Source organism: Desulfovibrio sp. (assembly GCF_009712225.1).
GTDB lineage: Bacteria > Desulfobacterota > Desulfovibrionia > Desulfovibrionales > Desulfovibrionaceae > Desulfovibrio.
Genome location: NZ_WASP01000020.1, coordinates 1 through 40,714 on the forward strand (window position 1 = coordinate 1; position 40,714 = coordinate 40,714).

The window sequence follows — 40,714 nt, forward strand, 5'->3', positions numbered from 1 at the left end:
TCAAGACGATGAAATACTGCCCGACCTTCCCGAAAAGGTTCGGCTCGATCCAGGAGGGCGTCAAAGGAAATGCCGGTGATCAAAGGTTCGACACCGATACTGTCGTGACGCTGGCCCGGCAGAAGAATGAAGCGGGCGAGATTGCCGAGAGCATCGACCAAAGCCACGATCTTGGTGGTCAGGCCGCCCCGCGATCGGCCTATGGCCTGATTTTGAGTCCCCCTTTTGCACCGGTTCCATGCTGGTGGACCCGGACGATGGTGCCGTCGATGAGGGCATATTCGAAGTCCGGGTCTCCGGACAAGGTCTCGAAAATCCGTTCGAAGACGCCTTTCAGGGCCCATCGGCGAAAGCGGACGAAGATGGAATTCCAATTTCCCAACGTCTCCGGAAGATCGCGCCACGGCGATCCGGTGCGGGCAATCCAGAGAATGGCTTCAAGAAATGAGCGGTTGTCACGGCCTGTTCTGCCGGGGTCAGTCGCTTTGCCCGGAAGAAGGTCTTTGATCCGTTCCCACTGTTCATCAGTCAATCGGTACCGCGGCATTCAAGGCTCCACACAAGATGAATCCTTGAATCAGAAACCGAGTCTGGGAGCAACTAATTTTGCGAAAGGCACAAAAATGCCTGATCTTCTGAAGACCCCGTTCTATTACTTCGTCATGGCCGGGCTCGACCCGGCCATCCACGGACCGCGGGGCCGCAAGACGTGGATACCCGGCTCAAGGCCGGGTATGACGACTTATTGAATGTCAACAGGCCTTAGGCAGTTACCGGCCCCAAGGCCCCCAATCTCAGTTGGATTGGTTGCCGCCCTAGGAAGCCCTCAAGGCCAGCCGACGGCGCGCTGGTGCGGCGCTGCGGACGTGGTGTCGTTGTCGGCTTCGCTTTCCGGAATGAAGGCGGCCGGATGGATGAGCATCGGTTTATCGGCCGTGCCGGAATCGACGCTTTCCACCTCAAGCAATCCTTCGTTCGGCGCTTCCGTACAGACCTTGAGTATCCTGATCCGAATGCTGCCACGCCGACGGAAGAATCCCTCGGCACCAGGCGCGCGAACGCCGTCGTGAGCAACAGGTTGCACACCTGCGATGCTGGTAAGGTTAGGTTGGAGCTGCATCATCCCCTCCAAGAACTCTCTCTTGGCAGCTTACCTGGAGCAGGTCGAGCCACAAATTCATGACCGACTTCCGCGGTCCCAAACCGCCTGCCGATCGCGCCGGCCTCGCCCGAGTCGACCTCCGCGCCGTTGTGGCATCCGCAATGTCATATCGCGGGCATCCGCTCCCAACACAAGAGCATCTGCCCCCGGCTGATCAAAAGCTAAACCAGCGTATCAGCAGCCATCCGAAATGTCCTGCCGGCTGATGAAAGTTCTCGTCCACAGAGCGTAACGCTTGGAAAAGCAGCGTTTCAAAGAACCGCAGATCATAGCCGAACAACCAACATAAAGCGAAAAACCCGGCGTAACAGGCTGCAGACGGCCCGCCCATGCGCCAGTCCTGCCGTGATGGCCAGCAGCTGTGCCAGCAACTGACGATAACCCAGGTTGCGAATATCGCCGGCAGCCAGGAATGGGTGAGGCATAGCGGCTTGGCCCAGCCGTCGAGTAGTTTGGTGCCGATAGGAAGCAGCAACAGGGGGGCAAGCGCCGTCGGCGCGCCGTTCCAGAGGTTGACCCGCTCGAACTCCACTGAGCCGAGGAACCAACCGTTTTCGGTCTTATGCGGGATGATCGAAAATCTCTCCGGTCGCGCCAGAGTGACAAAACCAACCATCAGATGGCACAGCTCATGCGCGGCAGTCCCTGGCAGCCTGACGACGGTGGGGCGCCAGAAAGCGTAACGCAGGAACCAGAAGACGCTGTACCAGGCCGCCAGCAGGACAAACAGGCTCGCCGGCCGGGGAATGAGCACCCAGCGGAGCAAGGGGGCAAGAATCATTCCCCGCCACCACCGGCAACGAGATAGGGGCGAAAGGTGCGTGTCGTCTGAGGGGGCAAGACTTCCTCGATCTGGCCCACGGTCAAAGGACGGCTGTAGTGATAACCTTGGACTATGTCGCAGCCTTCAGTCCTCAGAAACTGGGCCTGCTGCAGGGTCTCGACGCCCTCCGCGACGACTTTGAGATTCAAGCTCTTCGCCATGGTGATGATCGTTTTGATCAAGACGCAGGAACTGTCTTTTCCTGGCAGATCGCGAACAAAGGACCGATCGATTTTCAGGGTGTGGAAGGGATAGCGGCGCAAATATGTCAGCGACGAGTAGCCGGTCCCAAAGTCGTCGAGCGACAATCGAACACCCAACTCGACTAATTTCTCCAGCGCCGCAGCGACATCGGGAGAATCGTCCATCACCGAACTCTCGGTGATTTCGATTTCCAAGCGCTGGGCCGGCAACCCGCTCTCGCGGAGCGCGTATTTGACATCATCGACGATATTGCCCTGTTGGAAGTGCAGGGGAGATGCATTCACGGCGATACGGCCGATCTGACGGCCTTCGTTGAGCCAAGCCATTGCTTGGCGGCACGCTGTGCGCAGCGCCCACGCTTCGATTGGGACGATCAGCGAATTTTCCTCGGCCAAGCGAATGAAGCGGTCGGGAGGAACCTGGCCGAGTGCTTCATTGTGCCAGCGCAGCAGAGCCTCACAGCCAACCATCTCTCCAGTCGAGGTGCTGATGAGCGGCTGGTATTGCAAAGAGAATTCATTGCGCGACAAGGCCGTCCGCAATTGGGTGAAGAGTTCCCATCGAACGGCCGTCCGGCGTTGCATTTCGGGCGTGAAAAAGGTAATCGCGCTTTTGCTCTTCCGACCGTACGACATGGCGATGCTGCAATTCTGAAAGAGTTGGTCGCTAGTCGTACCATCCATCGGCGCCGAGGTGACGCTGAGGCGAACCGAGATCGACATATCCCTGTCTTGCACCTCGAATGGTGCGCTCATGACCTTCAGGATTTGCTCGGCCGCGGCGGTGGTAGCGCTTTCCAGGTTGTCGCGGGCGATTACAAGCAGAAAATCTTGATTGCTGATCCGAGAAATTGCAGCGGGAGCACATTCGGCTGCGTAGAGACGACGGGCGGCTTCGATCAGGATCGAATCGGCCGCGATGTGCCCGAGAGAGTCGCTGATCTCCTGCAGTCCTTCCAAGCGAACCTGGATAAGCGACACAACCTTGTTGACGCCATCGCACAAAAGTTCCTTTTCCAGCAAATCGTTGGCAGGCCCCCAGTTTGGAAGATGGGTGAGATAATCGAACAGTAGATGGGTCGAGCCATGACCGGAAACAGAATTGACGAGTAGCAGATAATGGGTCGGCATCTGGGCGTTTTCTATTGGCCAGATCGTCACAGTCAACCAGTAGGGCGCACCATCCCGGCGGCGATTGTAGATGGCGCCACGCCACATCTCTTCGCGGCGGAGGGTGTCGACAATATTGGCAATTGCAGCCTTCGAGCGATAGCTGGGATGCCAAAGGCGAACAGCCGATACTCCGGGTGGCTGCGGCAAGGGATCGGTGATGACCGCGAACGCCTCGCTGAAATGTGTGATGCGGCCGGCATCATCGACAATCAGGATCGGTTCCTTGCAATCCTCGACGGCTCGACCCCAGTCATCGGCCTGCTCGATGCGTTGCTTAAGTAAAGGAAGCGTTAGCGAACGCTCGGATTTATCGACTCGCATTGGCGGCCACTCGTTGAAATGACTTGCTGGGAAAGGGGGGAACAGCATCGACCTGATTGGGATCAACATTCCATTCCCAATAGTTCTCGGCGCCATAGGTGCGCAGATAAAGGGCACGCTTCAGGTCGCGGTGCTTTCGGTATTCGTCATCGCTGTTCCGCCCATAGACTTCCATCGGCAGGTAGCGCGTATTGGTGTCGAGCAAGACAAAGTCCGGCAAGACGGCGTCTTCAGCCGCGTCATAGCGCAAGGGCTTTTCGAACCAACGGTTTTGGTCGATCAGCTTGCGGGTGACGATTTTCTCGTAGGAACTCGCAAACGGGATGAATTCCGCAGTGGTAAAAAGAAAACCAGCTGCGCTGACATCGCCGATCATCGAGCCGTCATGACGCTTACGGACCTCAGCAGCGATAATCGCGATGGTGCGGTCGGCTTCACCGGCGATTTTTCGATGCAAGCCAAGGGCTGGGAAACGTTCGATGCAGCGTCCCCAGAATTGCGTTGTGCTGTAAAAAGTCAGTTTGTGCTGATCGGCGCGGGAGAGAGTGATGCGCGTCGATTTGCCGCCGACCGACGTGTTCACTAATTCGCCGATGAAAAGGAGGATTTCCGCCCGCTTGTCGCCGGACGTCGCCCAATGAACCTTTTCCTGCAATTCAGTGCCGACTCTCTGGTGCAGGTTCGGGCCAGACATTGCCGGCAGGACGATCAAGCGCTGAGACATCCTCACGCTACGCTGAACAATGTCCACGGCGGCTTCGTCGAGCCGGTGCTTGGCCACGGCCCAATTTCGCTTTCCAACCATTCTCGGGTGCCAACGCTGCAGATCCGCAGCCGACCATAGGTAATGGAGCAGGCCCAGGATGCTCATCTGAGTGCGCCTGGTCGACGATGGACCGCGAGGTGCAGGCGTGACCGGCGCCGGTTCGCGCTGGCCAAGTTCTCGACCCAGTGCAAAATCAAAGCGGATCCGCTTGGTGCCGTCTGAGGCTTCGGTGATCACATCGTCGGCATAGGCGACCTGGCCGGTGGTCTCGATCGCCGGCGCATAGAAATGGCAATCCGTGCTGTGGACATGCCCGGAGTTCGGGTACCGCGCCAGATAGAAGACGCCAGCCCGCTGGAAAATATAAAGCGGAGCTTCCTGTTCGACGCATTTGCAAAAGCAGGCGATCTTGAAGCCCTTGGCCTTCTGAAGAGCTTCCTGCCAGGCGGCCGGTTGTTCTGCTCGGCGCTCGGGCGACCATCCGGTGCCGTCGGGCAACGTAACCCAATATTCGCGCCTGGACTCCCTCTCGCTCATCGCCGCTCTCCCCGGAAATAGGTTTCGCGCTGGCCGCGGATAGCGGTCAGATCAATACGGAGGGGGCGAGGGCGCACGAACGGTTGCGTCATCCGCCATCACCATGGAGTTCGGCCCTGACGCGGTTCGCCAGCCGATCCGGCAAACGAGCCCAATCAAGGATGTCTTCGAGCAAGTCACGCAGGCGCTGGACCATCTCGTCGAGGTGAGGGTCTGCTTTTACGGTGACCGGAAGAGAAGGAATATCGGCTGGAGCGGGCGCTTGCTTGCCGGCGGCGGCGGCGAGAGCGGCAGACAACCGATTAACAGCCTCGCCAGCTGTCGGTGTGCCAACTTGCGCCAAGACGCCTTGCGCAAAGAGCGCCGCTGCCTGAAGGTCGTGAGCCGCCGCCATAACGTTCGCGATGGCCATGAGATCGGCGTCGCTCACCAGGGTCTCGGTGACCTGCAAGATCGCCAATATCTCGTGGTTCCGAAAGATATAGGCCAAGCCGCGCCCTATCTGGGCGGCCTCAAATTGCGGTGGCTCAGAGCTGCTCACTCGAAATCCCCAATGTAGGCGCATTGGGACATTTGACCGCGTTGTCAACAACGAAAACAGGGCCAATTACTTACAAAACCGGGTATGAATTGGCCGTATTAAGGAGAGGAGGGGGGTCGATATGATGCCGTTGTCCTTGATTTAATCGAGCGGCAGGCATGAGCAAAGAACCCGTTTACATCCCTCGGCACATTGATGCGCCGTTCCAATTTCTTTTCTGGCAGTTCGATGAAATTCTGCCGGTGATCGTCGCCGCGATGTTCGGTGTTCTGCTGCACCAGCAACTTATTTGCTTCGCGATCGGCCTGGTCATCATGAACCGCTGGACGAAGTATCGGGACAATCATCCGGACGGCTACGCGCTGCACGCGCTTTACTGGACCGGGATCGTTCCACTGAGCCTGGTCGGGAAAAAGTCGCACCTGATCCCGGAAGCGCTGGACCGGGAGTTCCTTCCATGAATTTGTTTGGGTTCAAGAAGACGCTGAACAACGCGGTCTCCAGCGACAGGCGCAAAACGTTTCTCCTCGCTGCGATGGTCGCCTCAAACCTGATGCTCGTGCTCTACACGATTTTCAAGAGTGAGATCGTCATCCTCCAACCGCCGGAATTGTTTGAGACGGCGAAGATCACGAAGAAGAACGCGACCCAAAACTATTACACCACCTGGGCACTGGCGATCGCCGAACTGGTCGGCAATGCATCACCAAGCAACATTGAGTTCGTCAAGGACCAGATCCAGATGCTCGCAACCTCGGATCTGTATGCCTCGATCTCGGCCGGCATCGACAAAGAAGTTCAGAAAATTAAGGACGACCAGGTTGCCCAGCGGTTTGAAGCCCGCGGCGTGTCCTTTGAGCCGGAAACCGACAAGCTGTTCGTTTACGGTAAGCTCATCGGCATCGGCATCATGGGCAACGAAGCCAGCCACGAGTTCACCTATGAAATAAGGCTCGCGATCAATTTCTATCGCGTGAAGCTGATCGCGATGCGCGGTTACAGCGGCCGTCCGATGACGCTGGACCGTATGCAGGAAAAAGAAGCGACAGAAGAGCGGCTCAAGAAGAACCAGAAGCCGGAAGACAAGGGAAATCAGAAATGACGTGGCGCATTAGAGTCCTCAGCGCAAGCCTGGCGCTTTCGGTTCTTCCATTTATCGCGTCGGCCCAATCGGTCCCGCAGCTGCAGCAGCAGGTGGGCGGTATGCCCGTCGTGCCGACGAGCATGCCGGTGGTGCCTGCGACGACCGTGCCCGGCGCTGTCGTGCAAAACCCGTCGGACCAGATCACTCAGGAGATGCTCCAACCGATCCGGCTAGTGATGAGGCCCGGCGTCGTGCAGATCGTGCCGGTGGCGGTCAGCCACCTCAACCGATTGGTGACCCCGTTCGTCAAACCGAAGCTGCATACCACGGCTGATTTGACTTTGGATGTGAAGGGATCGGTGATTTACGTCTCTTCGAGCACCCAGAGCACGGCATCAGTTTACATCACCGAAGGCGACAACGAGGAACTAGCGCTCGAATTGACTTTGGTCTTCCGTCAGATCCCGCCGAAAGAAGTCACCCTGGCGCTGCCGGAAGACGTGACTGCGCCGGTTCCCAGCAAAATGTCGTCGGTCGGATCGGGTGCTACTGACGGACGTGACGGCGATCCGAATGGTCAAATGCCGTATGTCGCCGACATCCGCCAGGCGATGCGCCTCGCGGCTCTTGGCAAAGTGCCGGATGGATATACTCTTCGAAAACTCAACCGGTTCGATGTGATGCCATACTGCTCGTTGCCGCCCGGCCTGAATGTCGAATGGCAGCACGCCCAAGTCTTGGACGGTGGCGAAACACAGATCCTCGTCGGCGTGCTGAGGAACGGCACCGAAGGTCCGATGGAACCTGCGGAATATTGGTGCGGCACCGCCGAAGTGATGGCCGTCGCGTTCTGGCCCCGCAATTACCTCGAAGCCGGACAGGAAACCGAACTGATGATCATGCGTCATCGGATTCGTCCGGAGATGAACGGCACCGTTCGTCCTTCTCTGATCAGGAACTAAGGCCATGCAGTTTCCGAAATCGTTCAAAGACTTGTCGACCAATGCCAAGTTGGGCCTTTTCGTCGCGGCGGTGGTCGTTCTCGGCGGCACTTATCAGTATCTCGGTCTGAACAATCAGGCGCCGCTGGATCAGCCGGCAAAGCAAACGTCCGGATCGCGTGTCGCTGCTCCGGACCGAAAGGATGGAGCGCAAAACGGCTCGGTCATGGCCGCACTTGCTCGCCTTGACGAAACGACGCGGCGGATCGCGGAAAACCAAGAGAAACTCATGGCCGCCAGCGGGATCGCGGCCGTCGAAATCCCACAACGCAATGCGAAACAGCGTGTCTCCCGCGATACGGTTCCCAACGGAACCATCGAAACCGTGGATCCGCCACCGCGTAACGGGACGATCGACCGTTCGCTTTCCGATTCGGACGACGATCCGGAAAGAGCAGCGAAGATCGCCGACCTTGAAGGTCGTCTTAAGGATGCTCAACAGGCGATGAAGTCGATGACGGATGCTCTCAAAGAGCTGAAGGCGAAACCATGAAGCTGCCCAAGTTTTATACCGACCTTCCGCCAAGAACCCGGAAATTCATCCTTATTGGCGTCTCGGTCGCCGCCCTGTTCGGGACAAACCAGTTGCTGCAGCAAGCGGCGCCGACAGCTCGGCAGAAGAAGAACACGGTCGACACGGTCTTCACCGACAACGACACCCGCGCGTTGTCGCTGGGCGCCATGATGGCCGAAATCAAGAAGCTCCAGGCATCGGTGAAGGACCTCAACACCGCCAATGACAAGATGCGCGGTGAGTTGAAGGAGCAAGGCTTTCAAAGCCAGGTCGAGCGCGACAAGCGTATCAATGAACTGGGAGGGCGCATCGACAGTCTGGAAAACGGCATCAAGAACTTTGACCATAAAACCGTCCAGACCGTTGCCGGCGCCTCGGGTACAGCACCAGCAGGTGCGACACCACCGCAAGCGACGAAGGCGGGCCTCGGTTCCTCGGAAGAGCCTCATCCCAAGGCGTCCAGCTTCGAGGTGTCCCCGGATGAAGCCTTCCTCGGAGTGGCAACGCCGGGAAAGCCGGCAGCCGCCACGGGGATAGCCGACATGCGGACCAATCCGGTCAGCCCGGGCGAAGTCCAGGTCGCGACTATCAAGACTGTGGCAGAGAATAAGAGTGCCACCAGTGCGGTAAAATCGACCAAAGCCCTGGTAAAGCGACCGATCTCGATGGGCATCTCCTCGGCAACATTGGTCACCGGCATGGCCGTGCCGACCGGTCAAGGCGGCCGGCAAGATCCGTTCCCAGCTTTGCTGCGCATCAAAAAAGAAACTTTGCTGCCGAACATGTACCGCGCAGATCTGCGCGAATGTTTCGCTTTGATGTCCGCCTATGGAGATCTAAGCAGTGAGCGCGCGATCCTGCGTGGCGAGAAAATCAGCTGCATCGACAAGCAGGGGCGGATGCTCGAGGGGCGCTTGCAGGGGTATGCCACCGGCGAGGATGGTCAGGTCGGTGTCGCGGGCCATCTCGTCTCGAAGCAGGGGCAGTTGATCGGCAAAGCAATCTTGGCGGGCGTCGCCCAGGGCATAGGCGGCGCCTTCAACTTCCAACAAACGCCGACATTAGCGCTGAGTACCGGTGGTTCGACCACCAATCCCGCGTACACTCGGGCATTTTCCGCCGAGTCCCTGCAAGCAGGTGCAGCCGGCGGTGTCGGCAATGCCATGCAGATGCTGGCTCAATGGTATATCGCCCAGGCGAACGCGATTTTCCCGGTCATTGAGATATCGCCTGGGCGTTCCATCGACATCATCATGACCAGTCCGACAGTGTTGACCGAGGTCGACGGCAGCAAAGCCAGCGGCCCAACTCTCTCGGGTTCCGAGAATGGCTTTTTCAACGGCGGTACTGGCATCAGCACCCGACAAAATGCCAACATGGGCATGAATAATATGTTGGGTATGAACCGCGGGATGATCGGCGCGAACAATAACCAGATGATGGGGTACCAGTACAATGGTCAATAAAATCTCTATCGGTATTTTTGCCGTTTTACTGGCTGCGTCGGTCTCTGGCTGCTCCTCGCTGGTCCCCGGTGATGATGACTTCAGTTGTCCAGGCGGCGCCAATATCATCCGCTGCAAATCTGCCAGGCAGATCTATGACATGACAACTGGTCGAGATGATCTCTCGGCATTGGATGGCACAACAGAACGTCCTGACGGCGACCCGGACAAGGGCATCGTCATGATGCCGATGAATGCCGAGCCACGACCGGTCGTTCCGACGCCCGTTACAGCGGACTATGGGCGAGTGCCGGTTCGCACACCAGCCAAGATTATGCGCATCTGGGTTGGTCCTTGGGAAACCGAGGACGGCGACCTTGCGGTGGGTGGTCTTCTCTATGTCGAGATCGAGCCGAAGCGCTGGCAGATCGGCCAGGCGGCTGGGGAAGGAAATACCAAGAGCTTCACGCCATTGTCCGGAAACTCGTTCAATACCAAACCTGATGCAACACCGAGTGCCGATGGACCGGGCACGACGCCTGCGCCCAGGCCAGGCACATTGAACGCGAAACCCCCGGTCAATTCGGGCGGAACGAAACCGGTTCTCGCCGCGCCTATGGTGCAGGCTGTCACGTCACCTTCGCTCACCGCCACCCAGCAATAAGAGGCAGTGTTTTAGGCTGCGCGCTCCTCCCCCGCGACTGCCATTTGAGGCCGACCCTGGTGCAAATGCCAGTGTCGGCCTTTTTGTTTGCGCCGAGCTAACGACCGGTTTTCAAGCACGGATTTCAGCGAACAAGGGGGAAATAACTATAACGAAACGTGAGAAATGCGACCTGCCGGTCGGATACCGAAGCTGCTAAAAAAATCCCAAAGAGTTGTACTGCGGGCGATGGCGCTTGCCTGAAGCGAAGGTGGAGGGGTTTTAATGAAAATGAGCCGGCTCAAGAATATTGCGGCCCTCATTGCGTGCGGAGTGGTCGGGCTCGCTTCATCTTTGCCATCGCTGGCACAGACGCAAGTAGGATTAAGCCAATCCGGCACAGTTAGTATCCCCGCCATCACGACGTCTCTGCGCGCATCGGACGGCAGTTTGCCGGTGACATCTGCAGCGCTTCCGTCAAGTATTCAGTCTGCCGGTCCGCTTCCTTGGTTCGCCAGTTCCAGCACCACTTCCACCACCACAGTGCTGGTCAACGGCGTTGCAGTCGCTCCTGGTGCCTCGTATGTGCCGATCGGCACGATAAGCCTGACGAATGGCGCCTTGGCCGTTCCCGTTTCGGCTGCGACAGCGGGGCAAGGGGGCAAGGTCACCCTTTCGTTCACCACCCCAAATCTGGCCATTGCGTCAGCCTCCGGGGCTGCGACGTCGATGAACGTCACCGGTCCCGGGGCGCCGGCCGTCGGCAGCGCGGTGACCTTCACGGTAAGCAATACGACTGGCGGCACCTCTCAGCCTGTCAACTTCTCGCTCTCCAATACGACCAACTTCCAGATCTCCGGTGGCACTTGCGTCAATAACACCACGACGCTGTCCGCCAACAAGAGCTGCACGATCCTCGTCCAGCCGCTGGCCAGCGTGCCAGGCTCCTATAGCGGCACTCTGAATGTCGTTGCGAACAATAATCCCTCGGTCGCGCTTTCCGGTACCGGCAGCAATTTTGCTCCGAATCTTGTGATCGCCGCGACCTCTGGGTCTGCCACAGCGATGAATGTCGTGGGTTCGTCCCCAGGCGGCACGCTGACTTCCGGCTCGGACACCACCTTCACGGTGACCAATACCGGTGGCTCGACATCGGCCGTATTGAATTTTGCTCTCAGCAATATTCAGAACTTCGCCTATGACGGTGGCACCTGCGCAAATGGGTCGACTACCCTGGCAATGGGTGCGAGCTGCACGATTCTGGTCAAGCCCAGTGCCAGTGTTGACGGGAACTATTCCGGCAAGCTGACGGTCACGGCGAACAACAATCCGAGCATTTCTTTGGTTGGCACAGCATCGATGTTGGCGCCGGTGCAGTTGTCGGTCACAGCTTCCTTGGGGTCATCGACCGCGATGAACGTGACCGGACCTGGTTCTCCGGCGAGCGGAAGCGATGTGACCTTCACCATCACCAACTCGCCGCTGTCGGATTACAGCTCGGCGCCGCTGGTGCTGTCCGTGTCGAATCCGACGAATTTTGCAATTGACGCGGGAGGCACGTGCGCCAGCGGCACAACCAGTCTTGCGCCTGGTGGAAGCTGCACCGTTTTGGTGAAGCCACAGGCCAGCACCAACGGCAGCTATTCTGGAAATCTGGTTGTCACCGCGAACAACAATCCGACAGCGGCAATGGCAGGAACGGGCAGTGGCTTCGCGCCTAATCTCGTTTTGGCCGTTACCTCGGGTTCGGCGAGCGCAATGAATGTCGTTGGCCCTGGATCGCCAGCCAGCGGGACCGATATCACCGTGACCGTGACCAACAGCGGCGGAACCACGTCCGCGGCTCTGGCTTATGCGTTGTCGAACACCACGAATTTCTCTCTCGATACCGGTGGGACCTGCGTGAATGGCAATACGACGCTAGCGATCAACGCAAGCTGCACCATTCGCATTAAGCCTTTGGCTACGGCGGACGGCCCGATTTCCGGCAATCTGAACGTCACGGTGAACAACACTCCGACCCTGGCTTTGTCAGGCACGGCGTCCATGTTCAATCCGGCAGCCCTGACACTGGCTGCGACGTCGGGCAGCCCGACGGCGATGAATGTCGTTGGTACGAGCCCAAGTGTCTCGACAACCGGCTCGCCCGTCACCTTCACGCTGACGAATACCGGTGATCAGACCTCGGCCGCGCTCGCGATGGCAATGGCCAACGGAACGAACTTCACGATCACTGGCGGCACCTGCGCGGCGGGCCAAACAGTGGCCGGGGGGGCGAACTGCACCATCATCGTGGCTCCGAAGGCGTCGGCTGACGGATCCATCAGCGACACCTTGAAGGTCACCGCAAACAACAATCCGACCGCGGCGGTGTCGGGTACCGCCAGCATGTTGAATCCCGCGACGCTCACCATCGCTGCAACCAATGGTAATCCATCAGCGATGAACGTGACTGGTCCCGGAAACCCGGCTTACGGCAGCGACGTGACCTTCACGATCACAAACACCGGGGATTACACATCCGCGGCGATTGGGCTCACTCTGTCGAACATGACAAACTTCGCATTTAACAGCGGTGGGACGTGCGTTTCCGGCTCGTCTTCGCTGTCTAAAGCGGCTTCCTGCACGACCATCGTGACTCCGAAGGCGTCACGTGGTGGATCTTACTCAGCCGTCTTGGCAGCTGTCGCCACCAACACGGCTTCACTCACACTCTCCGGGTCGGCCAGCGCATTTTGTACGGCGTCCGCAAGTACAACCACAGGAGCATGTTCGGCGACCTGTGGCGGTGGCACTCAAACTGTCAGCGTATTTGATAGTTGTGGCAATATTCAGTCGCAGTCCGTGCAGTCGTGCAATACGCAAGGTTGTTATACATGGAAAGATCAAGGCTCCGGAACGACATTTACAAGTGACGTTACATACAATACACCCGGAGCGGCATGCACAACGCATAATCAGGTCTCTTGGTCCTGCAATTATGTATCGCCTAGCAACTATTACTGTGAACTGTACAAATGCGAATAGAATTTTTCTAAGGTTAGAACCTGCCTCGTTCCCTTTCCTTGATTACCAGATTCTGGAAGGTGCTTGATCTAGCAGCTGCAAGGCATGAGGGGCATCCAGAACGATTTGCCACTCGATAGGCGACAGTGCCCAATGGTGACGGCGACGCTGAACACTGGGCACTATCTCGGGCGTCTGACCTACTCTACAGGACCGAGGATGCTACCGTAGGCCAGCCAAGAAATATTTTTGTTTCCTATCACAGCAATACCTGCTTCGCCGCCCCCATTCATACCGCGCTCCCCGGCTTGCCCGAGGTTACCTCCTGCCCCACCCATTGAGTCGTCGTATGGATTTTGCGCGCTCGAGCCACCCGCGGTTAACGTCCCTACGTTACCGGCCACATTTGGCACCTGTTGCCATGGAGACGCGATTCCGGCCGCGCCAGGAACAAATCCCGCGCCGCCCGATCCTGCCACCCACGACGCTCCACCGCTGTTGTCACCGCCACCGCCACCGCCACCGGCGATTACTCCGGCATTCGACACGTACACAGGGATTTGTACGTACAATGCATTCCCACCTTTTTCACCTGACCCGCTGCTAGCCAAACTGGTACTGGAACCGGCGCCTCCGGCCCCAACGATATAGCCGTTGTTGACCAGGGCCAGAGACGATCCTGGTGGGAAGGCGCCCTGGACGGTCAGAGCGTAGGCCGAAGTGGAGGTGGAGCCGACGACTACGCCACCATTGACCGTCACCGTGCCAACAACCGGCGTGCTGCCGTTCCAGCCGGCATTGAGCAGCAGGGTGCGGAAGTCAAGATTGTAGCTGTTCGACGCCACCAGCGCGTTGATCGTGACCGTCCAGCCCACCGCGGTGCCGGCCAGGGAGATCAACGGGGCATTGTTGGCCACAACATTCAATGTGCCGCTGTAGCTGGTATTGGCTGATGCCTCCGGACGCACAACCGCGGTACAGCTAGCTCCAGGAGCCAACGTGGTCGATGTCGTACAGGTACCGCCGTTGAACTGGAAGTTTGTAGTGTTGGACAGCGCGATACCGAGCGCCGCCGAGGTGTAGTCGGCTGCCGCAGCATTAGTGATGGTGAAGGTAACGTTCGAGCCGTAGGCCGGGCTGCCCGGACCAGTCACATTCATCGCCGACGGCGTGCCGGCGGTAGCCGCGATCGACAGGCTGACCGGGTTGAGCTTGGTCGCCGTGCCGGACAAGGCGGCCGACAGGCTGTTGTTGCTCGTGACGGTGAGATTGCCGGAATAGGTGGCATCGGCCGAGGCCAGCGGGCGGACCTTGATAGTGCAACTGGCGCCGGCGGCAAGCGATGTCGAGCCAGAGACGCAGGTACCACCGCTGTCGAAGTCAAAGTTGCTTGCGTTCGACAGGGCGAAGGTCATCGCCGCCGCAGTCGCGCCGCCTGTGTTGGTCACCGTGAAGACGACGTCCGCCCCATAGGTCAGGCTGTGGCCCGGTGCGCTTCCGATGACGTTCATCGCCGACGGCGTGCCGCTGGTGGCTACCAACGTAAGGTTCGGCGTAAAGCCGCTAGCGGTGCCTGAAAGTGAGATCGTCGGGTTGTTGTACGCGGCCGCGGTCAGCGTCCCTGACAGCGCGCCGTTGGTCGACGCCTGCGGCTTGACTTGTACCGTGCAACTCGCCCCGCTAGGCAACGCCGTTGCCCCCGAAACGCAGGTGCCTCCTGCATCTGCGATGAAATTTGTTGGGTTTGAAAGAATAAGGCCAACCGCAGAAGATGTGTAAGCCGGCGCGACTCACGGATGGCGCGCGCAACGAACCTGTATCGCATTGGCATAGCTACCGTATGTTTGTTCCCCGTCGCTGAACCGTTCCAGCCATGCGTTGCCGTTGGTGCCACGGGCCGTCGACGACCAGTACCAACCCGCCGGATAGGATCCGCTCTGATTAAACGTCGATTTCAAGTTGCTGCTGGCTGCGGTTCCCATCTGGGTTGCCTGCCAAACGGTATTCAACTCGTTCAGCGCTGGCAGATACCAGTCGGCGTGTCCATTGCTTGTGAGCGCGGCGCACGTTTGTGCCGCCTCATAGGGCGCACCGGCATCCGAGGCCGCGGCAAGCAGGCTCGTATTGGTTTTACCATCAGTCGTACTGCTCGGATTGGTGCTTGTTGCAGGATTTGCAACACCGGAGTCGTACGGAATATTGGCCCCAGCGTCGGAAGGGGCGACACACAGATTTGCGCCATTGACAGTGGTGCCTACGTAAATCGTACCGTCCGACAGGATAGTCGGGATCGCCGTGCCAGAAGCCACGGCCGCACAGGGATCAAAACCTGACGCCGTACCGGTCAATGTGATGGAAGCGGTGTTGTTCGCGACGGCCGACAGCGTGCCAGCCAGGCTGCCGGCCGCGTTCGCATCAGACTTCACAAGAACGGTGCACGTCGCGCCTTTTGCGAGCGTTGTCGATCCGCTGCTGCAGGTCCCGCCGCTGTCGAACGCGAAGTTCGTCGTGTTCGTCAGCGACAGGCTCAACACAGAAGATGTGTAAGCCGGGGGACTCCCCCACAATCCGGTGGTCCCCGCCCTTTCAAGCGCCCGGAAAGCATTACTTGTCAGGCGCCCGGCGACCGGGCTTTAAGGCGGCGCCTAAGCCGGTAGGTTGGTCCCGTCAGCCTTTGGGCAAGCGACCTAAAAAGCCCCGTAGCCAGCTACCGACCGTGTTGGTCTCTTCGGCGACAGGAGGTGGATGCTGCAGCCGAAGTGAAGAGCATCAGCCGACCCCGACTCCAACCGTTATCTTCGGGCGCAGCGGACAGACAGATAGTTGTTTTCGCTGAAAAAAGCGTTGTCACCAATGGTAAATCGTTGGCTCATCGCAAGATCCTGACCACTGTACTCCGTTGATGACCAGTAGTTGCCAGCTGGCCAGGTCCCACTTTGATTAAATGTCGCCCTCAGTGCATTACTTGACGTCGTGCCGAGCTGCGTCGCTTGCCAGATCGTATTGAGTTCATTCTGGGCGGGTAGATACCAATCTGCATGGCCACTGCTGTTCAGGTTCTTGCACAGCAATGCAGCTTGGAAGGACCCGGAGGTGCCATTAGCCACAATGAGCAAATTCGTGTTTGACCGACCGTCCGTAGTGCTATTCGCGCCAGTATTACTCCAGGTACCACCATTCCAACTCACGCCGCCGCTGTTATCGTTGGCGGGGATATAGAGATTCGTGCCGTTGCTCTGGCCGACATAGATCGTACCGTCGGTGCAGGTCGTCGGAATTGTCGGGCTACCCGAGCACGGATCGAAACCTGTCGCCGTGCCTGCCAGGTTGATCGAGGCCGATTTGTTGGCCGTCGTGGTCAGGGTGCTGGTGATGGAACCGGAGGCCGACGCCGAAGCTTTCACCAGTGTCGTGCAGCTCCCGTCCTTGGCCAGGGTTGTGGTGCCGGAAACGCACGTTCCGCCGCTGTCGAGCACGAAGTTCGCGGTGTTCGACAGCGACAGCGCAATCGCAGAAGATGTGTAAACCGCGGCGAAGATTCGGGGGCATGCTCAGGTAAACAAAGCAACTACTCTGACGAGTGGTTTGGGCACAAAAATCGCGGCGGCGGCCGAAAATATCCCCGGGTTGTCCCCACAAGTGCCGTTATGGATGACCGCTTAAGCCCGCTTTCTCGAGCGACTAACGTCTTTCTTTTGGCCGCGGATATGGAAGGCGGTATCAAGGGTTTCAGCCGCAAGCTTTCGGTCGGCGTCGCTCGTATGGCTGTATCGCAGCGCCATAGTAGCAGCTTCCCAGCCGAGGATATCCATTAAGCCGCGCAGGGGCAGCGTTTTGGCTAAGCGCGTGGCGGCCATGTGGCGCAGGCTGTGAAATGAAAAGCGATCAAGCGGCTCCCGGCCATCGTTCAAATTCATCTCGTTTATCAAGCAGCGGAATGCCGCCGGTGCGGTGGTGTATTGGACGCTGCGTCGGTTGACGAAGACGAAATCCTGGGGGCGGCCGACCGGCAGGGCTGCCAACATCGTGATCGCCTGGTTCCCCAGAGGGACGGTACGGCTTCTGCCGTTTTTGGTTTTCGGAAAAGTGGCTTTGGCATTGGCAAGGTCGAGATGCGCCCAGGTGAGATTGAAGGCTTCTCCGGCACGACAGCCAGTGCTGGCGGCAAACAGCGTCACGCGCCAGGCTCGAATATCGCGGGCCTTCAGTTTTTCTAGAAGGAGCTGCAATTCGGCATCCGTGATGACGCGTTGGCGACGGTTGTCCTTCGGTGCGGTGCAGCCGATGACGCGCGGGGCAGGGGGACCTTCCGCGACAACGCGACGGTTCAAAGCATGTTTGAAAATCCGTCGAAGCGTTCCGGTGATGTATTCCCGAGAGCGTTGGGACAGTGGTGCTTCGTTGAGCTTCTTGACCAGATCATCCCAGTCCTGCATGACAAAGTTCTTGATTGGCTTGTCGCCGACCAAAGGTTCGAGCCAGACCCGCCAGATGCTTTTCTCTCTCGGAAATCCCTTGGGTTTCGTTGCGGTGGCCCATGGTTCGTAATGCTCACGAAAATATGCGGCTATCGTATCTACCGGAGGCGGGTTTTCTGCGGCCTTCCTCGCCTCTTCTTTGGCATTCTCGGCAGCGACGATCCGCTTTTCGCGGAGAGTAAATGGACCACTTCCTATCTTCGATGCCTGGCGCAACTCATGCAGTTGATCGCGGACTTTTTCCAAGGTCCATCCCTCGGAACTCCAGCCAAGTGCCTCTTCGATGCGCTTTCCATGAACGATCAGGCGGATGGTGTAATACCGATCCGGTCTAATTCCGCGCTTGCGGACGTTGTGCTCGCGGTAGCGGATGCCGCGATCTGCAGTTTTCCATTTGGTCGTCATGGCAGAGGAGTGTCGGAACTTTAGAAGGGGGATCGAGGATCAATCCCTCGCATCGGCCAGTTGAGCCAGAATGCTGACTTGTTCGACGGCGATACGAAGGTTGCGGAGACTAAGACCTTTCACAATGGTGTTGAGGCGAGCCTCAAGAACAATGCGTTCCGGTTCTGGGTTGTTTGAGGAAGAAGCAAACCAATCGGATAGAACATCTAGGGGAATGGAAAAAGTTTCAGAAATGCGGATAAGAGTGTCACACCCTGGAAAGGTTATTCCGCGCTCCATTTTCGAAATGGTGTCGACAGAACGATCAAGAATTTCGGCAAGTTGCTCCTGAGTGAAGCCATGTTCTTTGCGAATGGCGCGAATACGGAGCCCAAAGGTATGTTTGTCACTCATAGGCCGTAGTTTTCCCCGTGCCGCAGCGCATGACCACCGCCCGCGATCCGGAAAATCGGTCCGTCACACAGAATGCTCTCTTGTTTTGTGAAATTTTTCGCCGGAAAAGCTGTCCCCAGTTTGTCCCCGCATGCGCAAAAAATCGTGAGATGAAAAGCTCAAAATTTCGGCGAGTGAAGGCGGAAAATGTGCAGGAATCCGCGAGTTCTGGGGAATAATGGGGATCTGGCGGATTTTATCGAAGAGACGAGAGAATGTCGGCTGGGGCGCTTTCCCACGGGCACAACTTGAACAGACACCTTGGCCAGGAATTTGGCATTCGAAACATTTGGCAGGTGGTTCGGCCGAAATGCCGAGATACAACTGACAGTAGGCCGCGGAATATGGTGCGGCTTTGCCCCGAGGCGCGATTGGTGGCACCACCCTGCATTTTCGCTTGCTGGGCTACGAGGTCGTCGATGTCAACCGGCGGCCAGGCGGCCCATGCTGTCCGAGTTCTCGGTCTGAGATATGGTTCTCAACATCTTCTGGCACCCAACCGCTCCTACGACGTTGCGCATGTTTGCTCATCTTTGAGCAAAGTTGCGCCCCGACGCCCGCCGAGCAGTTCTGCGGACGGTTCGCGAGACGGGATTCCACCGTCATGCGCCCGTGACGGCGTAGCCACGTCCGCAAGGAACGCGGCATCGCCGGCCAGCGATCGCTCATCGGCCGAAGTGAGGGCCGGTGAGGATCCCGCCTTTCGGCGGGTCGGACGCAGCCCTCTGAGGGCCGCTTTCCATGAGCCTTGGACCTTCGCCCAGTCCTCCCGCACATGCCTGGCGCCGTTCCTTGCAGGACGGCGAAGGGTGACACGGGTGACGTTCCGGCGCGCCGCCATGGGGATGTCCCCGGCAGGCACCGTCAGCGAGGCCGCAAGGCGCTCGGAATGATGCATGCCGCGCCGGCCGATGACGACGGCGGCGGCATGATGAACGGAAAGGCCATAGCGGTCCATGAAACGGCAACGGCCTTGCAGAGAGGTGTATGCAGGGTCCACGGCGATCGCCGCCACACCATCGCGGGCGGCACGCCGCTCCAGCATTGATCGGAACGCCGAACAGACGAACACCGACAGCATCCGGGCCATGGCCGGGGAACTTTCCTCGCGCAGGCGGGCCTTCTTTGCCTCGAAGTCTATGTCCTCGATGACGATCGGCACGCCATGCCGCTTGACGATGCGGACCAGACGAGCCACGGCGTCGCCGATCGCCGCCAGCGCCTGATCATGCCGGCGGTGCTGCGTCGGCATCGGGATGGTGAAACGGCCCTTCGGATTGCAGCAAGCATCGAGGCGAACCGCGGCGAGGAAGCCGGCATTCATGTCGACGGCCAGGCAGCCGCGCGAGAAGTCGGCCTCGGTGTCGGCCAGTCGGCGGAAGACGCTGACGAAAACCCGCCAGCCTTTGTCATCGCGCACGAAGCGCCACGAAATGGCCTCACCGCCGCCTTTGGCATGGGCGGCGATGGCCGCCGTCACCACCTCGTGGCCATAGGCGAAGCGGATGGATCCGATGGCCAGATATTTGCCCTCGGCGGACAAGGGCGTCCGGCAAGCGCAGCCGCAAGCTGATGGCGCCGTCGGCGCCGATTGTCGCGGTGCAGGTCTGATTGCGGCCTGTCTCGTCCTTGGAGCCCAGGCAGAAGAACTGGCTCGAGCGCCTCTCACGCCAAGCCCGTTGCCATTCGGCATGATCGGCAAAGCCGTTGGCGGCAAGATGATGCTGGGCGTTGAACAGTTTGGCCGAGCCGAAGCACAGCGACGGCATCATCCGCTGGCGGTCTGCCCGTACCGTCTGCTTGCGGGCCTGGAGGATACCGAGGCGGCGCTTCTTCTGATGCACCTTGGCCAAGACCTTGCGCCGCTTGTCCGGGGCGCTGGGTAGCCGGGCCTCGATCCGCTCGATGGTCCGCCGCGTCACCTTGATCCTGGCGTCGAGGTTCTTGAGGCGCAGTTTGGCGATCTCCCGCAGACTGGCTGCCTTGCCCTTCATCAACACCGCGATGGCGTTGAACTGCCGCGCCGTGATGCCGAAACGGCGGATGAACTCGCTCTTGCAGTCGCCCGCTTTCCGCCCCTTGGCCATCTCCGCCCACAGGCAGCGTTCGGCCCACGACAGCAGGTTCGCCACAGCGTCCAGTACCGGTGGGGCGGAAATGCGGGCCTGGTAGGTCACGGGTTGAAGCATCGGGGACTCAACGGCTGCTATTGGTGTTCATTTTGATACGCCATGCGCAGCTTTGCGCAATTCGCGAGGAGACTGTAAAGCCATGGCCGCATCCCAGACCGGACCGATAGCTGCGACGGCACAGAGGTGCCTGCGACATTCACCTGGATCGAAATGCGGTTATGAGCGACTCAACAGCCCAGAAAACTGCGAAAAACACCCACATTGAAGGGCCTGACGGGGCGGGTGAGGGTAGGGGAATAACTAGCACAAAACGTAAGAAAAGGGACCTGCCGGCCGAAAATCGAAACTGATAAACCAAGTAGCAAAGTGTCTTACGAGGGCAGGTTAATCCTCGGTCTGTGTCGAGTGGGGGTTTTAGATGACGGTGAAGCCGCTCCAGAAAGTTGCAGCACTCGTTCTGGTAGGGATCACCTGCCTATCGGCAAGTGCACCCGCGCTTGCGCAGAGCCAATCGACGGGCGTCGTCGTTTCCGGAGACATTAACGTCTACACCGGACAGCCGAATATCACCTCGAACGCTTCGACCCGCGAAGCGTATGTGGCTCAGTCGCAAGTGAATGCGGGTGTGACTGGTTGCACTCCAGTGACTTCGAACACCTCAGCTGCTGGTCAGGGTGTATCCACGGGTGGGAAGACGCCGACCTGCGTTTGGTCTTGGACCAGCCTGCCCGACATCGTCGATTCCAATACTGGCCTTCAAGTCAAGGGCCGGTGGTCGAACAAAGGGACCCGAGCCGTTGCTGCACAGGTCTCGGTGGTCGATACCAACGGCACCGTCTATCCTCTTTCCACGAACTCTACATCGGTTACCGTCACCGACGACGTTACAGCGCCCACGGTCACGTTCCTCAACAACGGCAAGGCTTTTACCAGCGGCACTTTGACCACGCTTGCTGGCGTGACGTTCAGCCTGTCGGATCCGGCCGACCCCTCCCCGCAGGTGACAGGTGTCTCTGTCAAGACAGCCTCGGGCGCGGTCAACATCCCAACGACTTCGACCGGGAACAATACCTATTCGCTCACTTGGCCGACCCTCTCGCCGGGCTATTACCAACTCGCCGTAGCAACCACGGATGTGCTCGGGAATACGGGCACCACCACCATCGGCTTCACCTATTCGCCGCCATATGTGGGTTGGGCACAGGGCAACACCGTAGTGATCCCGGCGGTCACCACCGCGTTGCGCACTGCTTCGGGGGCCTGGCCGGCAACTTCGGCCACGATGGTGGTCAACGGGACATCGGTCTCCGGGTCGATGGCATGGACGGCCTCGTCAGCCTCGTCCTCAACCACGACCGTCATGGTAAACGGGGTTGCCATCGCGCCAGGAGCGTCCGGCGTCGCGATCGGCAATATTACGGTTTCCAGCAGTGCTCTCTCCGTGCCAATAGCGGCTGGTACAGCGGGGCAGGGAGGCACCGCCTATTTGACCATCAGTACGACGACACCTAATGTGCCGGAAGTGATCGGATCGGTCCAAGTATACGCGGCGAAGCCGACCGTCACCGCTACTGGGACTACCGTCGAAGCCTACATTGGGCAGACCGTCGCCAACATGGGCAGCGGTGGCAGCTGCAAAGCCGTGGCGACTGCATCGGCAGCCCAGGGGCTGGCAGTATCGCCGAACGGCGGCGCGCCCACCTGCTATTTCCAATGGACTGGCCTGCCCGATATCGTCGACGCCAACACTGGCACCCAGGTTAAGGGGCGGTGGAAGAATGCGGGCACTAGCTCGCTCGGATATACGGTGTCAGCGGTCGACTCCGACGGCACGCTTTATCCCATCGGAACAGGCGCCACAGCGATATCGGTGACCCCGGACAATACTCCGCCGACTATAAGTTATCAGTACAAAGGCAAGAACTTTACTGGCGGCAACGTTGCCTATCTTTCGCAGTTGGGGGTCACGCTCACTGATCCGGCGGATCCGTCTCCGACGATCTCGTCTGCGAGTATGGTCGCGCAAAGCTCTGGATCCACGGTTACATTGCCGGTGGTTGCCGGGTCGGCAGGCTCATTCACGTTCACTTGGCCCAGCAGCTTGGCACAGGGCACGTACACCCTTCAATTGACGACGGCCGACAGCATCGGGAACATCGGAACGTCGAGTATGCGTTTCTACTATGCACCGCCGATCGTCGGCTGGGCACAGAAAGGAGCCATCTCGATCCCGGCGGTCACGACCGCCATGCACACATCGTCGGGAAATTGGCCTGCCACATCAGCAGCGATGCAAATGGTCGATGCGGCGAGCCCGACCCCGGTCAAGGGTAGCATCCCGTGGACAGTGTCGTCGTCGTCATCATCGACTGCGACGGTTGTCGTCAATGGCGTGTCGATCGCCCCTGGCGCATCACAGCAGTCCATCGGAAATGTCACCGTCACCAATGGTGTGCTGGCGATGCCAGTGGCGGCAGCAACTGCCGGCCAGGGAGGTGTCGCGCACCTAACCATTTCGACCACGACGCCAAACGTTCCTTCAGTTGTCGGCGACGTCAATGTGTACGCCGGCACCCTCCAGGTTTCGCTGGCAAAGAACCCGATCCAGGCGATGTTTGACACCTTGAGTGCGAACGCATCGGTTGCCTCGGGCAGCGGCTGCACCCTGACGTCGAATCTGACGGCAGCCACGGGGGGCGGCGTCGGATCAAACCCTGTTTGCTACGTCCAGTGGGACACCTCGGGGATCCCGATCACCCTTACGAAAGGAAATGCTTCGCTGAATGGCTGGGTAAAAAATCCCGGGGCTTATCCGTTGAACTATTCACTGGCGGTGGTGGATACCGACGGCACGGTTTATCCGATGTCCTCGGGGTCAACGACAGTGACGGTGTCGGCGGCGAACACCTCATTCAATCTTGGCCTGACGGGCGATTTGACCAGCTTCTATTACTCGGTCATGCCCAACACGGTGACGATGGGAAACCTCGGCAATGGCTTCAATTGCAAGCTCACCGGCAGCCAGACCTATGCTCAGCAATACGCCGGCAATTCCACTACACCGATCTGCTATGGCGAGTACACCAGCTTGCCGAGCGGGTTCAAAGCCGTGACCGCCTCCGGCTCGAGTGCGCCTCAAGCCTCCGGTACGTTCACCAGCGCGCCGGCGACTTTTGGCATGCAGGCGACCTGGTATGCGAAGGATGGCTCGGCCATTGTTGTCGCAACCAATTCGGTGACGATCCAGGCCAACGATCCGCCGGCGCCGACCATCTCCTTCGCTCCGAACAACCCGGCAACTGTCGGCACCAACGGCGGAAACATTGGCACCCTGTCTGTGACGTCGCCCTTGGTCGCGCCGCTCCAGATCACAGCTGTCGATGAAACAAACGCAACCGCGTTTTCGGGAACGGCGTCTGCGAATGGTGCAGCCAAGGTCAATTACAAGAATGGTATTACGGTCACGGGCGGTCTCGCCGCCGGTGCGCAAAAAACCTACACATTCACCGTCGGCTATGCCGCTCTGCCGGCAGAAGCGGTACAGACCACCACCGCGGTGACGGTGGTACCGCCGTCGACCGTAAAGCCGATGCTGACCTCGACGGCAACCTCGGCGACCACTACCTCGCCAATCCCAGTTTCGGTGGCGATCACCGATAGCACCACCAGCAACTTTGACCCCACGACCATGGGAACTTGGCAGGTGGAGATCGCCTCTGTCGGGTCAGGCAATGTTTATACGCCCCTGACGAGTTTCACCCCTGTTGGCAGTGACGGAACGGCCAAGTTCAGCGTCTCCGCAGCCTCGATCACCTCGTCCAATCTTCAGCTTGTGGCGATCGCTCAGGAACTGAACACATCCGCCCAAGTTCAGCGCGTTTCCCAAATCTTGAGGCTGCCTCTATCCTTCGGCGGCGCCTTGCCTGTGACAGTGACGGCTTCCCCCACTGCCGGCCCGACGCCGTTGACCACCACCCTCACAGCCACCACGCAGGGCACCACGCAGCAGCAGACTGCGATGGGCGCAGCAAACTGGACGATCAGTACAGATGGCGGCAGCACATGGCAGCCACTTGGTGTGCCGGCGAGCAACAAAATTGACACGGTTGTCCCGAATGGAGGTGCCCAGTACCAGGCGACGATGGTCAACGTGAACTCGCAACTCTCTTCAACGAGTACGCCGGTCGCGGTGACGCCGTTCAACATGGTTCAAGCGACGATCTCCGGTTCGACCAGCGTTGCTGGTGGTCAGCCCGCCGTGTTCACCATCACGGCTACAGAAAACGGCACGGCGCTTGATCCGACGCAGTACGTCGTGCAGTGGTCGACCAATCAGGGAAAGACTTATGTCCCGGGCAGCTCGACGTTCACTTTTGACACCACATCGGTGACGAACTCGGGCGACCAATACGTTTGGGCGCAGGTGAGGGATGCTTCAGCTCCCAATATTGCGTCGGCATGGACAACGGTGAAAGCGACCCTCAACGTGAACTATGAGGCTGCACCGCTGGTGACCGCCTTCATCCCAAAGTCCATCCAGGCTGGGGTGCCGATCACTTTGACAGCTACGGTCGCGAACGTTGGTGGCGGCGCTGCCACCAAGTCCGGCGCATGGACCTTGCCGGATGGAACTACCGCGACCGGGTTAAGCACGACCTGGACACCGCCAGTCAGCCTGGTTTCTGGCTCTTCGGCGAGCCCAATCGTGTTTGTCGGCACGGTTACGTCTAAATCGGGCGCGACAGCATCGTCCACTGTCACGGTGAACTCGACTTTCTATCAGCCTACTTTGAAGCCAATCACCCTGACAGCTCTGGCAGCCAACACTTATGCCCCGACGACGGTGAACCTGAGCGTCCTATCCGAAAGCGGCGCAATCCCGACTGGGGCCAATATCGCCTGGTCAATACCGAACGATGCTACCCAGCTTGCATCTGGAGCTACGACGCTATCGGTCAGCGAGCCGGATTCGGGTGCAATCACTTACGGCGTCACGATTACCGACCAATACGGAAACCAGCAGACCGCTAGCAAGACAATCAATGTGCCGGCACCGCCTCCGTGGACTCTCAGCATGAACGTTTCCACCAGCAATATCTGGAATCGGGCTCCGCTGACCGCGAAGATCTCGCCGATGGTAGGTGGTGGCAACCCGACCGACAAAATTGCGTCGCTGACCTACTCGGTTGATGGCGTAGCACAGATGGTCAACCAGTCTGCTGCGACTCTTGGCACCGTCAATTTGACGGTCGGTAAGCACTTGGTGGCAGTTGATTTATTGTCGGCTAATGGCCTTACCGCACATGCAGAAAAGAACATAACGGCGGTCGCTCCAATCATGCCGACCTGCACAATTCAGGGAGGAACGCAGACCTCGGGTTGGTTCGCCTCGATAACTTGCGTCAGCAAGAACACCAACATCGTTTCTTACCAGTGGACGGTGAACGGGGTGGCCATGCAGTCAACAACGGCGCGGACCATGTCGGCGCTGATATCGAGCTACTCCAGCAAGCCGACGTTCACTGTGACCGCCACGGACGATGCCGGTCAGACGACCGCGCCAGTCTCATGGTGAGCAGGGTGCCAGAGGGACAGACAGGAAATATCAAACAAAACCGCGCGGAATAGGCCGTACCGCGTCTGGACCGAGTTTAATAAAATTCAACCAGTGTTTTCAGGGAAAAACGCTTTCAAATGGAGAAGTCGGTAATGAACATCCAGCAAACCACCAAGTTCCTCCGCCAGGCCATTGCCTATGCCATCCCCGTAGCAGCGGTGGCGGTTGTTCTCGTCCCCGATCTCGCGCATGCCGCAGGTACCAGTTCGGGCTCCGATCCCTTCCAGTCCATGCTCACCACCACCACCAGCTGGGTGCAGGGCTCGATGGGTCAGCTCGTGTCACTGTCGGCGATCGCCTACGGTCTCGGGGCGGGCCTGTTCAAGAATTCGGTGGGCGGCGCAGTCACCGGTGTGGGCGGCGGCATGGTTCTGAATGCTTCCCCGACGATTGTCTCGAACACATTCGGCGCCGCGATCCCCATGGCGGCGGCGGTTTCGCATCATCTGCCGTCCGCAGTGCAGGCGGTGATCGGTTAAGGCAGGTTCTCCGGACCGATTTCTCAATCCGGAAGGCTCTGTCCTTTTCCCTCGTGTAACACGGATCCGGTAGGATGGCTTATCAGATCCGTGACGGGGCCTCGCCAGAGCCGGAAGCGGCTCACTTTGGCCAGATGGGGATAGAACTGGTGGCCAACCTTCGGACACGGTAGAGGTCATCGTTGACGCCAAGGTTGTTGCGGCCGTGTAAGCGCCAACGCACCCGCCCCAATGGTTCTGACTGCGGGAGGCGTCCCACCAGTCGCCTTCCATCTCTCGGTCAATGCATCAAGGCCACCGACACCAATTGCGGCCTATCCTCTCTGCAGAACCGAAAAAGTCTTCCAATAAAGCGCTTCCCACCAAGCCTATGCGCCGCCTTCTGCCAGGTGCTGGGTGGCTGCATTAGTGACAAAAACGCAGAGAATAGCCGGTATCTAGGCCGCCTCATCTTGTTTAGAAAGAATCATGCCTCCTCTGCGGTGGAAGAACCTTCCAGCTGAAAGAGAATTATGATTCTGCGCAGTTCAATAATGGTGGCTTCGGGCGCCGGAGCGTCCATCCTTTCCGCCAACTTCAGTCTGCAGTGGTCGCAGACTGACAGGCCTTTGGCAACCGACGAGCCCATGTTGAACTGAGGAGCGACGCATCATGGATCGCCTGCGTTTCGCAGTTATTGGAGCCATTACCGGCTGTCTTTTTGCCCTTGGCAGCGCGGCCGGCGCCGCTGACATGGTGCTTCCTGGGGGCTTCCTTGGCTCCCAAGAGATTATCTCCGGCGGCCTGGTAGCAATTCAGCCCGATAATGGTGGCCCGCTGGTCATTCGCTCCAAGGATGGCCACTTCGACTTGCGCGGAACCCTCTATGATGCCTGGGCCGGGGGCAAGGCGCTGGGCACCCTTCAGGATGTTCGCTGGTCCGTCGAACATCTCAGCATCGATATGATCCATAGCCAAGTCGGCGATACGGACCCGATCATCTTCGGCACCGGACCGGAAGTAACCATCTTCACCGACCCAAAATGTGAACCGTGCAAGAGGCTACTCAGCGAGGCGCAAGCTCTGAGCAAGCGCTACACCTTTAAGGTCTACGTCATTCCGGTGCTGGGCAAGGCGTCCGAGACGGATGTCCGCACCATCGCCTGTGCCGCGGACCGACGTAAGGCGGAAGCTCAGTTCATCAGCGGGCAGCCCCTCAACCAGGTTCCGCAGATCGCAGATTGTGGCCCGTTCCAATTGCAAAAATCACTGGCCCGATTTGCTCGGGCAAACAAGGTTCTTGGCGTCACCGAAGTCCCAGTCGTGGTCGCGTCGGACGGCCGCCGGTTCGAAGGCGCCCCGACAAGTCTGGCGGCTTTTCTTTCCGGAGAGGAAAAAGCCCCCCGGCCAGCTCAATCGCCCACGGTCGAGACCATTCGAGTGCACGGTTTGATGGCGTTTCAGCCCGACAATGGCGGTCCGTTGATCATCATGTCCAAAGACTCCCGTTATGTGCTGAAGGGAGTGCTCGTCGACAGCTGGGCTGGGGGCAAGGTATTGGCCACGCTTCAGGATGTGCGGGACGCTGGCCAACACCTCAATCTGCAAAAACTCCAAGGTGTCATCAGCGACGTCGATCCGATCACTTTCGGCTCAGGCCCGCAAGTGATCATTTATACGGACCCGCGATGTGAGAACTGCCGGGCAGTTCTCAATCAAGCACTCGCTTTGAGCAAGCAATACACCTTCAAAGTGCTTTTGGTCGCGGCACCGGTCAGCAAAGCCTCTGAAATCGACCTAGAAAGCATCGCCTGCGCTGCGGACCGGCAGCGAGCGGAAGCGCTCTTCATCAACGCGCAGCCGTTGACCCAGATCCAGCGTAAGCCAAATTGCGGCAAAGCGGAACTTGTAGGCGTTGCCCGACGCTTGCTGACCGCCAAGTTGTTGGCGGTGACTCAGGTACCCGTCGTGATCGCTCCCGATGACCGTCGGTTCGACGGTGTCCCGCCCGACCTGGCAACCTTTCTAGCCGCCAAATAGGCAAGCAAACGAGGAGTTTCCCATGCAAATTCGTATTTTAGCTCTCGGCCTGCTGTTGGCGGCGATGCTCTCCAACTCAAACGAAGCCATCAACTTGCTGAAGGCTCATTATGCCAGCAACTCCAGTTATACCTTTGGCTTGGCGCTGGATACCATATCGCCCTCAGTGGCAACTGTTGGCGGTGCGGCATTATTTTCGGCTGTCGTGCCGTTTCTTTACCTTCTGGGAGGCAGCTTGCTGATTGTCGCGGTGCTGTCGGCGGCAATGGTGGGCACAGCGTATCTCGCTTGGTGTGCCGCGCCCTACGGTTCCCAGTTGTTCCGGTGGGTTTTGTGATCCAAGCAAGGCTCAATCCGGCCAGAGCAGAATAGCGCAGCAGAGATTTGTGGAGCGTCACCAATGAGCATGATGGGCGAAAACCTGAATAAGTCTCGGGCTTGGGAACGACTTTGCCTCGTCGCCGAAGAAGACAAAATTTTTGTCAATTCCGACGGGACCATCGGCTTTGCCTTTCTTTGTCACCCGCTCTACGGAATCAGCGAGGCCACCGAAAAGCAGTTGATGACGACGATCCGCCAGGAGTGGCCGGATGACGCCGTCGTCCAAATCATGCTGTACGGCACTCCGGCGATCAACTCGAACGTCAACACGATCCGTCGCATTACCGTGCGCAACGAGGATCCGGTCCTCAAGGAACTCATCGAAAAGCGCATCTCGCTTTTTCAGGAGGCCACGAACGCTCCCCTGGACCCGCGGTTGCCTGTCTATGTTCGTACGGTCAACCTCTGCATCAGCGCGAAATGGAAGATCAACGGTTCGGTGCCATCCGAAGAGGAACTGGAAGAAGCGCAAACGCTGCGGTCACGCCTCAAGCAGGCGTTGGTGACCACGAAGATTTATCCGGTGCAGGATTACCCCGACGGTCTGGACCAAGAAGGCCTGACGACGGTCTACAACACGATCGTCAATCACGGCCGAAACGCGGCCTGGCGAACCGGGTTGCCGATCGACATAGATGAGGAAACGCCGATCCGCGAGAAGATCTTCGACTACGACACCCCGGTCAAGATCGACGATGCGAAGATCATGCTCGGTGACACGGAAGTGCGAGTCCTGAGCCCGAAATACCTGCCGAAGCGGGCGCATTTTGGCGCGGCCTGGGCTTTCATTGGCGACCGCATCGACGGTGCACGGGGTCTTCGCGTTCCGTTCATCATCACCGCTACAATGTTCTTCGAAAAGCGGCAAACGATTAGGTCGCAAGTTGAGCGGAAGGCGGTCCTGGCCACCAATGCCGCATTTGGCCCTTTGGCAAGGATCATTCCGACGCTGGGTGAGCGAAAACAGGATTTCGACTCAGTCCTGCAGAACGTCAACGACGGCGACCGCATCGTGAAATTCGGCATATCGGTGGCCCTGTTCTGCACGGACAGCAAGGTCGCCGATATGGCGGAAGCCGAGATCGAAACCTTCTGGGGCGAAAACGGCATGCACATGCTGCCGGACCAGAAGTTCATTTGCCCGATCTTCTTTGGCATGCTGCCGCTCAATGCCGACGCCCAGATCTTTGACGTCGTCCGCCGTGTCAAGACGATGACCGTGAAGCAGATGCTGCCGGTCGTTCCGGTCTTCGCTGAATGGGCCGGCACGCAAACGCCCTCGATGTCCTACATCTCCCGCAACGGGCAGATGATGGGCTTCTGCCTATTCGACAGCGATACGAACTACAATTTTGTCGTGATTGCCGAGTCTGGAGCCGGCAAGTCCTTCTTCGTCAACAACATGATTGTTTCCTACCTAGCGCAACAAGCGGTTGTCTGGGTGCTGGACGTCGGCCGGAGTTATGTGAAGCTCTGCGAGACGCTGGGGGGCGATTTTATCGAATTCGGCAACGACAACATACCGGGGATGAATCCATTCCCGTTGGTCGAAGAATGGGACGAAGAAGAGGATATGCTTGTTGGCCTGTTCCTGATCATGGCCTTCCAAAAAGACGAGCCGACCGACGTCCAACTGCAAGGTCTCAAGCAACACCTGAAAGACACGTTCACCGAATTCGGCAAGGAGACGAACGTCGACCTTGTGGCGGCGAACCTGGCGAAGGACAGCGATCCTGAAGTTGCGCGGATGTCGCGGCAGCTTCACTCCTTCACCTCCCGAGGGGCATACGGCGCCTATTTCAACGGACCCAACACCGTCAGATTCACCAATCGCTTCACGGTGTTGGAACTGGAAGAGTTGAAGACCAGGAAGCATTTGCAGCGGGTCGTTCTGGCCCAGATGATCTATCAGATCCAGCAAACCATGTACCTTGGCGATCGCGGCCTGATGAAACTGGCGCTGATCGACGAGGCGTGGGACTTGCTGGGCAAAAGCAGCGGCCCGGAGGCGGCATACTTCATTGAGACCGCATTCCGTCGTGCAAGAAAATATCGTGGTGCGATCGGTGTCATTACCCAACAGGCCAACGACCTGACACAAGACTCGGTCGGACAAGCCGTGCTCGCTAACGCGGCTACCAAGTTCCTACTGAAGCAAGGCGGCCAGTCGATTGCCACATTGCGCGAGAACGACAAGCTCGGGTTCGGCAGCGAAAGTGCCTACGACCTCCTTCTGAACGTCCACACCGTGAGCGGCGTCTACAGTGAGATCTTCATCGTCTCGAACCGAGGTTGCGGCGTCGCCCGTCTGGTGGTGAGCGAATACGAGAAGCTTCTATACAGCACGCGACCATCCGACCTGATCGCGGTGCAGGAGAAGACCAAACAGGGGCTGACCTACAACGAAGCCATCGTGGCCATCCTCGAGGAACGGAACAGCGGCAGCGAGGATGCCATGGTTTCGACCCTCGAACTGAAGTCCCTATTGAAGCATGGCGTTACCGTTGACCAGGCAATCCGTACTCTGACCCGAAAGGCGCGTGCAGCATGACCGATGAACTGAAGGCCGAGACCATCCTCCCGCCGCGGGTGGAGCCGGAGGCCGAGAAGAAGGTCCTTGGGTGGATGGACGTAGCCATGGTGGCGTTGGTCTGCGCGGCCTTTTCGGGTGTCGTGACCTATCGTCTGGCGCTCAATTCGGTCGAAGCAAGCGTTCAAGCAGAAGTGCAGGGGCTGAAAGTGGAGTTGGCCCAAACATTGGCGCAGGCGCCGAGGGTGGCAGTGTTTGACACCATCAAGCAGACCAACGCGATGACGGGTCTCGACGAGAATGGTGACGAATTTAAGCGAATCACCAGGGACCTCAGAAGCCGCCAGGACGAACTCCTCAACCAAGGCACGGTGATCCTGGACAAACGAATGGTGATCAATGCGCCTGACACCGCCGTTCTGCCGATATTGAAATGATGATCGGCTATCGAAAGTCCGAAGGGAACATCGGCGGCGAAAGGTGGCGGCGCCCGAAGAATCGGAAGGTCGCGGTTCTTGCCAAGTCGGCGCTTGGCATCCTCGCGATCGCCTTGGCTTTGTCCTATTTCAAGGCGCACTACTTCATCGGCATCATGACCCAGACCGCGCGGTGCATCGACAACGCCACGGTTTTCCTCGTCGTCAAGGACGACAAGACGCCAGTACGCGGGGCGACAATGGCGTTCGCGTCGCGCGGTCTTTCTCCGATCGTCGAAGATGACCAGGTGATCGTCAAATTCATGGACGGGCTACCGGGCGACCAGGTCAATGTCGGTGTGCGCCACACGAGCATCAACGGTACGGAAATCGTCGGCGACCTATCCGCTGTGGCTGACAATCTCGGGGTAGCTCCGGAGCGGTTCGTCCGCCAGCAGACATTGGGCCAGGACGAGTACTGGATGCAAGGTCGAACGGCAAAGTCGTTCGACAGTCGCTTTTGGGGACCAATCAAGACCGAACAGATCATTGGGCGAGCATATATTCTTTTTTGACCACGCGCGTGTCGTGAAAGTCAATAGAGAATTAATCACAATAATCGCATCGAATGCGGTGTACGTGCGTTTTATTGGGGCCTGTAAAATTGCGCGAGAAATGGGGATGACCAACAGCGTGACCTGGGAAGTCCAACATGCATCGTCTGCAAGAAGTTTCCACGCCTCCCGCGAAGTCCATTGCCCCCGAAAGCCAGGGGCTTCTTGACCGGCTCGAACGGCGGTTGGAGGGGGTGACGGCACCATTTTCGGCGCTCATTGCTACGCACGAAGTCGCGTTTGCCCGGTATAGGGCAATAAGAATGGCGCTGGGGTGGGTCATCGGCCTTGGATTCAGTTCACTGTTCTTTATCTCGGCCACCATCGGTCTGATGATTATAGCGTCCTTCTATTTGTCGCCGGAAGTAGCAGAGGTGACCTTGCCGAAGGACAATCTGAAGGGGCTGGCGATCCTTGCGTTGATCGGCTGGATACTTGTGCGGATCGTTCTCCTCCTCAACAGCGACGGTTCCGATGATGTCCTGTCCAGGGTCGTGAAAACCTGGCGCGGCGAGCGCAGGTACGTGGTCTGGAAATCCCGCTCTCGTCAGTAAGATGTCAGCCAGTAATCCGGAGCGAAGGCCTGACCAAGGCTTCCGGTAAATCGCTGGCAAAAATGGTCAAAGGATGCATTCGTTGAGCGTTCAACCCACCCGCTGGAAAGTCACTTTTCTCGTCGCGATGCTCTGTGCATTTGGAACGGCTGTGCATGCTCAGACCAACGACCAGAGCATGCAGGCAGTGATCGAGTCGGCGAAGAAGAACCAGAGTTCGGTCGTCGATCCGGGACTTGACGTTGAGGCGGTGCAACGCCGCGCGGCGGACCTCTGGCGGAGCAACCAAGTCAAATCGGTGGCTGGGCATACGGTGGACTCGGCGCCGGCGAACACCGGTGCATCGCCACTTACGGGCCAACCACTGACGGAAAATGCTCTACCGAAAGAGGAGATGATGATCCTCGTGTCGGCCAGCCTCGGCGAAGTCGTGTTGCGGCAGATCGCTGACGATGCCCGGACACACCCAAATACCGCCCTGGTGTTTCGCGGATTCCCGGATGGTGACACTGCTGTCGGCCCTAAGGCCATCATGCAGCTGTTTAGTGGTGCCAAGAATGTGCCGGTCGTCGTCGACCCGCGGCCGTTTCGGGACAACCACATCATCACCGTGCCGACGATGATACTGAAGCGAGGCGGGAAGTCGTCGTTGGTCCGAGGCATCACCAATCCACGCTTCCTGCTGGAGCGCGAACCAGGTGATTACGGAAAGCAGGGACCAACTCAGGATATTTCGGAACCTGATCTCCTCGACATGATTGCCACGCGCATCAACCAGATCGATTGGGGCGCAAAGCAGCGTCGCGGCATCGAACGCTTCTGGTCGAACGCCGCCATCCTGGAGTTGCCGCCGATCAAGACTGCGCAGACCAGGACGGTCAACATGGCGGTCCAGGCGGTTGCGGATATCAAGGACGCGAATGGCAACATCATCGTCCGTAAAGGGACGGTGATGGATCCCATGCGGATGGTGCCGTTCAACACGAGGCTTCTTGTGTTCGATCCGAACGATCCGAAGCAAGTGGCTTGGGCGCAATCGCACGTGTCGGCTGAGAAGACTACGATGTTCCTGGTGGTCAATTACAAGCGAGAAGGGGCTTGGGATGGTTGGCGCGCCCTGATCGATAAGTTCCACGCGCCGATCTACCTCCTGACCTCCAATGTCCGTGATCGTTTCGGGTTGGCCGGTGTGCCATCGCTGGTCGAATCACGCGGTGGTGTGATGACTGTTCAAGAGGGATTCGATGATGCGCGGTAAGGCGATTTGCCTGGCACTCGGCATTGTTCTGCTTGGGCTGGCGGTCTGGCAGCCCGCAGCCGCCCAATCAACACCAGCAGGGCAGTGCACAAGCAGCGGCTCCAGTTCGACGCCTCAGTGTGCAAGCTCGGGGACCAGCAAAGATCCGACCTGTCCAGATGGTGAACTCTTATCGGCCAAACTAATCACCGATATCTGTTGGAGCTGCATATTCCCGATTCAGGTCGGCGGGGTGAAGCTGTTTGGCGGCGACAATCCGGTTCCGATCGAAGCGGCAGACGATGCGATTTGCGCCTGCAATAACGCCAATGATGTTCCGACGCTTGGGATCACGCTCGGCATGTGGCAACCCGCGCAGGTCATGGAAATTGTTCGAGGACCAGGATGCGCGCCAGCACTCGGTGGCATCACGCTACCGCTTGGAAACGCCTATTTTCGCGGCACCACAGGGCACGGGGTTCATTCAGGGCAGGAAAAGGCTTTTTATCACTACCACAAATACGCCTTTCCGCTGTTGGCGATCTTGGAACTGTTCACGGCGCCGCATTGTTTCGGCGACGGTTTCATGGATTTCGATCTGGTCTATGTGTCCGAGGTCGATCCGACCTGGAACAATGATGAATTGGCATTTTTCGCCGATCCTGAAGCTGCATTGACCGCAAATCCGATCGCGGCCGCAGCCTGCATCGGTGATGCCGCGATGGCCGCTGCAGACCAGGTGTCCAACGTCATGTATTGGTGCGCCGGCTCCTGGGGGCTGCTCTATCCGTTTTCCGGGCAGATGGATGCCAACGGCAGCATGCCGCGGAAGACAAGCTTGCTGGCGACTCGGGCAATCGCTGCATTGCATCGGCGGGGCTTGGCTTGGCAAACCATGGGCAATGGCGCCGTTTGCAAAGCCTACATCCAACCCATGTTCCCGAAGGACATGTACCGGATGTCCATGTTCTACCCTAGCAACGAAGGGAGTGGCACCGCATCCATTCCGAGCGGCGGTGGCTCTGGTCAGACGCTCAGTACCATTGGCTCTCACCCAATCGGGCAGTCGACGGTGATGTGGGGATCCTGGCGGTCCTGGCCGATTACCGGCGAGGACGCCCTCTACATCATCTTCCGCTGGAACGATTGCTGTGCGTCGCTGTAGGGAGCGCTGTAATGGGAAACGGTGAGGCAGGGGGATCCCGAAGCGGTCGTATCAGCCGGGATTATGTGAGACTGGTGACGATTCGTGATTTCGAGATCGTGGCCTGCTCGGTTCCGAGCGCGGAAGCCGAGGAGAACGGGGATCATTGGGGGGCCGTCGAGGCGCCAGGCGGCCTGGCTGTCGTAGTTGCCGACGGCGCGGGCCGAGCGCCGGGCACCGCCTCCCAGATTGCCGTCTCGATCATTCTCGACAATCTCGCCGCAGGCGCCAAGCCGCTTCAAGCGCTCGAGGTGGCAGATCGCTATCTGGCTCAGGAGGATCTTCTAAGCACGGCAGTGATTTGCTTGCTCGAAAGCAATCTGGCCACGGTGGTTGCAGCCGGCGACAGCGAAGCCTGGGGGATCACTGCAGGTGTCGCTGGCGGTCAATTTCTTTCTCACCACCAAGGGCGCCGACGGCTCGGGGCAGAAATCACACCCTGCGAAGCCATTGTGGTGGCCATCCCAGGTGTCCTGCTGCTGGCTTCAGATGGAGTGACGCGGTGTATGTCGATGGTGGACGCCTGCGATGTCGTCCAGCAGGTTCGCCATCGGGACTCGGCCGCGGCGGTTATCGAAGCGATTTGGCGGCGATATCAAGACCACCACGATGACGCCACAGCCGTGGTCGTTCGAAGAGCGATGAACAGGTAAAGGAATCGTGGGACCGCTTCTCCGCTACTTGCTGAAGAGCATGGTCATTTTGGTCTGCATCGTAACCAATTTGTTGGTTACGAGCTACGCGATCTATGCCCAGACGGCGACCAGCAACTCCGCGATCTCGGCGGGGCAGGCAGCTGGCGCGGCCGGTTTCGGCCAGATGCCAGTGACGGTAGATAGCAGCGGCAACATGATGATCAAGGCCGGTGCGGGAGGGTCAACGATAACCTTGACCCCCTCTGACATCGCGCAAACACCGTCGGGCACTTACAATTCTCAGGTAGGTTCATATCAGGGGGTCTACGGCAGCAACACGGCCATGACGCAGGCCGGGGTGAATGCCCAGGCCAACCTGGCCACAGGCAACGCGGCACCAAACCAAGCGTATCAGACGCTGACCGACGTTTATAAGAATGGGACCGGTTCCTTCACTGCGACGGATCCAATCTTCACAAAGGCAACCCAGACACTTAATAACAACAATCTCTTGTCGACCTTTGCGGCATGCACGCAAACAACTTCGACCAACAAAACAACAACAAAGATGCATGTTCCGAGCTACGTGACATGCAATATAGCGAACCCGCAAATCAATACCTATACGCTAGTGCATGGATATAACTATCCGGCGCCACCACCACTGGTGCATAACTTAAATGTTGCGGCCGGATGCAGTGTGAGCACCTCTGGGGCGACTGCGACCGATGCTTATTTGACATTTTCGAATTGCGTTGGCCAGACGATTACGCTGACGTTGAACAACGGCGGGACTTTTTCTGAAATAGACGTCCACAATGGCGATGGTGGATACAATCAATACTACGTTAATGGCCAACATTGCGGCTATACAACAGGCGTCGGCAATGTCAACTGTACCTTCGGTGTCAGCGGCGGAACGATTTCCCTGAACTACTCGGGAAAAGATCCGGTGACGGCCCATGTGACAGGGTCAGTGCCTAACACACAAAACATCACGGATAGCTGGTCACCGCAACAATACCTTGCCGCTGTCAGCAAGCCTGACGCCGAGTGCACCGTCACGTCTACCTGCACCTCCATGCCGTCCGTAGATGCCAGCGGGTGTGCATTAATCAATGGAAACTATACCTGCCCAAGTCAGATGGCGGCTTCGCCGATCGCGGGGATCAACCCCCTTTGTCAGCAGGTATCCGCGACGGTAAATTGCACCCAGTTCGATGTTGGACAAGGGGATACCTACACGACAGGGCAAGGGCAAAGCACGACGCTGGCAAGCAATGGCAGCACACCAAACGGTTGCCTTGCCTACCAGAACAATCCGGCATGCGTCTTCCAATCTCAGACTTGCGCAGATGGTGCGCTTGGCGGGACAACGGGCACTTGCTACGTTCAAACCCAAGTATGGGACTGCGGGACCGACACAAACGTTCCGACGACGACGACGACGACCAGTCAGAATTGCACGGGGCCAGTGCAATGCATGGGGACGAGCTGCAGCAGTGTTACCCAGTCGACAACCAACAATTTCGCCCAGGCTACTGCGGCTCTCCAGGTGGCCCAGGGCCTTCAGATGGACAGCAATTGCGCGACCGGCACCTCTGGGTCGAGTTGTTCAATCTTCCCCGGTACGGCATTGACCTGCAAGAAGGCGGTTGGCGGCATCGTCGATTGCTGCAAGACCCCGGTGCCGGTGAATTTCGTCACGTATATCCAGGCGGCCTTTGCCACCCATAGCGCCTACACGACGGCGCAATCCCTTGGGTATTTGGGACAGAGTGCGCCTGATCTGAGTTATGGGTCGATCCAAACGCAACTTAGCAGCGCATTGGGTCTAGATGAGGGGGCGGATCCATCGCTGCTCTCGCAGGCATCGGAATTTATCAGTACGGCCGAGGATGAGATCCAAAGTGCGGCGACCACATGGATGGCGGATACCTTCGGCGAGGAGGCCACCACCGAGATCATGACCTCGATGATCACCGACATCATACCTGGCCTCAACATGATCATGATGCTCTACACGATGTATCAGATCACCATGATGATCATCCAGATGGTCTGGCAGTGTGAAAGTTCAGAGCAAAATTTGGCGACTGAGATCGCGGACAAGCAATGCCATTACCTTGGCACTTATTGCGCATCTTCTGTACTGGGAGCCTGCATCGAGACGAAGGATTCTTATTGCTGCTTCTCAAGTCCGCTTTCTCGGATACTGCAGGAGCAGGTAAGACTCCAACCGCAGGTGGGGCTAAGCTGGGGTACGGCGAAGAATCCGAACTGTCAAGCGATTACCCTAGCGCAACTTGGGTTGGTGAATTGGAGCCAGGTTGATCTTTCGGAGTGGATTGCGATGCTCAATATCGCCAATGTTGGCGAGGCCAGCAAGCAGTTGAGCGCCGATGGACTGACCGGTTCCGGCTCATACCTCAGCCAAGTGACAGGAACATCTCGTCCGAACTCGGTGACCCGCGCCATCAATAGTTCCACCACTTTGACATCGACGCCGAAGCAGTAAGAGCATGACCCATAAATCGAAAATATGGAGCGAAAATTGGTTGAGCGGCGTCAGTCCTTCGTGATTCGGTCGTGGTTGCAAAGCTACGACGGTGAATACGATGGGATGGACTGCAGCCGCTCGGCGTCAGTATGGCGTTCGGGTCTCGACCGATGCAAACAGTTTGACGGACCGGGAATGGGCGATGATCGCGCCTTTCATGCCCGCCCTCAAGAGGCGGGGGCGTCCGCGGAAAACGGATCTGCGATTGGTGGTCGATGCGATTTTGTACATCGCCTGGACCGGTTGCCAATGGCGGGCGCTGGACCAGCGGTTTCCGCCAGTTTCCACGGTCCAGCGGTTCTTCTACCGCTGGCGCGACGATGGCACGTTGAGGCGGATCAATCATCATTTGATGATGGCCTCTTGGTCTGCTTCGCGGCCAACATCGGCCCCAACCTGCCACCCTCCACTTTGAAGAAGGTGATCGGGGGCCGGTTGCGGTCGAACGGACGCTACGCCCCAATCCTCGAGGAGAAACCGCGGTGCTGGCGCCTCAACTATGCCGGCGAATTCCACCTCGACATCACGCCTTCGATAAAGAACCCAGGCTGTCCCGCCGGCGGAGAATTGGTCCCTGACAAGAAGCTCCAAGAGTGGAAGCCGTCGAATCCTAAGGGCTTTAAGGCCCTGTTCGATCTGCGCGCCGCCCTGCAGCCCCGCATCGGCATGCGCAAGGCGGCCGCCGCCATGGATCGCGCCATGGAAGAGGTTGCACCGTTCCCTGAACAGGCACGGCTGAAGGGCGTGCTTCGACGCACCGTGCAACTCGCCAAGCGCCACCGGGATGTCTATTTCGAGACCGATAAGACCGGCTCCGCGCCGATTTCGATCATCATCACGACCCTGGCGGCCCGGAGCTACGAGCACTGCGTCCAGCAATTTGAATACGACACCGAGTTCGATCTGCTCTCCGACATCGTGCGGCTGATGCCCAACTTCATTGAGACGCGCGAGGTCCGCGGCGGCTGCATTGAGTGGTACGTCTGGAATGAAACCACTGCCGGGGAGAATTTTGCGGAAAAGTGGAACGCCAAGCCGCAGCTGGCCGCAGCCTTCTTCGACTGGCATACCCGGTTTCTGGCCCAAACGGAGGCCGTGGCCAGCGCCGCCGGTCTCGATGCGTTGACCAAGAGCCTGTCGGCAGGTTTCGGCAGCTCGCCGGTGAAGATGGCCTTCGACCAGATGACGAAGGAGGTCTCCGCCGCACGCACCCAAGGAAAACTCGTTCTCTTGCCATCGGTAGGCCTGATGTCCGGCGTCGACGGTGGAACGGCGGTTCGCCGCAACACCTTCTTCGGAGCTGACTGAGCATGCGATACGGTGGTCCCCGCGGCCTCACCGTCGCGCAACAGTTCGTCAATCTGCGGGCCAATCCGGCATGCCGGGGCACCGGGACGCTGCGTGCTGGTCGCCTTGTCTGGCGGTACGAGGTTCAACCGACCCCGCTCAGCCGGAGTTATACCCTGGAGCTGGTGTATCAGCAGGGTAAGTCACCAGACGTCTTCGTCGTCGAGCCAGATCTCACCGAGTTAGCCGACGGCCGGAAGCTCCCGCACGTCTACCAGCAAAAACCTACGGAACTTTGCCTGTACCTGCCTGGCTCAGGGGAATGGAGTTCCTCGAAACGGATGGATCAGACCATCGTCCCATGGGCGGCGCTTTGGCTCTTCTATTTTGAAGAATGGCTTGTTTCCCGGCAATGGAAGGGCGGTGGCAAACACCCAGAAAGGACAAAACATGCCCGGAATTATACCAACTTTCGGTGAGTGAGACTCACGGAGGGGATTCCCAAGCCGGCCAGA

General features: G+C 58.5%; 35 protein-coding genes and 2 pseudogenes. 23 read left to right on the forward strand and 14 right to left on the reverse strand.

What is annotated here, in order from left to right; genetic code table 11:
• The 6 genes and pseudogenes from F8N36_RS16115 to F8N36_RS16140 form a co-directional block, all read right to left on the reverse strand.
• Positions 1-547, reverse strand: a pseudogene (locus F8N36_RS16115) (IS5 family transposase); the annotation flags it as partial.
• Between the two features lie 279 nt (positions 548-826).
• The gene (locus F8N36_RS16120) at positions 827-1,120 is read right to left on the reverse strand and encodes a hypothetical protein (protein WP_291334100.1); all 294 of its coding nucleotides are present in this window, start codon (positions 1,118-1,120) and stop codon (positions 827-829) included.
• A 196-nt stretch (positions 1,121-1,316) separates the two neighbouring features.
• A complete protein-coding gene (locus tag F8N36_RS16125) occupies positions 1,317-1,943 on the reverse strand; it encodes a hypothetical protein (protein WP_291334102.1) in 627 nt (208 codons plus the stop codon).
• Entirely contained in the window at positions 1,940-3,682 is a 1,743-nt protein-coding gene (locus tag F8N36_RS16130; protein ID WP_291334104.1) for an EAL domain-containing protein, read from the reverse strand. Before F8N36_RS16130 ends, F8N36_RS16125 begins: the two co-directional genes overlap by 4 nt.
• A complete protein-coding gene (locus F8N36_RS16135) occupies positions 3,669-4,985 on the reverse strand; it encodes a DUF1173 family protein (protein WP_291334106.1) in 1,317 nt (438 codons plus the stop codon). The genes F8N36_RS16130 and F8N36_RS16135 overlap by 14 nt, the downstream gene beginning before the upstream one ends.
• 88 nt (positions 4,986-5,073) lie before the next feature.
• Positions 5,074-5,475, reverse strand: a complete 402-nt coding sequence (locus tag F8N36_RS16140) for a hypothetical protein (RefSeq protein WP_291334109.1) — start codon at positions 5,473-5,475, stop codon at positions 5,074-5,076.
• Between the two features lie 209 nt (positions 5,476-5,684).
• Between F8N36_RS16140 and traL the strand changes: the two genes are divergently transcribed.
• The 6 genes from traL to F8N36_RS16170 are packed head-to-tail and all read left to right on the forward strand — an operon-like array spanning position 5,685 to position 10,234.
• On the forward strand, positions 5,685-5,987 hold the full coding sequence (gene traL, locus F8N36_RS16145; RefSeq protein ID WP_291334111.1) for a type IV conjugative transfer system protein TraL: 303 nt from the start codon (positions 5,685-5,687) through the stop codon (positions 5,985-5,987).
• A complete protein-coding gene (locus F8N36_RS16150; protein ID WP_291334113.1) occupies positions 5,984-6,628 on the forward strand; it encodes a TraE/TraK family type IV conjugative transfer system protein in 645 nt (214 codons plus the stop codon). Before traL ends, F8N36_RS16150 begins: the two co-directional genes overlap by 4 nt.
• Positions 6,625-7,572 (forward strand): type-F conjugative transfer system secretin TraK, encoded by a 948-nt coding sequence (locus tag F8N36_RS16155; RefSeq protein ID WP_291334115.1) that lies wholly within the window; start codon positions 6,625-6,627, stop codon positions 7,570-7,572. The genes F8N36_RS16150 and F8N36_RS16155 overlap by 4 nt, the downstream gene beginning before the upstream one ends.
• Before the next feature lie 4 nt (positions 7,573-7,576).
• Positions 7,577-8,104, forward strand: coding sequence for a hypothetical protein (locus F8N36_RS16160; protein ID WP_291334117.1), 528 nt, complete (start codon positions 7,577-7,579; stop codon positions 8,102-8,104).
• Positions 8,101-9,591 (forward strand): TrbI/VirB10 family protein, encoded by a 1,491-nt coding sequence (locus tag F8N36_RS16165; RefSeq protein WP_291334119.1) that lies wholly within the window; start codon positions 8,101-8,103, stop codon positions 9,589-9,591. Before F8N36_RS16160 ends, F8N36_RS16165 begins: the two co-directional genes overlap by 4 nt.
• Entirely contained in the window at positions 9,581-10,234 is a 654-nt protein-coding gene (locus F8N36_RS16170; protein WP_291334121.1) for a TraV family lipoprotein, read from the forward strand. Before F8N36_RS16165 ends, F8N36_RS16170 begins: the two co-directional genes overlap by 11 nt.
• 464 nt (positions 10,235-10,698) lie before the next feature.
• On the opposite strand, the gene F8N36_RS16175 is transcribed toward F8N36_RS16170, so the two are convergent.
• Positions 10,699-10,914 (reverse strand): hypothetical protein, encoded by a 216-nt coding sequence (locus F8N36_RS16175; RefSeq protein ID WP_291334123.1) that lies wholly within the window; start codon positions 10,912-10,914, stop codon positions 10,699-10,701.
• A 28-nt stretch (positions 10,915-10,942) separates the two neighbouring features.
• On the opposite strand from F8N36_RS16175, the gene F8N36_RS16180 reads away from it, so the two are divergent.
• Entirely contained in the window at positions 10,943-13,240 is a 2,298-nt protein-coding gene (locus F8N36_RS16180; RefSeq protein WP_291334124.1) for a hypothetical protein, read from the forward strand.
• 179 nt (positions 13,241-13,419) lie between these two features.
• Here the strand turns inward: F8N36_RS16180 and F8N36_RS16185 are convergent, their stop codons facing one another.
• Positions 13,420-14,730 carry a hypothetical protein gene (locus tag F8N36_RS16185; protein WP_291334125.1) on the reverse strand — a complete coding sequence of 437 codons (1,311 nt, stop codon included), beginning with the start codon at positions 14,728-14,730 and terminating at the stop codon, positions 13,420-13,422.
• Between F8N36_RS16185 and F8N36_RS16190 the strand changes: the two genes are divergently transcribed.
• On the forward strand, positions 14,720-14,998 hold the full coding sequence (locus F8N36_RS16190) for a hypothetical protein (protein ID WP_291334126.1): 279 nt from the start codon (positions 14,720-14,722) through the stop codon (positions 14,996-14,998). The two genes, F8N36_RS16185 and F8N36_RS16190, sit on opposite strands and share 11 nt — an antisense overlap.
• 11 nt (positions 14,999-15,009) lie before the next feature.
• Here the strand turns inward: F8N36_RS16190 and F8N36_RS16195 are convergent, their stop codons facing one another.
• The 6 genes from F8N36_RS16195 to F8N36_RS16220 all read right to left on the reverse strand — a co-directional run bounded on the left by F8N36_RS16195 (position 15,010) and on the right by F8N36_RS16220 (position 20,723).
• A complete protein-coding gene (locus F8N36_RS16195; protein WP_291334127.1) occupies positions 15,010-15,750 on the reverse strand; it encodes a DUF1566 domain-containing protein in 741 nt (246 codons plus the stop codon).
• Between the two features lie 261 nt (positions 15,751-16,011).
• Positions 16,012-16,695: a DUF1566 domain-containing protein gene (locus tag F8N36_RS16200; protein WP_291334129.1), complete on the reverse strand. Its 684-nt coding sequence runs from the start codon at positions 16,693-16,695 to the stop codon at positions 16,012-16,014.
• 183 nt (positions 16,696-16,878) lie between these two features.
• The gene (locus F8N36_RS16205) at positions 16,879-18,102 is read right to left on the reverse strand and encodes a site-specific integrase (RefSeq protein ID WP_291334131.1); all 1,224 of its coding nucleotides are present in this window, start codon (positions 18,100-18,102) and stop codon (positions 16,879-16,881) included.
• 39 nt (positions 18,103-18,141) lie between these two features.
• Entirely contained in the window at positions 18,142-18,495 is a 354-nt protein-coding gene (locus tag F8N36_RS16210; RefSeq protein WP_291334134.1) for a helix-turn-helix transcriptional regulator, read from the reverse strand.
• Positions 18,496-19,039: 544 nt separating this feature from the next.
• On the reverse strand, positions 19,040-20,077 hold the full coding sequence (locus F8N36_RS16215) for a hypothetical protein (RefSeq protein ID WP_291334136.1): 1,038 nt from the start codon (positions 20,075-20,077) through the stop codon (positions 19,040-19,042).
• Complete coding sequence (locus F8N36_RS16220) at positions 19,974-20,723, reverse strand: hypothetical protein (RefSeq protein ID WP_291334137.1); 750 nt, start codon at positions 20,721-20,723, stop codon at positions 19,974-19,976. The genes F8N36_RS16215 and F8N36_RS16220 overlap by 104 nt, the downstream gene beginning before the upstream one ends.
• Positions 20,724-21,084: 361 nt before the next feature.
• Between F8N36_RS16220 and F8N36_RS16225 the strand changes: the two genes are divergently transcribed.
• The 15 genes and pseudogenes from F8N36_RS16225 (at position 21,085) to F8N36_RS16295 (ending at position 40,678) form a co-directional block, all read left to right on the forward strand.
• Complete coding sequence (locus F8N36_RS16225) at positions 21,085-26,241, forward strand: Ig-like domain-containing protein (protein ID WP_291334139.1); 5,157 nt, start codon at positions 21,085-21,087, stop codon at positions 26,239-26,241.
• Between the two features lie 134 nt (positions 26,242-26,375).
• Entirely contained in the window at positions 26,376-26,762 is a 387-nt protein-coding gene (gene traA / locus F8N36_RS16230; protein WP_291334141.1) for a TraA family conjugative transfer protein, read from the forward strand.
• Positions 26,763-27,413: 651 nt separating this feature from the next.
• Positions 27,414-28,781: a thioredoxin fold domain-containing protein gene (locus F8N36_RS16235; RefSeq protein ID WP_291334143.1), complete on the forward strand. Its 1,368-nt coding sequence runs from the start codon at positions 27,414-27,416 to the stop codon at positions 28,779-28,781.
• A gap of 22 nt (positions 28,782-28,803) precedes the next feature.
• Positions 28,804-29,118, forward strand: a complete 315-nt coding sequence (locus F8N36_RS16240) for a hypothetical protein (protein WP_291334145.1) — start codon at positions 28,804-28,806, stop codon at positions 29,116-29,118.
• A 63-nt stretch (positions 29,119-29,181) separates the two neighbouring features.
• Positions 29,182-31,713, forward strand: a complete 2,532-nt coding sequence (gene traC / locus F8N36_RS16245) for a type IV secretion system protein TraC (protein ID WP_291334147.1) — start codon at positions 29,182-29,184, stop codon at positions 31,711-31,713.
• Positions 31,710-32,129, forward strand: coding sequence for a hypothetical protein (locus tag F8N36_RS16250; protein ID WP_291334150.1), 420 nt, complete (start codon positions 31,710-31,712; stop codon positions 32,127-32,129). The genes traC and F8N36_RS16250 overlap by 4 nt, the downstream gene beginning before the upstream one ends.
• On the forward strand, positions 32,126-32,683 hold the full coding sequence (locus F8N36_RS16255; RefSeq protein ID WP_291334152.1) for a S26 family signal peptidase: 558 nt from the start codon (positions 32,126-32,128) through the stop codon (positions 32,681-32,683). The genes F8N36_RS16250 and F8N36_RS16255 overlap by 4 nt, the downstream gene beginning before the upstream one ends.
• 137 nt (positions 32,684-32,820) lie before the next feature.
• On the forward strand, positions 32,821-33,276 hold the full coding sequence (locus F8N36_RS16260) for a hypothetical protein (RefSeq protein ID WP_291334153.1): 456 nt from the start codon (positions 32,821-32,823) through the stop codon (positions 33,274-33,276).
• Between the two features lie 82 nt (positions 33,277-33,358).
• Positions 33,359-34,534 carry a TrbC family F-type conjugative pilus assembly protein gene (locus F8N36_RS16265; RefSeq protein WP_291334154.1) on the forward strand — a complete coding sequence of 392 codons (1,176 nt, stop codon included), beginning with the start codon at positions 33,359-33,361 and terminating at the stop codon, positions 34,532-34,534.
• The gene (locus F8N36_RS16270; RefSeq protein WP_291334155.1) at positions 34,521-35,678 is read left to right on the forward strand and encodes a TraU family protein; all 1,158 of its coding nucleotides are present in this window, start codon (positions 34,521-34,523) and stop codon (positions 35,676-35,678) included. Before F8N36_RS16265 ends, F8N36_RS16270 begins: the two co-directional genes overlap by 14 nt.
• Before the next feature lie 11 nt (positions 35,679-35,689).
• Positions 35,690-36,370, forward strand: coding sequence for a SpoIIE family protein phosphatase (locus F8N36_RS16275; protein ID WP_291334156.1), 681 nt, complete (start codon positions 35,690-35,692; stop codon positions 36,368-36,370).
• A gap of 40 nt (positions 36,371-36,410) precedes the next feature.
• Positions 36,411-38,870 (forward strand): conjugal transfer protein TraN, encoded by a 2,460-nt coding sequence (gene traN / locus F8N36_RS16280; RefSeq protein WP_291334157.1) that lies wholly within the window; start codon positions 36,411-36,413, stop codon positions 38,868-38,870.
• Positions 38,871-38,970: 100 nt separating this feature from the next.
• A pseudogene (locus F8N36_RS16285) lies at positions 38,971-39,276 on the forward strand (transposase); the annotation flags it as partial.
• A 47-nt stretch (positions 39,277-39,323) separates the two neighbouring features.
• Positions 39,324-40,220 carry a hypothetical protein gene (locus F8N36_RS16290; protein WP_291334158.1) on the forward strand — a complete coding sequence of 299 codons (897 nt, stop codon included), beginning with the start codon at positions 39,324-39,326 and terminating at the stop codon, positions 40,218-40,220.
• Positions 40,221-40,222: 2 nt separating this feature from the next.
• Positions 40,223-40,678: a hypothetical protein gene (locus F8N36_RS16295; RefSeq protein ID WP_291334159.1), complete on the forward strand. Its 456-nt coding sequence runs from the start codon at positions 40,223-40,225 to the stop codon at positions 40,676-40,678.
• Positions 40,679-40,714: the final 36 nt, after the last annotated feature.

What these genes read in the sequence shown, in the direction of transcription:
- F8N36_RS16155 (WP_291334115.1), top strand. Translation starts at nt 6,625, where the DNA reads ATGACGTGGCGCATTAGAGTCCTCAGCGCAAGCCTGGCGCTTTCGGTT.
- F8N36_RS16180 (WP_291334124.1), top strand. Translation starts at nt 10,943, where the DNA reads ATGAACGTCACCGGTCCCGGGGCGCCGGCCGTCGGCAGCGCGGTGACC.
- F8N36_RS16295 (WP_291334159.1), top strand. Translation starts at nt 40,223, where the DNA reads ATGCGATACGGTGGTCCCCGCGGCCTCACCGTCGCGCAACAGTTCGTC.
- F8N36_RS16160 (WP_291334117.1), top strand. Translation starts at nt 7,577, where the DNA reads ATGCAGTTTCCGAAATCGTTCAAAGACTTGTCGACCAATGCCAAGTTG.
- F8N36_RS16130 (WP_291334104.1), bottom strand. Translation starts at nt 3,682, where the DNA reads ATGCGAGTCGATAAATCCGAGCGTTCGCTAACGCTTCCTTTACTTAAG.
- F8N36_RS16220 (WP_291334137.1), bottom strand. Translation starts at nt 20,723, where the DNA reads ATGCTTCAACCCGTGACCTACCAGGCCCGCATTTCCGCCCCACCGGTA.
- F8N36_RS16150 (WP_291334113.1), top strand. Translation starts at nt 5,984, where the DNA reads ATGAATTTGTTTGGGTTCAAGAAGACGCTGAACAACGCGGTCTCCAGC.
- traC (WP_291334147.1), top strand. Translation starts at nt 29,182, where the DNA reads ATGAGCATGATGGGCGAAAACCTGAATAAGTCTCGGGCTTGGGAACGA.
- F8N36_RS16175 (WP_291334123.1), bottom strand. Translation starts at nt 10,914, where the DNA reads ATGGCCAGATTTGGGGTGGTGAACGAAAGGGTGACCTTGCCCCCTTGC.
- F8N36_RS16170 (WP_291334121.1), top strand. Translation starts at nt 9,581, where the DNA reads ATGGTCAATAAAATCTCTATCGGTATTTTTGCCGTTTTACTGGCTGCG.
- F8N36_RS16260 (WP_291334153.1), top strand. Translation starts at nt 32,821, where the DNA reads ATGCATCGTCTGCAAGAAGTTTCCACGCCTCCCGCGAAGTCCATTGCC.
- F8N36_RS16135 (WP_291334106.1), bottom strand. Translation starts at nt 4,985, where the DNA reads ATGAGCGAGAGGGAGTCCAGGCGCGAATATTGGGTTACGTTGCCCGAC.
- F8N36_RS16225 (WP_291334139.1), top strand. Translation starts at nt 21,085, where the DNA reads ATGACGGTGAAGCCGCTCCAGAAAGTTGCAGCACTCGTTCTGGTAGGG.
- F8N36_RS16120 (WP_291334100.1), bottom strand. Translation starts at nt 1,120, where the DNA reads ATGCAGCTCCAACCTAACCTTACCAGCATCGCAGGTGTGCAACCTGTT.
- F8N36_RS16250 (WP_291334150.1), top strand. Translation starts at nt 31,710, where the DNA reads ATGACCGATGAACTGAAGGCCGAGACCATCCTCCCGCCGCGGGTGGAG.
- F8N36_RS16210 (WP_291334134.1), bottom strand. Translation starts at nt 18,495, where the DNA reads ATGAGTGACAAACATACCTTTGGGCTCCGTATTCGCGCCATTCGCAAA.
- F8N36_RS16270 (WP_291334155.1), top strand. Translation starts at nt 34,521, where the DNA reads ATGATGCGCGGTAAGGCGATTTGCCTGGCACTCGGCATTGTTCTGCTT.
- traA (WP_291334141.1), top strand. Translation starts at nt 26,376, where the DNA reads ATGAACATCCAGCAAACCACCAAGTTCCTCCGCCAGGCCATTGCCTAT.
- F8N36_RS16255 (WP_291334152.1), top strand. Translation starts at nt 32,126, where the DNA reads ATGATGATCGGCTATCGAAAGTCCGAAGGGAACATCGGCGGCGAAAGG.
- traL (WP_291334111.1), top strand. Translation starts at nt 5,685, where the DNA reads ATGAGCAAAGAACCCGTTTACATCCCTCGGCACATTGATGCGCCGTTC.
- F8N36_RS16240 (WP_291334145.1), top strand. Translation starts at nt 28,804, where the DNA reads ATGCAAATTCGTATTTTAGCTCTCGGCCTGCTGTTGGCGGCGATGCTC.
- F8N36_RS16205 (WP_291334131.1), bottom strand. Translation starts at nt 18,102, where the DNA reads ATGACGACCAAATGGAAAACTGCAGATCGCGGCATCCGCTACCGCGAG.
- F8N36_RS16165 (WP_291334119.1), top strand. Translation starts at nt 8,101, where the DNA reads ATGAAGCTGCCCAAGTTTTATACCGACCTTCCGCCAAGAACCCGGAAA.
- traN (WP_291334157.1), top strand. Translation starts at nt 36,411, where the DNA reads ATGGTCATTTTGGTCTGCATCGTAACCAATTTGTTGGTTACGAGCTAC.
- F8N36_RS16185 (WP_291334125.1), bottom strand. Translation starts at nt 14,730, where the DNA reads ATGAACGTCATCGGAAGCGCACCGGGCCACAGCCTGACCTATGGGGCG.
- F8N36_RS16125 (WP_291334102.1), bottom strand. Translation starts at nt 1,943, where the DNA reads ATGATTCTTGCCCCCTTGCTCCGCTGGGTGCTCATTCCCCGGCCGGCG.
- F8N36_RS16235 (WP_291334143.1), top strand. Translation starts at nt 27,414, where the DNA reads ATGGATCGCCTGCGTTTCGCAGTTATTGGAGCCATTACCGGCTGTCTT.
- F8N36_RS16190 (WP_291334126.1), top strand. Translation starts at nt 14,720, where the DNA reads ATGACGTTCATCGCCGACGGCGTGCCGCTGGTGGCTACCAACGTAAGG.
- F8N36_RS16275 (WP_291334156.1), top strand. Translation starts at nt 35,690, where the DNA reads ATGGGAAACGGTGAGGCAGGGGGATCCCGAAGCGGTCGTATCAGCCGG.